Genomic DNA, 44400 nt, shown 5'->3' on the forward strand with positions numbered 1-44400 from the left:
CCCGGACTCCCGGCTTCATCAGCGGCCCCGAGCTGCGCCAGAGGTATGCCGCGGCGAGCGGGCGCGACCTGGGCCACCTGTCGTTCCACCTCGGCCTCGCGTACTTCAAGCTCGCGGTGATCCTCGAGGGGATCCACTACCGCTACACGCAGGGCCAGACCGTGGGTAAGGGCTTCTCGACGATCGGCGAGGCCACCGTCCCACTGGTCGCCGCAGGCCTGGCTGCCGTGAAGGAGAGCTGACATGGACTTCGGATTCGACTCCCGCACGGAGGAGCTGCGCCAGGAGCTGCTCGCCTTCATGGACGAACGCATCACACCGTCGCTGCCCGTCTTCGACGAGCAGGTCGCGGCCCTCGACGACCGGTGGGCGTGGAGCACCGTGCCGGTCCTGCAGGACCTGCGCCGCGAGGCCCGCGACCTCGACCTCTGGAACGTCTTCCTGCCGGGCGAGCACGGCCCCGGCCTGACCAACCTCCAGTACGCACCGCTCGCCGAGATCACCGGTCGCTGCATCCGGCTCGCCCCCGCGGCACTCAACTGCGCCGCCCCCGACACGGGCAACATGGAGGTGCTGGCGCAGTTCGGCACCGACGCGCAGCAGGCGGAGTGGCTGGGACCCTTGCTGCGCGGTGAGATCCGGTCGGCGTTCGCGATGACGGAGCCCGACGTCGCCAGCAGCGACGCGACGAACATCGAGCTCAGCATCCGTCGGGTGTCGTCCCCGTCCGGCGACGACTACGTCATCAACGGCCGCAAGTGGTGGATCACCGGCGCGATGAACCCCGAGTGCCGCATCTTCATCGTCATGGGCAAGACCGACCCGTCCGCCGAGCGGCACCGGCAGCAGTCGATGGTCCTCGTCCCGCGTGACACCCCCGGGCTCGAGGTCGTGCGTGGCATGGAGGTCTTCGGCTACGACGACCACGACCACGGCGGCCACGCCGAGCTGCGCTTCACCGACGTGCGCGTCCCCGTGACGAACCTCATCGGCGACGAGGGCGGCGGCTTCGCGGTCGCCCAGGCCCGTCTGGGTCCTGGACGGATCCACCACTGCATGCGGTCGATCGGCCTCGCCGAGGTCGCCGTCGAGGCGATGTGCCGCCGCGCGTCCGAGCGCGTCGCCTTCGGCAGGCCCATCGCCGAGCAGGGCGTCGTGCGCGACTGGATCGCCGAGTCCCGCGTGCGCATCGAGCAGCTGCGCCTGCTCGTCCTCAAGACCGCGTGGCTCATGGACACCGTCGGCAACAAGGGTGCCCACACCGAGATCCAGGCGATCAAGATCGCCACCCCGAAGACGGTCGAGTGGGTGCTCGACAAGGCCATCCAGGTGCACGGCGCCGCAGGCCTCAGCCAGGACACCGAGCTCGCCGCCGCCTTCGCCGGCATCCGCACGCTGCGTTTCGCCGACGGACCCGACGAGGTGCACAAGAACGCCCTCGCCAAGGCGGAGCTGCAGAGGTATGCCGCCCGCTGAGCCGTGCACGACGAAGGGACGGACGATGGACTTCGACCTCAGCGCCGAGGAGCGCGAGATCCGCGACTGGGTGCGCACGTTCGTGCGCAGGGAGATCATGCCGCTCGAGCAGCAGGCCCTCGAGCGCGAGCGCCGGCACGAGCGCGGCATCACGCCGGATGAGCTGAAGGCCTTGCAGGACAAGGCGAGGACGGCCGGCTTCTTCGGCGTCCAGACGCCCGAGAGCCACGGCGGCATGGGGCAGGGCGCCGTCGTCGCGGCGCTCATCGAGATCGAGCTCGGGCGCTCGTTCGTGCCGTTCCGGTTCGCCGGTGAGGCCGACAACATCCTCTTCAGCGCCAACGAGGAGCAGCAGGAGCGCTACCTAGTGCCGACGATCGAGGGCGTTCGGAAGTCGTGCTTCGCGATCACCGAGCCGGGAGCCGGCTCCGACGCCCGCGCGATCCGCACGAGCGCGCGGCGCGAGGGCGACCAGTGGGTCATCAACGGCGAGAAGACCTTCATCACCGGCGGCAACGAGGCCGACTTCGTCATGGTCTTCGCCGTCACGGACAGGGAGAAGGGCGCCGACGGGGGAGTCACGTGCTTCCTCGTCGACCGCGACCGCGGGTGGCGCAGCGAGCCCATCGACACGATGGGTGAGTGGGGCCCGGCCGCACTCGTCTTCGAGGATGTCCGTGTGCCGCACTCGGCGATCCTCGGCGAGGAGGGGAAGGGTTTCGAGCTCGCGATGCGCTGGATCGGCAAGGGCCGCTACATGCTCCCCGCGCGAGCGCTCGGCGCGTGCGAGCGCCTCGTCGAGATGGGGATGGAGCACGCGCGAAACCGCGTGACCTTCGGTCAGGCCATCGCCGAGCGCCAGGCCATCCAGTGGATGGTCGCCGACTCCGCCGTCGAGATCGAGGCACTGCGCTGGCTCGTCCTCACCGCGGCCTGGCAGGTCGACCGCGGCCTCGACTCGCGCCAGTCGCAGTCGATGGCGAAGCTGTACGGTGGCCTCAAGGCCAACGAGATCGTCGACCGCGTGCTGCAGATCCACGGCGGAATGGGTTACACGAGAGAGCTGCCCGTCGAGCGGTGGTACCGCGAGCTGCGCCTGCTGCGGATCTACGAGGGCACGGACGAGATCCAGCGCCGCACCATCGCGCGCAACCTGCTCAGGGGGCATGCCTCCGTCCGTGGGCACCTGGGCTGACCGGGCAGCGCGACTCGGGCACACGGCATACGCGGGCACACGGCATACGCGGGCACTCGTCACGGTCGCCGCGTGCTTCACACGCAACCGGGCCCGGGGCATGCTGTGGGGATGGCTGGGCCTCCCGCATCCGCGAAGCAGCTCAACAAGCTCGCCGTCCGGCTCGCCGGGCACCGCGCCCTCCCGCTGTGGGCGGTGCTGCGGCACACGGGCCGGTCGAGCGGCAAGGAGTATGCGACGCCGGTCGCCGTCATCCCGACGCCGACGTCGTTCCTCATCGCGCTGCCGTGGGGTCGTGGCACCGACTGGGTGCGCAACGTCCGGCGCGCGGGTGGGTGCACGGTCCGGTGGAAGGGGCGTGAGTTCACCTGCAGCGAGCCCACGTTCGTCGAGAAGGACGTGGCGCTCGCGACTGCCCGAGGGATCGTGCGCCTCGTCATCGAACGGAGCGACCCGGCGGGCGGGTTCCTCCAGCTCACCCGGGCGACACGCGTGTGAAACGCACCTTTTGCCCGATTGTCCGCAGAACTGCGCCATCATGAGTCAATGAGGTCTGCGCAGGGGTTCGCAGCCGACGCCGCGCGTCGCCCGGTGGCGTGGTGCTGGCCGAGTGGTGCCTGCCGGTGACTCTCCCCCTGTTCGGGCGCACCCGCTGGTGGGTGGGTGCGCTCGTGGCGCTCGTGGGGATCTTCGTGCTGGGCGCGACGGCGGTGCGGTTCGCGCCTCCGGGATCGACGGTGGCCGTCTGGTGGCCGGCCGCGGGTCTCGCGGTCTCGTTCCTGCTGGCGTCGGCTCGGGGCTGGCGGGCGTGGCTGTTCGTCCTCGGCGTCGTGGTCTTCAGCGGTGCCGCGAACGTCTACGGCGGGCGGACCCTGCCGCTCGGCCTGTGCTTCGGCATCGCCAACGCGTCCGAGGCCGCGGTCGTCTTCCAGCTGCTGACCCGCGGGGGACGGCGTCCCCGCCTCGCCTCGATGGAGGACCTGTGGCGTCTGCTCGCCGCGACGCTCGCGGGAGCGCTCGTCTTCGGGCTGCTCGCCGGCCTCACGGTGCGTTACGGACTGAACGGCCCGTTCCTCGCCACGGTGACGGCGGTGACGGCCTCGCACGTCGCGGCGGTCCTCGTCATCGCGCCGCTCGGCATCGCAGCCGGCACGCGGCGCACGAGACGCCCGGGCCTCGAGGACCTCGTCCAGTGGGTCGTCCTCGTCGGACTCACGGTGTGGGTGTTCCACACGGACCAGGTCCTGCCGCTCGCCTTCCTGCCCATCCCGGTCCTCGTCTGGGGCGCACTACGCCTGGGCCTGCGCACCGTCTCCGTGCAGCTGCTCGTCGTCGGCGCCCTGGCCGTCGCGCTGACGAGCATCGGTGGCGGACCGTTCACGGCGGCCGCGCAGGGCGGCGGCATCCGGCCGGAGACGGTGGGCGCGCTCACCCAGGCCTTCCTCGTCACGTGCGCGGTCACCGCGCTGTCCTTGTCGGTGGCGGCGACCCAGCGTCGCGAGGCGCTTGCTGACCTCCGCAGCGAGGTCGAGCTGTCGGGCGTCGTGCTCGACACCGCGGCCAGCGCGATCGTCGTCGTCGACTGCTCCGGTGCCATCGCGCGGCTCAACGCGACGGCGGCCCGGCTGCTGGGCGGCCCCGAGGACGAGTTCGTGGGCCGGCTGGCCGCGGACGTCTTCCCCGTGGCCGATCGCGAGCGGGTCGCCACGCACGTGGCCGGCATCGCCGACGGCGCCGTGCCGCTGCACGAGGAGCAGGACTGGCGCGTCGAGGGGCTCGGCGTGCGGCACATCGTGTGGACCAACGCCTACCTCACCGACGACGACGGCAACCGCACGCACCTGGTGAGGACGGGCGTCGACGTGACCGACGAGCGAGCGGCCCGGACCTTCGTCGAGGCGGTCCTCGAGGCCGCGACCGCGACCGTCATCGTCGGCACCGACCTCGAGGGTGTCATCACGCTCTTCAACCGCGGCGCCGAGAACGTCCTCGGCTGGCGGGCGTCCGAGGTGGTGAGCCGACGCGACTGGTCGCTCCTCCACGATCCAGGCGAGATCGCCCGCAGGGCAAGGGAGCTCGGGGTCGAGTCGGGTTTCGACGTCCTCGTGCAGCGCGTCCGTGCCGGCGCGAGCACCGAGACCCGCGACTGGACGTACATCCGCAAGGACGGCACGCGGCGCACGGTCTCACTCACGATGAGCGGTATCCGTGACGAGGCGGGTCACCTGACCGGCTACCTCGGCGTCGCCGAGGACGTCACCCGGCGGCGCCAGGCGGAGGTCGCCCTCCAGGTGGCCCTCGACCGCGAGCGCCAGGCCGTCGACGAGCTGACCCAGATCGACCGCACGAAGTCCGAGTTCGCCTCGGCGGTCAGCCACGAGCTGCGCACCCCTCTCGCGAGCGTCCTCGGCTACACCGAGATGCTCGAGGACGGCGCGGCCGGTCCGCTCAGCGACCGGCAGCTCGAGCTCGTCGCGCGCGTCGACCGCAACGGCCGTCGGCTGCTCTCGCTCATCGAGGACCTGCTGCTCAACTCGCGGATCGAAGCCGGGCGGTTGGAGCTCCACCCCCGCCGCTGCGACCTGTCCGACGTCGTCGCGAGCGCGTGGACGACCGTCGAGACGGTCACCGCGCAGCGCGACCTCGTGCGCCAGGTCGAGGTGTCGCCGCGCCCGCTGTGGATCGAGGGCGACCCGGCGGCACTGGAGCGCATGGTCACCAACCTCCTGTCGAATGCCGTGAAGTTCACCCCGGACGGTGGCCGGGTCAGCCTCGCCCTCCACCCGGACGAGAAGGACCCGGGGGCTGTGCGCCTGGTCGTGTCGGACTCCGGCATGGGCATCCCGGAGGCGGACCACGAGAAGGTCTTCGCCCGCTTCTTCCGGTCGAGCGCGGCCAACGAACGAGCCATCCAGGGTTCCGGGCTGGGCCTGTCCATCGTCCGGGCCATCGTCGAGGGCCACGGCGGTACCGTGTCGGTCGACTCCGCTCCGGAGGCGGGGGCGACCTTCACCGTGAGACTTCCGGTGTCGGGTTCTGACGGACCGGCCCTCGCGCCGGCCGGCCGGACATATCGTGACCATGCCGACGATTCATGACGAAGTGGCCGTGCTTCCGTCGGATCGTTGGTGGTCGCAGGTAGTCCTAGTAAGGGGTCAGGCGTGCGCGAGGGCGCGAAGTGGGAGGTGCTGGCCGTTCGTCGGCTCACGGAGCTGATGAACCGGGTCAGTGCCCAGGACGACCTCGCGAGCCTCTTCGACATGGTCGTGGAGGGCGCGGCCGACGTCGTCGGCTTCAAGGTCGCGGCGATCAGCCTCGTGATGCCCTCGGGCGACATCGAGGTCGTGGCCGTGGCGGGTGACGACGACGCCCGCGCCGAGCTGTTGGGCCGGCGGATGCCCCGGATCAACCTCGAGGCCGAGTTCGCCGTCGCCGAGCAGTGGGGAAGCCTGCGGTTCGTGCCGGCCGGCGGGCTGCCGGAGGGCGCGGCCGACGGGTGGGTGTCGTCGGACTGGGCGCCGCTGACGCCCGACGACGACCCTGATGCGTGGAACCCGGAGGACACCCTCATCGCGCCGTTCTTCGACGCCGTGGGCAACCTTCTCGGCATCCTGTCCGTCGACCTGCCGCTCAGCGGCCGCCGGCCCGACCTGACGCAGCGCGCCGTGCTCGAGCTGTACGCGAACCAGACGGGCATCGCGATCTCCGCCGCTCGGCAGCGCAACGCCCTCTCGGAGCGGGTCCGCCTCGGTGAGGCGGTGCAGACCGTCGCGCGGATCTCGCAGGAGGACCTCGACCCCGCGAAGGTGCTCGACGTCGCGTCGGTGCCGATCGCGGCGGGCCTCGCGACGTCGGGCCTGTGGCTGCGCGCCTTCGCCGGTGAGGACGACGACGAGCGTGAGAGCGTGTCGGCGCGCAGCGGCGGCCCCGTCCGCACGCCGGTGTCACTCGTCGCGGTGGCCCAGGGCCTCGCGACCCGGTGCTGGAAGACCGGTGTCGTCGCGGTCGTCGACGAGAGCCGCGCCGAGCCGGCGCGGCTGTGGAGCGCGCACGACACGGCGCAGGTGACGCAGTTCCTCCGCGACGCGGGGGCCGGTTCACTCCTCGTCGCCCCGATCGGCTCCGGGTCCGTCTGCTTCGGCTACATCGCGGGCACGCGCGGACCGTCCGACCCGGACTGGACCGACGCCGAGGCACAGGCCGCCCTCGAGATGGGCCGTGACCTCGGCCGTGCCATCCGCAACGCCCGGCTGTATGCCGTCGAGAGGCGGGTCGCGGCCGAGCTGCGGGAGGCCGACCGCGGCAAGACCCAGCTGTTCTCGACGGTCTCGCACGAGCTGAAGAACCCGCTCGCCTCGATCGTCGGGCACATCGAGCTGCTGCGTCAGGAGCCCGAGGCCAACCCCGACTGGTCGCTCGGCGTCATCGAGCGCAACACCCAGCGCCTCCAGAGCCTCGTCGACGACCTGCTGACGCTCTCACGGGTCAGTGACCCGGACCGCGCCGTGCCCGAGGCCGACGTCGACCTGGGCGCGCTCTCGCGCGACGTCGTCGACATGTTCCGGCCGCGCGCCGAGCACCAGCAGGTCAGGCTCACCTTCGAGCTCGAGCACGAGCTGCCGCTCGTGCGCGGCAGCGCGGGCGAGCTCGAGCGGGTCGTGCAGAACCTCGTCAGCAACGCCGTGAAGTTCACCCCGGCCGGCGGTCGGGTCGCCGTGTCGGTGGGCAGCCGTCGCGACCGGGTCGTGCTGGAGTGCGTCGACGACGGCGTGGGGATCTCGCGGGACGACCAGGCGAGCCTGTTCACCGAGTTCTTCCGCGGCACCAACCCGAAGGCGCTCCGGGTGCCCGGGTCCGGACTCGGCCTCAGCATCGCGCAGCGGGTGGTCACGCGGCACGGCGGCCGCATCGACATCGAGTCCGAGCTCGGCCGCGGGACGAGCGTCACCCTGCTCCTGCCGGCCCGCTGAGCGGCCCAGGACCGCAGGTCAGGCCCCCTCCGGCCCCCGCACGAGCTCGACCCCGAGCGCCCGGTGGTCCGAGACGGGCAGGCGCACGGCCTCCCCGTTGGTGCCCTGGACGGCACCGCGCACGAGGACGTGGTCGAGCTGCTGGGTGGGCGCCTCCGCCGGGAAGGTCGCGAGCTCCACGGCGGGCCGCATGCCGGTGATCCGGGTGGCCCGCTCGGGCCCCATGTTGAGGTCGCCCATGAGCACGACCGGGCCGGTGTCGTCGGCGACGTCTGCCATGAGCCGGCGCAGCTGCCGGCCGTTCCACCAGTCGATGAACGACAGGTGCGTGTTGGCCACGGTCACCGGGCCCTCGGGAGACTCGATGTCGGCGACGACCGCGACGCGCGGCTCGTCGCGCACCAGCTCGGGCCACCGCCGGCCCGAGAACCGCATCGGCACCGGCGTCGGCACCGGGGCGAGCCGGACCACGCGCCATCCGTGCACGGGAAACCGGGAGAGCAGCGCGATGCCGTAGGCCGCCGAGTCCGGCTGCTCCTCGCCGGTGGCGGCGACCCACGTCGCGCCGTGGCTGCCCGTCAGCGCCGCGACGAAGCGGTGCTCGGGAGCATCCATGGCCTCGGCGGCGATCGCGGTGAGATCGGCGTGGTCGGAGCGGTGCTGGTTGTGGTCCACCTCCTGCATCGCCAGGATGTCCGCGTCGAGGCGTCGGATCGCGGTCCGGAAACCGTCGAGGTCGACGTGCTGGTCGGTCGGTACGCGCCCGTTGAGGATGTTGAACGTCGCGACTCTCATACCGTGGCCCTACCCTCACGCGCCCGGCAGCTCACGTGGCCCGCCGGCACACCGCCCCAGGTGGGTACACCAAAGACATGGGAGTCGACGACGCGCCGGACCTGCGGGAGGCGCTCAAGACGGTGGCCGTGGCACTGAAGCAGTCCGGCGTGCCGTTCGCGCTGATGGGCGGGTATGCCGCGTGGGCGCGGGGCGGGCCCGAACCCGAGCACGACGTGGACTTCCTCATCGCGGACGAGGACGTCGACCACGTCGCGCAGTTCCTCGCCGACCAGGACCTCGACGTCGTGCAACCCCCGGAGGACTGGCTCTTCAAGGTCTTCGCGAACGGTGCGATGGTCGACATCATCCACGGTCCCGTGGGCGGCGCGGTGCACCGCGCGGAGGTCGAGCGCGCCACGACGATGGAGGTCCTGTCGGTCAAGATGCCCGTGCTCGAGGCGACCCAGCTCGTCGTGCACAAGCTGGCCGCGCTCGACGAGCACTACTGCGACCTCGCCAAGGTGCTGCCGGTGCTGCGGGCCCTGCGCGAGCAGGTGGACTGGGCGCGGGTCGAGCGCGAGACGTCCGAGAACGACTTCGCGGTCGCCGTGCTCTTCCTCGGGCGCCGGCTGGGCATCATCGAGGGCTGAGGGGAGCCCCCGGGCCGCCCTCGCCGCACGGTCACGACGCGTGGCGGCCGTGGGTCGGGCTCATGCCCGGCGACACCGAGCGGTTGGCGAGCAGCAACGTCAGGCCCACGACGATGCACACGATCTCCGCCGCGGCTGCCACGAAGACGGACAGCCCTGCCCACTCGGCATGGACGCCGAGCAGCCCCACCGTGGAGGAGATCACGAACGCACCGAGCGTCACGGCCCCGAAACCGAAGGTGAGGAAGGCCGGGAGCCAGTGCTCCCACCGCAGGAGCATCACCGCGATCACCACGCCGGCCACGGCGTTGACGAGGAACAGAGGTCCGACGGTCTGGTTCCGCACCCCGTCGAACCACAGGTAGAGGTGCACCGCAGCGGAGACGACCAGCGCCACCGCACCAAGGGCTCGGAGTCTCATCTCGACGCTCCTGTCGTCCGGGTCACGCCGCGACGCCCGGATGCGTCGTGGTGTTGGACTCGCTGCTGACGAAGACGACCGGTGGCCGTGGGCGGTTCACCGGCCTCCGGCGTTCGGGCCGTATGCCGTGAGGAAGCGGTCGCGGAAGCGGTCCATGGGCCACACGGGCGCGTCGGTGCCGGGCCTGAGACCGTCCTGCCAGCGCCAGGCCGCGAGGCGGTCGAGCACGGCGGGGTCGCGCGCGATGAGGGTGACCGGCACGTCGTGGCTCGCGTTCGGGCCCGAGACGACGCTGGCCGGCTGGTGGTCGCCGAGGACGATGACGACGAGGTCGTCGTCGTGGGTGCCGCGGAGGAACGACACGATGCTCTCGAGCGAGTAGGCGATCGCCTGGCCATAGGCCGTGCGGACCCCCGAGGTGCTGCTCCACACGACCTGGCGGGGTGTCGCCGTGCCGGTCTGGGCGTGGAACACGGAGCCGTCGCCGATCGTCGCCCAGTCGACGAGCCGCGGCAGCGGCGCCCAGGGCACGTGGCTCGTGACGAGGTCGACCTCGGCCATCACCGGTGGCCGGCCCTGTCGCGCGAGCTCGAGCCGGTCGAACGCAGAGAGCGTGTACTGGTCGGGCATCGGCGCATACCCGAAGCCCGGGCCGGCGTAGCCGAGGGTGCGCGCGTCGTAGACCTCGTCGTGGCCGTAGAACGCCTTGCCCTCCGGCCAGTCGCGGCGGTTGGCCGGGACGACGGCGACGGTGCGCCAGCCGGCCTGCGCGAAGGCCCCGGTGAGGGTCAGCCGGCCCGTGTCGAGGAGCTGGTCGTAGCGCTGCTGGCTGTTCACCCACAACCCGGACTGCAAGGTCGAGTGGGCGAGCCAGCTGATGCCGCCGAACGTCGGGGAGGTGAGCCACGCGCTGCGGCTCGAGTAGCCGGCCGCCCCCAGGGCGCTCGCTCCCGAGTCCAGCGCTGCCGCGACCTCCGGTGAACGCTCCACGCCCACCCGGCCGTAGCTCTCGACGAAGACCAGGACGACGTCCTTCCCCCGGAGCGCCGTGAGCAGGTTCGGTGTCGGGGTGTCGCGGAACGGGTCGACGGGGATCTGCGCGGCGAAGACGTCGCGGTCGCGCAGGCCGGCGTGGACCGAGCCGACCTGGTGGACGGCGAGGGCGGCCGCGCTCGTCGACGCGACCGGAATACCCGGCGCGACGCGGACTCCGAGTGCGGCACAGGCGAGCCAGGCGGCTGCGAGGCCGGCGCCGACGCGAGCCGCGCCGTCTCGGTGCCGGTCGACGAGCCGCCCGACCCTCCGGAGGGCCAACGGCCCGAAGACGACCAGGGCAACGACGAGCAGCGCCGCGGCGCCGACTGCGAGCAGAGCCGTCACCGGCCCTGCCGCGTCGGCGACGAGGTCCTTCGCCGACCCGACGTGGCGCCAGTCCGTGAGCGGGTTGAAGGGCCTGTAGAGCGTCGCCAGGAATGCCGCGTCGAGGACCCGCACGAGGAGGAGCAGCCCCAGAACGACCCCGAGGACGACCTCGACCCAGCGCCGCGCCACGCCGCGGAGGGTGAGCATCGCCACGACGAGCACGAGCCCCTCGACCGGGATCCGGACCAGGGCGAGCGCCGACGCCGACCATCCCGGGACGGGTGCCGGCGCGACGAGTGCGACCCACACGAGAAGGACGGCCAGCCCGGTGACGACGTGGCCGCCCACGCGGCGGACACCCCCGCGTCGGTCCCTGTCCGTCACGTGAGGGACCGGACCTCGGCCTCGCCCAGCGGTCCGACCGGCCACGCGACGGGCGTCCCGACGACAGCCTTCTCGTGGGCCTGCCGCCGGAGCGTCGCGACCTCCGTCCCGAACGAGACGACGAGGAGCACGAGGCCGGCAGCGACCGCCACCGTGGAGGCAGTGGCCGGGAGGACCTCCGCCGTCGCGACGGTGAGCGCGATGCCCTGGTGGGCGGCGACGGCCTTGCGCCAGCGCCGTGGCGGGACCTGGCCGCGCAGCCACGGCATCCATCGGCCGGCGGCGCGGACGAGCAGCAGGAAGTAGCGCGCCGCCCCGATGCCGACCACCCACCAGCCGAGGTCTCGGGCGACGTGGATGCTCAGCACGAGAATGAGGAAGGCGTCGGTCTCCATGTCGAAGCGTGCGCCGAGGGGGCTAACGGTCCGGGTGCGGCGGGCGACCTGACCGTCGACGGCATCGAGCACGAGCGCGACCGCACAGAGCAGAACGAGGACGCCGCTCGATCCGGACACGACTGTGCCGGCGTCGGCCGTCAGCCCGGCGACGCCGCACACGAGTACGGCTCGGGTCAGGGTCACGCGGTCCGCCGGCAGGAGGGTGCGTCGGCCGGCGGCGACGAGCCAGTGCGCCAGCACGACGGCCAGGGCCACACCGCAGCCCATCCCGACGGTCCAGCCGAGAGCGTCGAGCCCGACGCTGTCGTGCAGCGTGGCGAGCAGCGCCAGCACACCGACGAGCCCGGTCGCCGGACCGGACGGGAACACCTGACGCACTGCGTCTCCACTCACCGAAGGGCTTTTGTACCAAGGACGACGGCATGGCCGCCCACGTTCACTGTCCGTTTAGTCTGGTCGCGTGTCCACCGACGCTAGAGCGTTCTGGCTGGTCGAGCCCGGTAGGGGCGAGATCCGGCCCGTCGCGCTGCCCGAGCCGCGGCCGGGCGAGGTGCTCGTGCGCACGCTGCACTCCGGGGTGAGCCGGGGCACCGAGGCGATCGTGTTCCGCGGGGCAGTCCCCGTCGACCAGTACGCCGCCATGCGAGCCCCGCACCAGGAGGGCGACTTCCCCGCGCCGCTGAAGTACGGCTACCTCAGCGTCGGCGTCGTCGAGCAGGGGCCGGACGGGCTCGTCGGGCGGACGGTCTTCGCCCTCCATCCGCACCAGACGGCATACGTCGTGCCCGCGGAGGCGGTCGTCCTCGTGCCGGACGACGTGCCCCCTCGTCGCGCGGTGCTCGCGGGCACCGTGGAGACCGCCGTCAACGCGCTGTGGGACGCGGCACCTCTGCTCGGTGACCGCGTCGCGGTCGTCGGCGCGGGCATGGTCGGGTGCTGCGTCGCGCGCCTGCTGTCGCGTTTCCCCGGATCCACCGTGACCCTGGTCGACCAGGACCCGACCCGGGCGGAGGTGGCGAGCAGACTGGGCGTGGACTTCGCCCAGCCCGTTGACCTCGGGCATGACTCGGACCGTGACCTGGTCGTCCACACGAGCGCCACGGGCTCCGGCCTCCAGCTCTCCCTCGACCTGCTCGCGGCGGAGGGCACCGTGCTCGACCTCAGCTGGTACGGCGACTCCCGGGTCGAGCTGGCGCTGGGTGGGTCGTTCCACTCGGGACGTCTCGGCATCCGCGCCAGCCAGGTGGGTTCCGTTGCGGCCGTGCGCCGCTCGCGTTACACGCACGCCCAGCGCCTCGCACTCGCCGTCGACCTCCTGCGCGACCCCGCCTTCGACGCCGTGATCACGGGCGAGTCCCGGTTCGAGGAGCTGCCCGAGGTCATGCCGCGCCTCGCGGACGGCACGCTGCCGGCCATCTGCCACACCATCACCTACTGATCGGGGAGCTCGATGTACAGCGTGACCGTCCGGGACCACATGATGATCGCCCACAGCTTCCGCGGCGAGGTGTTCGGGCCGGCGCAGCGGCTGCACGGCGCGACCTTCGTGGTCGACGTGACCTTCCGCGGGCCCGAGCTCGACGACGACGCCATCCTCGTCGACATCGGGCTGGCCACCCAACGGGTCCACGAGGTGGTCGGCGACCTGAGCTACCGCAACCTCGACGACGAGCCGGCCTTCGCCGGCACGAACACCTCGACGGAGGTGCTGGCCCGCACCGTCGCGGACCGGGTGGCCGAGCGGGTGCAGGCCGGCGACCTGGGCGGCGGCGCCGCCGGGCAGGTGACCGGGCTCCTCGTGACGCTCCACGAGTCGCACGTCGCGTGGGCGTCCTACGAGCGCGCCCTGTGACCGACCTGCACGTCATCGTGCCCGCCGGGATCCACGACCCGGCGCGCCCCAGCGGGGGCAACACGTACGACCGGCACCTCGTGGCGGGCCTGCGTGACCTTGGCTGGCAGGTGCACGAGCACGAGGTCGTGGGGGCGTGGCCGCATCCGGTCTCGGCGGCGCTCGCAGGATTGGCGGCCGTGCTGGCGGAGGTGCCCGGCGGCGCCCTGGTGCTCGTCGACGGCCTCGTGGGGTGCTGCGCCGACGGCGTGCTCGTGCCGGAAGCCGACCGGCTACGCCTCGTCGTGCTCGTCCACATGCCGCTGGGACCCACGGTTCCTGGCGCGGCAGCGGGGGAGCGCCGCGTTCTCTCGGCGGCCTCTGCGGTCGTCACACCGAGCGCGTGGAGCCGCGAGCTGCTCCTCGACACCTGTGCCCTCGACCCCGAGGCGGTGCACGTCGCCCGACCAGGCGTGGACGCGCGCCCCGTGGCGCCTGGCAGCGCGAGCGGCGGCGAGCTGCTCTGCGTCGCCGCGGTCACCCCGCACAAGGGTCACACCGACCTCGCCGACGCCCTGACGCTCGTCGCCGACCTGCCGTGGCGCTGTGTCTGCGCGGGGTCGCTGGCCCTGGACCCGGCCCGCGTCGCGGACGTCCGCGACCGGCTGTCACGCGCCGGACTCTCCGAACGGGTGGGCTTTCCGGGCCCGCTCGCGGGTGTCGCCCTCGACGAGGCGTATGCCGCCGCAGACCTGCTCGTGCTGCCCTCGCTCACCGAGACCTACGGCATGGTCGTGACCGAGGCGTTGGCGCGGGGCATCCCGGTGCTCGCCACGGCGGTCGGCGGCGTGCCGGAGGCCATCGGCTCTGAGGGAGGCCCACCCGGCCTGCTCGTGCCCTCAGGCCGGCCCGACCTGCTCGCCGACGCGCTCCGCTCGTGGCTCGGCGACGACGACCTGCGCAGCCGCCTGCGACGCCGCGCCGTCGAGCGCCGACTCGCCCTGACCCCCTGGTCGGGCACGGCCGCGGAGGTGTCGGGGGTGCTGGAGCGGGTATGGGCCGTCTGAACCCGTTGGCCCCCGCGGACGTCGTCCCCACGGGGGACCTCGCAGAAAGGGGCGGAGGAGCAATGCGTCGCTACCGGTCGTCGCTGCGTCCGCTCGTGGGTGCCGTGATCCTCGCCGTCCTCGTCTGGCGCCTGGGTTCGGGCCCGTTCGTGGACGCCGTGCTCGGCATCGACGCCCGCTCCCTGGCCGCGGCGGCCCTCCTCGCCGCCCTGACCACGGTGTGCGGCGCGTGGCGGTGGGTCCTCGTGGCCCGTGGTCTCGGCGTCGAGCTCTCGCTGCGCTCCGCCGTCGCCGAGTGCTACCGGTCCCAGTTCCTCAACGTGACGCTCCCCGGCGGGGTGATCGGCGACGTGCGCCGCGGCGTGCGTCACGGTCGCGACGTCGGCGACCTCGGCCGGGGGCTGCGCTCGGTCGTCTGGGAGCGCTCGGCGGGTCAGTTCGTCCTCGGGGGCCTCACGCTCGGTGCCCTCCTGCTCCTGCCGTCACCGCTGCACCCCGTGCCCGCGGGCGCAGAACCCAGCGGCACGGCAGGGGCGTCCGCTGCGTCCGCTGTCGTGGCCCTCGGCACGCTCGTCGCCGCGCTGGCCGCCTTGCTCCTCGTGAGCAGGCGAGCGAAGCGCAGCACTGACGGGAGTCTGCCGGGGCGCGTGGTGCGGGCAGCGCTCGCCGACGTACGCGCGGGCCTGCTGGGACGGCATACGTGGCCGGGTGTGGTGGCGGCGTCCGCCGTCGTCGTGGCCGGTCACGTGGTCACCTTCGTCGTCGCAGCGCGCAGTGCCGGCGTGACCGCCCCGCTGCTGGGACTGGCGCCCCTCGCGTTGGTCGTCCTCGTCGCGATGGGCCTGCCGCTCAACGTCGCCGGCTGGGGGCCGCGCGAGGGTGCGGCCGCCTGGGCTTTCGGCGCGGCCGGCCTCGGCGCCTCGGCCGGCGTGGGCACCGCTGTGGTCTATGGCGTCATGGTGCTCGTTGCGAGCCTGCCCGGGGCTGCGCTGCTGGTCGTCGCCCGACGAGCCGCGCCAGCCCGCGACCACCCGCTGAACGCACCCGCCCTCGTCATGGAGGGCGGTGCCCGTGGCTGACCGTCCCTACACCCTGCTCAGCTGCGGCATGTCGATCGACGGCTTCCTCAGCACCCGCGCCACCACCCGGCTGATGTTGTCCAACGACGCCGACTTCGACCGCGTCGACGGTGAGCGGGCCGCCAGCGACGCGATCCTCGTGGGGGCCGGCACCATCCGCAAGGACAACCCTCGCCTGCTCGTGCGGTCCGCAGAGCGACGTGCCGCGAGGGTGGACCGGGGTCTCCCGCCGTCGCCGACAAAGGTCACCGTCACGCGAAGAGCCGAGCTCGACTGTGCCGCAAGCTTCTTCGCTCCAGATGACACGGACAAGCTCGTGTACTGCTCGACCGACGCGGTGGACGCTGCTCGCGACCGCCTCGGTTCGGCCGCCGACGTGGTGGACGCCGGGCACGAGGTCTCGATGCGGCGGGTCTGCGAGGACCTCGTCGACCGCGGCGTGCGGCGCCTCATGGTCGAAGGAGGGGGAACGGTGCACACCCAGCTGCTCACCGACGACCTTGCCGACGAGCTGCAGCTCGTCGTCGCGCCGTTCTTCGTCGGCGACTCCGGTGCCTGCCGGTTCGTCGGCGACGGCGCCTATCCCTGGAACCCTGACCGGCGCGCCACGCTGGCCGAGGTGCGCCAGATCGGTGACGTGGTGCTCCTCCGGTACGCCCTGTCCCCGCGGTTCGGGACGGACGCGCCGTGAGCCGGGCGCCGGAGCGGCCTGCCGCTGCACGGATCCGGACGCAGGTCACGGTGCCGCTGGCCTTCTCGGACGGCTTCGAGACGTCGGCCCGCGCCTTCACGTTCGACGGCCTGGTCGACGGACTCGAACACGTCGCCCTCGGCCTGGGCGACCGAGCAGGCCCGCTCGACCCGGACGCCCGGAGCGCCGTCCCGACCCTGACGCGGCTGCACAGCGAGTGCCTCACGGGTGATGTCTTCGGCAGTCAGCGCTGCGACTGCGGACCGCAGCTGCGCGAGGCCGTCGAACGCCTCGACGCCGCCGGCGGCTTCCTGCTCTACCTGCGCCAGGAGGGCCGCGGCATCGGCCTCTACGCCAAGCTCGACGCATACGTGCTGCAGGACGGCGGGCTCGACACCTACGAGGCCAACCAGGCACTCGGCTACGCCGCGGACGAACGCGACTACACGGTCGCGGCCCAGATGCTCGGCGCCCTGGGGGTCGAGCGCGTGTCACTGCTGAGCAACAACCCCGACAAGGCCGACCAGCTGCACCGGCTCGGGATCACGGTGGCCCGCCGCGTGCCCACCGGCGTGCACCTGTCCGACGCGAACGCGCAGTACCTCGCCACCAAGGCGGAGCGCGGCCTCCACGCGCTCGACCTGAGCGTCGAGGACCGTCGCGGGACGGCATGAGAGCCGGCCCGGGGGGCGAAGGGGCGCACGGGGCGAGGTGCCCCGTGCGCCCCTGTCCGTCACGTCACGCGTAGTAGTTCGAGCTCCGCGGCCACGAACCGGTCGGCGGGACCCAGCCCTCCATCGTCGACGGAAGGGACTGCCGGGTGTTGCAGTTGATCACCGAGTAGTGCAGGTGCGGCGCGGTGGCGGCGCCGGTGCTCCCGGACCAGCCGATGATGCGCCCCTGCGGCACCCAGTTCCCCGGCTCGTAGAACGAGCGGTTGAGGTGCGCGTACTGGGTGCACTGGCCGTTGGGGTGGCGGATGATCACCTCGATGCCGTTCTGCCAGTACGGAGACCAGTTCGAGATGACGATCCAGCCTCCCTGCGTCGCCGAGACCTCGTAGTTGGCCGGCAGGCCGAGGTCCCACGCGTACCGGTTGTAGTAGTCCTGGTGGGAGTACGCGCCGCCGTTGCCCTGGGTGACCTGGTAGCTCTCACCGGCGGGATAGGGCGCCTTGTAGTAGCCGTCTGCCGATGCGGTCGACGCTCCCGTGAGGGCGGTCGAGGCGGCCAGGGCGACGGTGCCGACGAAGATGCCGATCCGCCGAGACAGCGACGTCTTGCGGCCCCTGGTTGCGGGGCGCAACATTCCGAACATGAGTGGTTCCTTCCGGTGATGGGGTGTCGTGATCCACTGCTCCCAGGACGATGAGACTGCGGTGCCGGGTGGTGGTCGCAGGGGTGGGAGGCCCAGTCCAGCCAGCCGACCTGCGCGGGGCAATCCATCAAGTGGTCGGCTTCATCGACCCTGCTCACGCCCGCCCGGCGGTATGTTCACAACATCGGGCACGACAACACGCGACACCACCCCGCGCGTGCGGCCGCGAACGGCTCCTACAGAAGCTTGGGAACGCCGGCCCGTGAGGAGGCACTCCCCATGCACGACGTTCACCCGCCGCCCTCCGCGCAGGCCGCGGCCGGCCCCACCGTCTCGAACCTGGACGAGAACATGAGCGCCCTGCTGGAGGTCGCGTCCCAGGCGATCCCGCAGATCGAGCACGCCGGCGTCCTCGTCACGCACCGGCCCGCCCCCATGACCGCTGCGGCGTCCAGCGCCTTCGCGGTGTCGGTACAGCAGCTGCACCTCGAGCTGGACGAGGGCCCGTGCTTCGAGGCGCTCAACACCGGCCTGACCGTGGTCAGCGAGGACGTCCGACGCGACCGCCGCTGGCCGGCATACGGTTCCGCCGCTGCCGCCCTCGGGCTGCGCTCCCAGCTCGCCGTGCCCCTCATCTGGGAGAACCGCACCGTCGGCTCCCTCGGTCTCTACTGGACGACGCGCCACGTCCTGGACGTCCACACACTCACCCTGGCCCAGACGTTCGCCGCGCAGACCGGGGCCACGGTGGGTCTCGGCCGCAAGGTCGAGCAGCTCGAGTCGGCGATGGCGACCCGGCAGATGATCGGGCAGGCCACGGGGATCCTGATGGAGCGCCACGGCATGGACGCCACGTCCGCGTTCAACTACCTGCGCCGCAACTCGCAGAATGCCAACGTCAAGCTGCGCGACATCGCCCTGGAGTTCCTTCGCACGGGTGCCCTGCCCGAGCCTCCGCCCGGATCCGAGGCATCTCCGAACCGTGACAAATCGGCCTCTATGGGTATGCGAACCATGCCACCGTCCGGCTCCAGCAACGTGGCACAGGCGGTGGCACCTACCGTCCCCTGAGACTCCGCATCCGCACGGGTTCGGTCGAGCCACTCCGTCGTGCTCAGGCCGGCCCGGAGACGCATCGGGTCGGAGCAGTTCCCGGGACGAGCGGCAGGCATCTCCTTACCCTTGAGAGGCAGGGGGTTTTGGTCGCGATGGGCTGGCCTGCTGTGAGGCTCCGCCAGCCTCTGGAGCGCAGGGAGCTGTGCGACTCATGGGTGCTGAGCGGGAAGAGCTGCCGCTGCCGGCCGGCGGCGACCTCGTCGACGCGCGGCTGCGCGAGGAGATCGAGCTGCTCACGCGGGTCATCGACCTGGTCGCTGACTACCCGACCCATCTGACCACCTGGCAGATCGATGCGCTCCTGGACGTCGGGCGGCCCCATGACCTACCCGAGCGGCGGCGGCGTCGACGTCGACGGGATGCGTGAGCCGCCGACGTTGCGGGTAAGCAAAGACTGTCGATCTCGTCGACCGGCGCACAGGAGGTTCAGTGATGGCTGCAGAGCTGCACCCGCTCGACGACCAGGCTGCCGCCCTGGAGTCGATGACGACCGATGAGCTGGTCGCGGAGCTCGCCAGGCTTCAGGACCGGATGTCCGCAGATGCGGCCTCGAGCGGGTACCGGCCCCACGCGGGGTACATGCATCGGCGAGCCGAGCTCGAACGCCGGGAGCGACGCATCGTGCGCGAGCTCGAACGCAGGTGCGGCGCGACGCCACCGGCTGAAGGCGCCTAGCGCTCAGGCCGTTTGGCCGATCTCGTTGGTGTCGAACAGCTCCGCGATGAGCCCGCCGAGGTGTCGGCGGTGCTCGGCCGTGACGCGTGCCGCGTTGTCGGCGTCCTTCGCGCGGCACAGCTCGATGAGCTGGTTGTGGTGCTCGATGGTGTCCTGCCCGCCCAGGAGCGTGGAGAACTTGCGGTAGTAGATGCGGTGGAGTGAGCCTTCGGCCTGGGTGATCAGCCGTTTGAGGAGCGGGTTGTGCGCAGCGTCGATGATGACGCCGTGCAGGGCGTCATCGGCGGCGAGAGCCGCCTGGGTGTCGTTCTTCTTGACCGCGGCCGCGAAGCGGGTGTTGGCCCGTCGCATGGTGGCGACGTCGTCGGCGGTGAGGTGTGGCACGGCGGTGCGCACGGCGAGCTGGTCGAGGACCTCGACCACGGACAGGGTCGCCTCGACGTCGGCACGGTCGAGGGTGGTGACCATGGTGTAGACCCCGGGCTTGGCCTCGACCAGGCCGGTGTCGGCGAGCCGGGCGAGCGCTTCGCGGACGGGGGTGCGGCTGAGGCCGAGCCGCTCCGCCAGGTCGCTGTCCTTGATCTTGCTGCCGGGCTCCAGCTCGCCGGTGACGATGGCCTGCCGGATGCGTTCGTAGGCCACGTCGCTCATGCGGGGCCGCTCCACCGACCAGTCCTGTGACATATTGGACACAATACTCTGGCCTGGCCCGCGAACGACAGTGCGTCGTTGCTCAGAGCGCGTCAGCGAGCTGACGGCCCCTGGGGTGCTGGTTGGTCTGGTCCACCCGGTCGAGGAGGGCTTGGGCAAGCACCGTCGCCGGGTCGATGACGGGGCACGGCGCCTGCCCGAGGGGCAGGCCCAACGGGATCTCCGTGCAGCCGGCCACGATGACCTGGGCGCTCCGCTCGAACAGGTGGCGAGCCGCCGTCGTCAGCTGTTCGGCCACCTTCTCGTCCCGGGAGCCTGCCTTGACGGCCCGGATCGCGGGCATGACGTGGGTCGACTGCAGGTGCTGGTCGGGGGTGACCACGCTGATCCCGGCTTGGGCGAGCCACTGTTGGTAGAGCTGTGCGCGGATGGTGCCGGTGGTGGCCAGCAACCCGACGGCGCGGACGTGGGGCAGCGCCGTGACGAGGTGCTTGGCCACCTCGTCGACCATGTGCACCACTGGCAGCCCGAGCTGGGTGGACACGGCGGGCAGGAACGCGTGGGCGGTGTTGCAGGGGATGGCCAGCAGGGTGGCGCCGGCACGACGCAGGATGGTCGCTCCGCGCAGCAGCCAGGGGGTGGGGTCAGGGCCGCCCTCGGTCAGGGCGAGGGTCCGGTCGGGGATGGTGGGGTCGGCCCAGATGACGACCTTGGGGTGGTCCTGGTCGGTCGCGACGGAGGTGAGGGCAACGAGCTTGGTGTAGAAGTCGGCGGTGGCCGCCGGACCCATCCCACCGAGGATGCCGATGACGTGGCCGGTGTCGGTGGTCATGTCCGGTCGCCGTGCGCCTTGGAGTGGCCGTTGGAGGTGCCCGCGAAGGACGGGACGGCGTCGGTGTTGTCTACGGCGTTGTCCTCGTGGGTGCTCACCGGCGTGGCGGCGCAGAGCTCGGTGGAGTCGTGGACCGTGGTGCTGGCGCCGGTGGTGGTGCGGGCGGTGTCGCCGGCCTTGGCCTGGGCCTTCGCCACGGACTTCAGCTCGGACTTGTCGATCACGGCTGCGGCCAGGGAGTTGCCGACGACGTTGACGCCGGTCCGCGCCATGTCGACGATGAAGTCGACCCCGAGGAGCAGTGCCACACCCTCAGGTGGCAGGCCGATCGTGGCGCCCGCGGCGAGCAGGACGACGATCGATGCGGAGGCGACCCCGGCCATTCCCTTGGACAGGATGACCAGCACGCCGACCATGAGCATCAGCGCCGGCAGGGAGGTGTCCAGCCCGTAGGCGTTGGCGAGGAAGACCAGGGCGACGGCTTGGTAGAGCACGGAGCCGTCGGTGTTGAACGAGTACCCGAGCGGCACGACGAACGAGGTGGTCGAGCGGCTGATGCCGAACTTCTCGAGCCGCAGCAGCAGTGGAGCGAGCACGGCCTCGGAGCTGCGGGTGACGAAGGCGAGCCCGGCCAGGTCGCCGATGCTCTTGAGGAGCGGCACGTACCGGACGCCGAAGCTCGCGGCGATGATGGGGAAGATGACGCCGAGCACGATGACCAGGCCGAGGTAGACCACCCCGATGAAGCCGAGCAGGCTGGTGAGGTTGCCGAAGCCGTAGTGGGCCACGTCGTAGGCGATGAAGCCGAGCACGCCGAGCGGGGCCAGCCGGATGACGTAGCCGACGATCTTGAACATGGCCGCGGCCAGTGAGTCGAGCACCGTGGTCATTGGCTTGCCCGGCTCGCCGACCGCGGCCAGTGCGACACCGAGGAAGGTGGCAAACAGGATGACGGCCAGCAGGTTGCCCTCGGAGAAGGCGGCGAACACGTTCTTCGGGATCGCGTGCAGCAGCAGCTCGGCGAAGTCGATCCCCTTGTCGAGCTGCGCGACCGCCGAGGGGTCAGCGGTCGCCACTGGTGCGTTGGCGCCGATGTCGAACAGCTTCGCCAGCGTCACAGCGAGGACCAGGATGAGCGTGGTGACGACCTCGAAGTAGAGGATCGCCTTGCCGGCCATCCGGCCGACCTTCTTCACCGACTCCATGCGAGCGATGCCGAGCACGATCAACGGGAACACCAGGGGCACCACGACCATCTGGACGAGGTTCAGGAATGCCGTACCGACCAGCTTGAGGCCTTCGCCGACTCCCGGCGCGAGCACGCCGACGAGCGCACCCACGCCCACGCCGATGAGGGACTGGACGCCGACCGGGAGCTTCCACACCTGCCACCACCGCCGCCTCGGCGCCTGGGCCGCGGCAGGGAGTGCTGACGGGTTAACCACGCTGTGAGCTGCCATGCTATGCCTCCAATATATTGGATCCACTATGTTGCATGTCAGCGTGACTCCACCGTCGGGTCCTGTCAAGACCGCACGGCGGCAAAGTTCCTGCTCAGCTCTTGCGAGCCGTCACCAGGGCGAAGGAGAGGAGCTCTCCGCCGTCGTTGGTGAGCAGGTCGATGAGGGTCTGGCTCGTTCGCCGGCCCTCCACCTGGTGCTCCGCCCGAGCTCGGGACCACAGCAACCAGTCCCACCAGGCGTCCTGCTGCAGGCGCGCGGACGTGACGGTCACCAACTCGGTGATCTCCCACTGGAAGCGCCACCACTCCGCCGTGTGCCAGGCGATCGGCTCCCAGCCGAACACCTGCTTGAGGTGCGGAGGGATCACCCCGAGGTCGCGGACCTCCTGGGTCATGGCCGGAGTCGCCATGCCCAGCTGGCCACCCGGGCGGAGGAACCGCACCAGGTAGGGCAGGTAGCTGTCCGCTGTGCCGAAGTACTCGAACGCGTCGATGCTCACGATCGCATCGAAGCTCTCCTCCTCGAACGGCAGGACGTGCGCCTCGGCCCGCACGGCCTCCACCTTGTCGCCGACGCCCGCCTCAGCGAAGACGGCTGCGGCAACCTCGGGGGCGATCCACCAGTCGGCCGCGACGACGCGCGCGCCGTACTCGCGGGCCAGGAACACCGACGTGGCTCCCTTGCCGGAACCGAGATCGAGAATTCTCATCCCCGGACGCAGATCGAGATCTCGGGCGAGGTCTTCCAGCAGCCACAAGGGGTTCGGCCCCATGTCGAGGTCGAGCAGCCAGCCTGGGTCGTAGCGGGACGAACGTGGGTAGCGGTCCGGACGGTCGAGATCACTCACAGCGGTCATGAGCACGAACCAAGCCGGTCGCCCCCAGGCGCACAACTCATTTCCTTCCGCTCGCGTCCCGGCGCCGCCCGGTCGGCGATCGCGCCCGCATGGGTCGATGATCACGTCCCCCTGGAAGGCCGACGTGAAACTCCTTCTCGCGCAACGGCGAGGCTGCCTACCTGTGGGTCCGCTGCTTCCTGCTCGCCTGAGGGCACCTGTGTGGACGACGGTGCAACCGGGCGTTCCAAGGACTGGGCGTGCTGTGGCCGGGACTCCCGGAGCTCACCCGGGTCTGCTCGGCATCGCAAGCGTGCCTCTCGTGGCGGCGCTCTCCATGCCGGGCCGCCCGACGACATCGAGATGGCTGGAGCTGCCGAGACGCTACGACAGGGCCGCTGCCGGCAGCTGCACGAGGAGGCCGAACAGAACCGTCTCTGCGACGGTGAGCATGGGCAGGTCCCCGCCTGTCACGGCGTGGCCGAACGGCAGATGCCGCTTCGTGGTGTGACTGTAGTTCTGCCGTCCGAAGCGCTCGAGGCTGCGAATGCCCGCCACGTTGGTGTTGCCTCAGGGGCGGGATGATGTGGGGCGGGATCCTGACGGTTCGTGGGCGACTCACGGGAGGCTGACGGCATGCGGAAACTGACCTTTGGCATGAACCTGAGCCTGGACGGCTACATCGCCGCGCCCGGCGGCGACCTCGGGTGGAGCGTGCCGAGTGACGAGCTGTTCCAGTGGTGGTCCGACCGGGTGGGGGCGACGGGCCTGGCGCTGTACGGACGCAGACTGTGGGAGACGATGAGCTCCCACTGGCCGACCGCCGACCAACAGCCCGGCGCCACACCGGCGCAGATCGAGTTCGCCCGCCGCTGGCGGGACATGCCGAAGGTGGTGTTCTCCTCGACGACCAGCGCGGTCGACTGGAACGCCCGCCTGGTCACGGGCGACGCTGTCACCGAGATCGCCCGGCTCAAGACTGAGGATGGCGGTCCCATGGACGTCGCCGGCGCCACCCTCGCCGCGGCGGCCATGCGGGCCGGGCTGATCGACGAGTACGCGATCGTCACCCACCCGGTCCTGGTAGGCGGCGGCACGCCCTTCTTCACAACCCTGGACAACTGGGTGAACCTGAACCTGCTGGAGACCCGGACGTTTCCCGACGGCGTCCTCCTGACCAGGTACGAGACCAAGCGCTGACTACCCGACCTCGGGTCGGCGCGGGCTCGGGCCACCCAAGGATCTCGTTGCCGTTGGGAAACCACCTGGCGAAACGCGAGCCAGCGCTCACGAACGCCGGCAAGGTGGCCCTGAGAACGGCAAAACCGCAGGTCAGCGACATACTGACCCGCGGTTTCGTGGTGGTGGCCAGGGGCGGGGTCGAACCGCCGACCTTCCGATTTTCAGTCGGACGCTCGTACCAACTGAGCTACCTGGCCGTGACAACGTGAGGAACTATAGCCGACCCCTCGGGCCATCTCACAAACCGCCCATGGCTGGCGCCACGAGCGGTTGTGCGGGATCGTGACGGCGTACGACGGAGGTCGGCCGTTCGGGGGCCACGGGTCGCACCCAGCCAACGGACTTGCCAACCATTCTGCCGACGGAGAAGGACTCGATGACCTGGGTCGTGAGAGGATGCCGCGACTCAACCATCGATCCGCAGGAGAGCCCATGACCGACAAGGGATCTGAGCTGAGCGGGGACTGGGACTTCGACCCGGCCCACACCCGGATCGGGTTCTCGGCCAGGCACGCGATGGTCACGACCGTGCGCGGTTCGTTCAACGACGTGACGGGCCGGTTCTACGCCGACGTCGACGACATGTCGAAGTCGTACGCCGAGGTCACCCTCAGGACGGCGAGCGTCGACACGCGCAACCAGCAGCGTGACGACCACCTCCGCAGCGCAGACTTCTTCGACGCCGAGAAGTGGCCCGACATCCACTTCGAGAGCACGCAGATCGAGGAGGTCGAGGAGAACGCGTACATGGTCTCCGGCAACCTCACCATCCGCGACGTCACCAGGCCTGTGACGATCCCCCTCGAGCTCATGGGGGTGCAGACCGACGCGTTCGGGGCCCTGCGCGCCGGCTTCGAGGGTTCGCGCCGGATCAACCGCCGCGACTTCGGGCTCGAGTGGAACATGCCGCTCGACTCCGGCGGCGTCCTCGTGTCCGAGAAGATCTCGCTCGAGTTCGAGATCTCCGCGGTCAAGCGGGGGAGTGACCAGGGCTGACGCCCGACACCCGGGCGATCCGAGGTATGCCGTCGGGCTGGGTCGCGACGCATCACCTCGCCCCGTTCGCCGGGCGGAGTCGCGAACTCGAGTTCCGCTGACCTGACAGGCCGGCCCGCGCACCGCGCGGGCCGGCCTTCGTCGTCCCCGGCGGTTGGAGGGCTTGACAAGGGCAGCCGGTGGCAGGCACAGTTCTGAACTGTAAACGTTTACAGTTCGAAGGAGGCGAGGATGCCGCGTCGCGTGACCGTGACCGAGGTGGCCCAACGGGCCGGGGTCTCCGTCGCCTCCGTGTCCCGCGTCCTCAACGGGATCGCGGCGCGCCCCGACACCGAGGAGCGCGTGCGCCGCGCAGCCGAGGAGCTCGGTTACGTCCCCGACGCCGCGGCCAAGGCCCTCAAGCTCGGGCGCCCGCTCCAGCTCGCGATCGCCGTCGACGACATCGCCAACCCCGTGTATGCGCTCATGATGCACGGCGTGGAGGCCGGGCTCCTCGGCTCGGGGTCGCGCCTGCTCGTCTCGTCCACGGGGCGCCGGCCGGCCGACCTGGTCGAGCTCGTCGAGGGCATGTCCCGCGGCTACGCCGACGGCCTCATCATCAGCCCGCTGCGTCGCACGCCTGAGCTCATCGACGCCCTGGCGCAAGCACCCGTCCCCGTCGTCGTCATCGGTGACATCGGTGACGACGACCGGCTCGACCAGGTCCGCACCGACTCGGGTCTCGGCGTCTCCCTGGCCTACGACCACCTCCTGGACTCCGGTCGTTCACGCATCGCCTTCGTCAACGGCCCACGGGACACGACCCCGGGCCGGTCGCGATCGGCCGGTTTCGTCGGCGCCGCGGAGCGGCACGGCCGGGAGGTGCTCGTCATCGAGGCCGAGGACTTCACCGTCGAGGCGGGCGAGGCCGCCTGGCCCGAGGTCGCCACCTCGGCCGGCCGGCGCGTCGACGCCGTCATCGCGGCGAACGACCTCGTCGCCCTCGGACTCGCACGGGCAGCCCTCGACGCGGGGCGGTCCATCCCGCGGTCGCTCGCCGTCGTCGGAGTCGACGACATCGGCATGGCCTCGATCTTCCGGCCGAGCCTCACGAGCGTGTCGCTGGGCGCCCACGAGCGTGGCCGGCTCGCCGCCGAGCTGCTCCTGCGGCGACTGGAGCACCCCGGCGCGACCGTCGAGACCCGCTTCGTGTCCCCGAAGCTCGTCGCGCGGGAGTCGACCGCGACTCCCTCCACGCCGTCCACCACGACGAAAGCCGACGCATGACCATCACGTCCACAGTCGCACCCTCACCCACGACGCAGGACCGCCGGCCCCGCCGCGGTCGCCAGGACCGTTCGAGCCAGCAGCGTCGCGAGGCGATCGCCCTCGTCTTCCCGTCGCTCGTGCCCATCGTCATCTTCAGCGTCCTGCCGCTCCTCCAGGGCGTCTGGTACGCGTTCACCGACGCGACGTTGCGGCGCAACGACACCGCTGACTTCGTCGGCATCGACAACTTCACGCGCCTCGCGGGCGACTCCTTCTTCTGGAGCTCCTTCCGCATCGGTCTCATCTGGGCGGTGTCCGTCACGCTCCTGCAGCTCGTGGCCTCTCTGGGGCTCGCCCTGCTGCTCAACTCCGACCTTCGGTTCCGCTCTCTCACAAGGCTTCTTGCGCTCATCCCATGGGCCATGCCACCTGTCGTCGTCGCGATCATGTGGACGATGATCTACACGCCCAACGGCGGGCCACTCAACGCGGCCCTCGGTGCGGTCGGGCTGCCGAGCAGCATCAACTGGCTCGGCGACTTCAACACCGCGCTGCCCGCCGTCATCGTCGTCGGGGTCTGGATCGGCATGCCGCAGACCACCGTGACCCTCCTCGCCGGGCTCCAGCAGATCCCCGCCGAGCTGAGCGAGGCGGCGGCGGTCGACGGCGCCTCGGCCTGGCAGCGCTTCCGCAACGTGACGCTGCCGAGCCTGCGCCCCATCGTCGTGTCGATCACGTCGCTGAACTTCATCTGGAACTTCAACAGCTTCGGCCTCGTGTACGTCATGACCGAGGGCGGTCCCGGAGGCAAGACGATGCTGCCGATGCTCTTCACCTACCTAGAGGCGTTCAAGAACCGCAACATCGGCTACGCCGCGGCCATGGGCGTCGTGCTCGTCATCGTCGTCGTGCTCATCCTGGCCGGCTTCCTGCGCACGCAGTTCCGGAAGGAGTCCGCATGAACCGCACCTCACCCCCGGTGAAGGCGCTCCAGTACCTCGCCCTGGCGGCATACATCCTCTTCCTCGGCTTCCCGCTGCTGTGGCTCGTCTCGGCCTCCATCAAGTCGTCGCAGGAGCTGGCAGCGCTCGACATGAGCCTGCTGCCGAAGCAGTTCCACTGGGACAACTACGCCGTCGCCCTGCAGAAGCAGGGACTGACGCGGTCCGCGGTCAACAGCCTCGTCGTGTCGCTGCTCTCGATGGTGTTCGTCGTGCTGCTCTCGATGCCGGCGGCGTATGCGCTCGCCCGCTTCAAGGGGCGGCTGCGCGCCGTGGGGGTCGGCTGGATCCTCGTGAGCCAGGTCTTCCCGGTCATCCTCATCATCATCCCGCTCTTCATCATCCTGCGGGACGTCCGCCTCGTCGACACCCTGCTGGGGCTCGTGCTCGTCTACACGACCTTCACGATGCCGTTCGCGCTGTGGATGCTCCAGGGCTTCGTCGCGGCGATCCCGACCGACCTGGAGGAGGCCGCTGCCATCGACGGTGCGAGCCGCTTCCAGACTCTGCGCCGCATCGTCTTCCCACTGCTCATGCCGGGCATCGTCGCGACCGCCATGTTTGCCTTCGTCGCGGCGTGGAACGAGTTCTTCTTCGCCCTCGTGCTCATCCAGTCACCCGAGAACTACACGCTCCCGGTCGCCCTCAAGATGTTCGTCGGCGGCGAGGGGAAGGTGGCCCTCGGGCCGCTGGCCGCCGGCGCCGTCCTCGCCACGATCCCCAGCCTCGTCGTCTTCTCCATCCTCCAGCGTCGCCTCACCGGCGGGCTGCTTGCGGGCTCCGTCAAGGGCTGAGCCCCACCGTCCGACCCATCCCCATCGCCCACACCAGCAAACCCACCCCACGTCCCCATCACGCAAAGGAGCACACCATGGGAACCCGTCGCCTCGCACTCGCAGGAGCGGCCCTCGCCGCCGTCCTGCTCGCCGCCTGCTCGCAAGGATCCGCCACCAACCCCGACGCGGGGGCCGGCGGCACCGGTGCGGGCGGCTCCGTCACCCTGAAGTTCCAGTCGCTGCAGGACCAGCCCGCGGCCGTCGAGGCCGTCAAGGGCATCGTCGACTCGTGGAACAGCGCCCACCCGGAGACCAAGGTCGAGCTGATCCAGGCAGGCTGGGACGGCATCTACGACAAGCTCGTCACGCAGTTCAACGGCAACGCCGCGCCGGACATCATCCACTACGAGGCCGCGAGCATCGTGCCCTTCGCCCGCGACGGCTACCTCGCCGACCTGACCTCGAAGGTCCCGGCCGAGCTCAAGAGCGACATCTCCGACGGCATCTGGAAGTCGGTCACCGTCGACAACAAGGTCATCGCCATGCCGACCGAGCTCCAGACGTACGTCGTGTTCGCCAACAAGAAGCTGCTCGAGGCCTCCGGCGCCACGGTCCCGACCGGCGACTCCATGACGCTCGAGCAGTTCCGCGCACTCGCCAAGGCGACCACCAAGGACGGCAAGTTCGGTCTCGCCTGGGGCCTCAAGAGCCCGACCGCGACCTTCATGAGCCTCGCGCTCACCTCCGGCGGCACCTTCTTCTCGGGCACGGGCAAGGAGGCCAAGATCAACGTCGGCGCCGGTGAGCTCGCGGTGCCGAAGCTCGTCAAGGACATGGCCTACACCGACAAGAGCATCGACCCGGTCTCCCTCACGCAGTCCGGGTCGCAGGCCCTCGCCTCGTTCTACGCGGGCAAGGCTGCGATGACGGTCCAGGGCTCCTTCCAGGCCGCCAACATCAAGAAGGACGCACCTGCCGGCCTCGACTGGGTCGAGCTGCCGCCGCTCTCGGGCTCGCAGGGGACCGCTCAGGCCGCCAACCCGCAGACGCTGTCGGTCAACGCGGACTCGCCGAACGCCGACAAGGCCGCCGAGTTCGTCGCCTACTTCGCCAACGCCGAGAACATGGCCAAGCTGAACCAGGCGGACGCACTCATCCCCGCCTCGAAGAAGGCCCAGGACCTGATCCTCTCCTCGACCGGAGGCAAGGACGGCTGGGACATGACGATGAAGTCGGCACAGGGTCTGACCGGCGCACCCTTCCTCGCCGTGGACGCCTACACGCAGTGGAAGGACACCATCGCCACGCCGAGCTTCCAGAAGTACCTCGCCAACCAGATCGACGACGCCGGGCTCACGCAGGCACTGACCGAGGGCTTCACCCAGGTGAACCGCTGATCCGTGGGGGCGGCGGCGGCCCGCCGCCCCTGCGCCACGGAACCGCAACGACACGAAGGGCATTCACGTGAACGACTTGAGGCGGCGCATCCACGGCGTCATCACCGGCGCGGCCGTCGGCGACGCGCTCGGCGGTGCGACCGAGGGCTACACGCCCGAGCAGATCCAGGAGCGGCACGGCGGCCGGGTCACCGGCATCGTGCCGCCCTGGGCGGCGGAGGAGTGGGCCACGGCACGACCGATCGCGCCGTACCACAAGGGCGACGGCCACATCACCGACGACACCCTCATGACGCGGGCGCTGATCGACACGTATGCCGCCCGGCCACGCCATCTTGACGCGTACGCCGTCGCCGAGGAGTTCGTGCCGCGCCTCATCAACGAGCCCACGTGGATCCCCGAGCTCGAGCGGGAGGCGATTCTCCTCCAGCGGATCTTCCTCGCCGAGAAGTGGATCGTGGCGCGGCTGCACTACGGGCACGTCGACCCACGTGAGGCCGGCGTCGGCAACATCGTCAACTGCGGGGCCGCGATGTACATGGCGCCGGTCGGAGTCGTCAACGCCGGCGACGCGAGGGGTGCGTACGCCGAGGCGATCGAGCTCGCGGCTCCGCACCAGTCGAGCTACGGACGCGAGGCGGCAGGAGTGTTCGCCGCCGCGGTCGCGGCCTCTCTGGCGCCCGGCGCCGACGCGGCGGGCATCGTGGACGCCTGCCTCGACGTCGCTCATGACGGCACGCGGTCGGCCATCGAGGCGGTCGTCAAGGCGGCCGGCTCGGTGCCGGCCGACGACCCCGACGTGCTGGCAGCGGCGTTGCGGGCCGCTGTGGAGCCGTACGACACGGTCGGTCCCGACTACCGGCAGCCGGCCGCTGACGCACGGCGCCCGTCGCGGACGAAGTCCATCGAGGAGCTCCCCGTGGCGATCGGCTTCGTCGTGGCCCACGGAGGCGACTTCTCGGCGGCAGTTCTCGGGGCGGTGAACTATGGGCGTGACTCCGACTCGATCGCGACGATGGCGGGAGCCGTCTGCGGCGGCCTCGGCGGCGCGGACGTCGTCCCGGCTGACTGGCTGACCACCGTCGAGACCAACAGCCGCACGGACGTGACCGCCTCGGCGGATCGTCTCGCCGACGTGGCCGAGCGTGTGCTGGCCGCCGACCGCGAGCGGCTCCTCGCCCGCGCCGGCCAGATCGACGGCCTGCTGGGCACGGCATGAGGCTCACCTGGGTGCAGCCCGAGGACCTGCTGCTCCACGCGTTCGTCCAGGCTCGTGCCGAGGGGGCCGACGTCGATGGCCTTGAACGGCGGTGGACCGACGCCGGTGGCTCGCCGGCCGTCCCGGTCAGTGGTGCGGCCGACCAGCCCGCGCCTCCACGGCTGCGGGCCCTCGCGGCCGAGCTGCTCGGGGCCGTCGACGAGGCGGCGCCCGCGATGCCCTTTGACCTCGCGGCTGCGCTGGACCGCGCCTCGGGCGTGGACCAGCGCGGTGGCCGTGCCGGCGCCGACCTGGCTGACAAGGTGCACGGCGGCTGGCTCGGCCGCTCGGCGGGCTGCCTGCTCGGCAAGCCCGTCGAGAAGATCCCGCGCGCCGGCATCGAGGAGATCCTGCGCGACACGGGTCGCTGGCCGCTCGACGACTGGTTCACGGCGGAGGGCCTGAGCGCCGACGTCGCGTCCCGGTGGCCGTGGAACCGCCGCAGCGCCCCGACGAGCCTCGCCGAGAACATCGCGGGCATGCCGGAGGACGACGACCTCAACTTCGCCGTCCTCGCGCTGCGCCTCCTGGAGACACACGGGGACGCGCTGACGACGGACGACGTCGCACAGGCCTGGCTCGACAACCTCCCCGGAGGACGGGTCTTCACGGCCGAACGCGTGGCCTACCGCAACCTGCTCGAGGGCGTCGACCCAGACCGGGCCGCCCTCGAGCGCAACCCTTTCCGCGAATGGATCGGTGCGCTCATCCGAGCCGACGTCCACGGCTGGGCCCACCCCGGCGACGTGTCGGGGGCCATGCGCTCGATGTGGGCCGACGCCCGCCTGAGCCACACCGGTGCCGGCGTCGAAGGCGCTTTGTGGGCGGCCGCCCTGGCGTCGCTCGCCGTGGCCGCTGAGGACGTCCAGGTGGTGCTCGACGACGCGTCCACCGTGCTCGAGCCCGGTGGCCTGGTCCAGGTGGCCGTCCGCCGCGGCACCGAGCTCGGCCGTTCCGACCTCACCGACGACGAGGCGCTCGACGCCCTGCACGCCGACTTCGGCCACCTCCACTGGGTGCACGTGGCCAACAACGCCGCCACCATCGCCTTCGCCCTCGCGCGCGGCGACGGAGACCTCGGGCGCAGCATCTGCGTCGCCGTGACGGCCGGCTGGGACACCGACTCGGTCGGCGCCACCGTCGGTGGCGTCGTCGGGGCCGTCGCTGGCGCCGATGCCCTTCCGCAGCAGTGGATCTCGCCGCTCCAGGACCGTCTCTCCACCAGCCTGCCCGGCCCGTCCCAGCTCTCGCTCTCCGGGCTGGCGGCGGCCACCGTTGCACTGTCCGAAGGTGCCCGATGAGCGGCTCCGTCGTCGTGGTCGGGAGCGTCAACCTCGACGTCTCGGTGACCGTCGACCGCCTGCCGGCGCCCGGCGAGACCCTCCTCGGTGGCACCGTGCGACGCAGCGGCGGTGGCAAGGGGGCGAACCAGGCCGTTGCCGCGGCCCGCGCCGGCGGTGCCCGCACAGCCATGGTCGGCGCGGTCGGTGACGACCCTGACGGCGCCGCGCTCCGAGCCTCGCTCGAGTCCGACGGCATCGACTGCTCGTGCCTGACGACCTCGGCGTCGCCCACGGGGACCGCCCTCATCACCGTCGACCGCTCGGGCGAGAACACCATCGTCGTCGCGGCCGGTGCGAACGACGACGTCCGCCTGGACGATGCCGCCGCGGCGCTCGTGCGTGCCGCCGACGTCGTGCTGGCCCAGCTCGAGATCCCGCAGCCGACCGTCCTCGCCGCAGCTCGTGCCCGGCGACCCGACGCGCTCCTCGTGCTCAACGCAGCGCCGTATGCCGCCGTCGACGCCGACCTGCTCGCCGCGGTCGACCTGCTCGTCGTCAACGAGCACGAGGCCCTCGGGCTGAGTGCCGCGCCGACCGTCGATGAGGCGGTGCAGTCCCTGCTCGAGTCGGTCCCTGCGGTCCTCGTGACGCTCGGCGCCGCGGGCGCCCGACTCGACCGGCGAGGCGGTCGGACGACCGTTGTCCCGGCTCCCCGCGTCGACGCCGTCGACACGACCGGGGCCGGCGACACCTTCTGCGGTGTCCTCGGGGCTGCGCTCGCGCGCGGGGACGACGACCTCTCGGCACTGCGTCTCGCATCAGCCGCGGCCTCGGTCGCCGTCGAGGGCAAGGGTGCGCAGGACGCGGTGCCGAGCGCTGCGCGGACCCGCGAGCGGGCACTCACGGCGTACGGGCTCGGCGAGGAGGACTCGCGTGGATGATGCCCTCGACCCGCTCGTCCCCCGACCGCTGGACCGTCCGCGCGCTGTGCCGCTCGACGACGACGCCGACCTGTCCGTCCTCGACACGGGAAAGATCCTCGCGGCGCCGGACGACCCCGCAGACTGGCCCCGGTGGCGCGACCAGCTGACCCGCTGGCGCACGGAGGCCCGCGCGCGGCTCGACCACGACGACACGCTCTACCGACGCGACGACCTGCATTGGGCCCGCGGCTGTTTCGTCGTGTCGCAGGTCTGGCTGTGGGACGAGCTGCTCTATGACTTCGAGACCCACACGTTCACACCGGAACGCCTGCTGGCCGATGCGCTCGAGAGGTTCGGCGGGTTCGACGGCATCGTGCTGTGGCACGCCTACCCCGTCATCGGTATCGACGACCGCAACCAGTGGGACTACTACCGGTCCGTGCCGGGCCTCGACCGGCTCGTCGCCGACCTGCACTCGGCGGGCATCCGCGTCTTCGTCGACTACAACCCCTGGGACGTCGGCACCCGCCGGTCCGGCGACGACGCCGCCGAGCTGGCCTCGCTCGTGCGCGACCTCGACATCGACGGTGTCTTCCTCGACACGCTCAAGGAGGGCGGCGGCGAGCTCCTCGAGCGCGTCGACGCCGCGCGCCCGGGGGTCGCCGTCGAGGGCGAGTCGACGCTCGCGCTGGGCCGGCTCGTCGACCACCCGCTCTCGTGGGCGCAGTGGTTCGCCGACTCACCCGTCCCGGGAGTGATCCGGTCACGCTGGTTCGAGCAGCGCCACCAGATGCACCACGTGCGGCGGTGGAACCGTCACCATGCCGAGGAGCTCCAGTCTGCGTGGCTCAACGGGGTCGGCGTCATGGTGTGGGAGGTCGTCTTCGGCGTCTGGGTGGGGTGGAACCCCCGCGACGCGGAGATGCTGCGCCGGATGACGCGGACCCAGCGAGCCCTCGTCGACGTGCTGACCGAGGGGGAGTGGACCCCGCTCGTCGACATCGGTGAACCTGCCGCAGCCGCAGGGGTGTTCGCAGCCCGCTACGAGCACGGCTCCGGAACGTTCCTGCCCCTCGTCAACCGAAGCGGGGCAGACGTCACCGTCGCGCTCACGGGAGCGGGCGGCCTCGTCGCCCACGACGTGTGGGCCGGTGTCCGCCTCGGCACCGGCGAGGTCGAGGTGCGCGTGCCGGCCCGGGGAGTCGGTGGGGTGTGGTGGGCGCCCGATGGCGCCGACACGTCGTGGCTGCCTACCGACGAGCCGGCCGAGCCGGCCGCGCGGTTCGGCCACCGGCTGTCGCGACGCGTTGCGCCGACACCGAGGAGCCGCGCCACACCACAGGCGGACGTCCCCGTCTCGATCGTCGACCCGGGTCGCCGCGTCGTCACGGTGCGCTACCGCTGCCGCGAGACTGGCCTCTACGACGAGGCGCCCTTCGTCGACGAGTGGAAGCCGCTCCCTCCACGTCTGCACGACCTGCGCACGGTCGACCGCGTCGTCGACGTGCCAGCACCCGTCGCGGTCGCACGCCTCGAGGTTTCGGAGCGCGAGTTCGCGGAGTTCGTCGTGGCGACCGGTCATGCACCAGCCGTGCCGGGCGGCCGGCCGCCGGCGTGGGCGGGCCGTCCCACGGCGGAGAGCGACCCACGTCGTCCCGTGACCGAGGTCGACCTCGCCGACGCGCGGGCGTATGCCGTATGGCTGGGAGCGCGCCTGCCCACCGAGGACGAGTGGCAGCTCGCCGGAGAGGGGGAAGGCCTGGACCGGCTCCGCCCGGAGGTCTGGAACCTCACGGAGAGCGAACGCAGCGACGGCCGCACCCGATACGCGATCCTCAAGGGAGGATCGCACCATGAGTCCCACGGCTCCGACTGGTACTTCGACGGAGGGATCCGCCCACCGGGCTTCTCGGCGAAGTACCTCGTCCCCGGCCTCGGCGGCGGTCGCTCGACGAGCATCGGTTTCCGGGTGGCCTGGGACCTGACCGAGGAAGGCACCCCATGACCGAGCCAGTGTCCGAGCCAGTGACCGAGCCGACTGCCGGCGCACTGGCCGACCTGCGGGTCGTCGATGCGTCCACGCTCTTCGCCGGGCCGATGACGGCCATGCACCTCGGAGACCTCGGGGCGGAGGTCGTCAAGGTCGAGCACCCACGACGCCCGGACCCGGCGCGGGGCCACGGTCCCGAGAAGGACGGCCACAACCTCTGGTTCAAGACGCTCGGGCGCAACAAGCGCATGGTCCAGCTGGACCTCTCGTCCGAGGGTGGTGCGGCGGCGTTCCGTCGGCTCGCCGCCACGGCTGACGTCGTCGTCGAGAACTTCCGGCCCGACACGCTCGAGCGCTGGGGCCTCGGCTACGACGAGCTGTCCGCCGAGAACCCCGGCCTCGTCCTCGCCCGGGTCACCGGCTTCGGGCAGGTCGGGCCCTACCGGCGCCGCCCCGGGTTCGGCACGCTCGCCGAGGCGATGAGCGGCTTCGCCGCGTCGAGTGGCGAGCCCGGGGGTCCGCCGATGCTGCCCCCCTTCGGCCTTGCCGACGGGATCGCCTCGCTCGCCACGGCTTTCGCTGTCATGAGTGCCCTGCACCAGCGTGAGAGGACCGGCCGCGGTCAGGTCGTGGACGTCGCCATCGTCGAGCCGATCATGGCCATGCTCGGGCCTCAGATCTCTCGCTGGGACCAGCTGGGCACCGTCCAGCCCCGTCAGGGCAACCGGTCGAGCAACAACGCGCCGCGCAACATCTACGAGACGAGCGACGGCCACTGGGTCGCGGTCTCGACGAGCGCCCAGACCATCGCGGAGCGGGTGGTCCGTCTCGTCGGACGTGCCGACCTCGTCGAAGCGCCGTGGTTCGGCTCAGGCCGCTCGCGCGCCGAGCACGCCGACGAGCTCGATGAGGCGGTCGGCGGCTGGATCGCACGGCACACCCGGGACGAGGTGGTCGCGCAGTTCGAGCGGGCCGAGGCGGCCGTCGCACCGATCTACACGGCCGAGGACATCGTCGCCGACCCCCAGCTCCGGGCGATCGGCACGATCCGTCGCGTGCCCGACCCCGATCTCGGCGAGCTCTCGATGCAGGGCGCGCTCTTCCGCATGTCGGAGGGCGACGCGCCGACCCGCTGGACAGGTCGGGCTCCCGGCGCTGACACGGCAGCGGTGCTCGGCGAGCTCGGCTACGACGCCGAGGAGATCGCGCGACTGGGCGCATCCGGCGCTGCCGCCGGCCCGGGGGTGGACTCGTGACGTCGCCCGTCCCCGGCACGGGGCCGTCGCGTCGTTCCCCCCTCACCTGGCTCTACGTGCCGGGCGACCGGGAGGACCGCATCCCCAAGGCCTTCGCGTCCGGGGCGGACGTCGTCGTCATCGACCTCGAGGACGCCGTCGCGCAGGACGTCAAGGACGCCGCGCGCCGTGCTGCCCAGCGCGCGGCTGCCGGCGCGACCACACCCTGCCAGGTGCGGGTCAACGCGCTGGGGAGCCGGTGGGCCGAGGCAGACCTCGGAATGGTCGCGGCTCTCCCGCCGCACGTCGGGGTCCGGGTGCCCAAGTGTGAGCAGCCCGCTGACGTCGTCGACATCGCCGAGGCAGTGGGCCCCCGACCGCTGCATCTGCTCGTCGAGTCGGCCCGCGGCCTCGAGGCCGCGCACGACCTGGCCCGGGCGCACGGCCAGGTCGCCACGATCGGGCTCGGTGAGGCGGACCTGCGCGCCGACCTCGGCGTCGCCGACGAGCGCGGCCTCCTGTTCGCGCGGTCCCGGGTCGTCGTCGCGGCGGCCGCCGCCGGGCTCGAGCCGCCCTCGATGTCCGTCTTCACGGACGTGCGTGCCCTCGACGCGTTGCGGCAGTCGTGCATCGAGGGTCGCCGACTCGGTCTGGTCGGCCGCGCCGCCATCCATCCGGTCCAGCTGCCTGTCATCGAAGACGTCTTCGCGCCGAGCGCGGTCGAGATCGCGCGGGCCCGTGAGGTCGTCGAGGCAGCGGCCACGGGCGCCGACTCGGGGCGCGGTGCGGTCGCTCTCGCGGACGGGCGGTTCGTGGACGAGGCGGTCGTCCGGCAGGCTCGTCGGCTTCTCGCCCGGGCCGGCATCAGCTCCTGACGGCCGGCCACCCCGAGCGAGGTGGCCGGCCGTCAGCGGGTCGTCACGCTGCGGGGCCCTTGGTGCGGACGTCCGCGACGTGCGACATGGCCTCGCGCAGCTCGCCGAGCCAGTCGCTCTCGTGCTGTGCGACGAGCTTGACGCACCAGGCGAGGGCCTCGGCTCGCGACCGGGCGACGCCGGCGTCGACGAGCGTGTCCAGGACGAGTCGCTCGGGCTGGCGCAGGCGGGTCATGGCGGGCGCGGCGACGTGGGTGAACAGCTCCGTGCGGTCTCCGACGCGGACGGCCCACGAGACCTTGCGCTCGAACCGGTGCTCGGCCTCGCGGGCGATCTCGATGCGGCGACCGCGCGTGTCCTCACGGAACGCCTTCGTGCGCCCGGCGCGTGCTTCGTCGCGCTCGGCATCGCTCGACCCGTCGGGCAGGTCGACGTCGCCGATCGTGAGGACGACGGTGATCTCCTCGCGGTCGACGGTGATCTCGGGTGGGGTGGTGCGCCACTCCTCGGGCAGGCGGCCGACGAACCAGCCCCGCACCCGTTCCAGCTTCTCGTTCGTAATCATGTAATCAGCATTACTCGATTACTGCGGAAGATCAACGGGGTACGCCCAGGGCAGAAGCGCGCGAGGGCGGATGCCGTCGGGCGGTGAGCGGACGGCATCCGTCCTCGGTGGAGGGCGGTGCGTGCGACGTCAGCGGCGGCGAGCCCGGATCGAGTAGCTGCCCGTCCCGCTCGGCCGGAAATGGCGCACCTGGGCGACGTAGCGCCCCGGCGTCAGGGCCGTGCGGATCCGCGGGTTGAGGCCGTAGCCGCTGTCGTCGTCCTCGGCGATGAGGGCCGTCTCGCTGTCGGGACCGAAGAGCGACAGGAAGACGTCCGTCGAGCCGCGCGTCGTCACCTCGTAGAGGCCTTCGCTCGAGGCGTCGAACGCGTAGAGGTCCTCCTCGCCCTCCTTCCCGATCGAGGCCTCGACCTTCGGGCCGTCCACCTCGAGCATCGTCGCGTCGCTGACGACGGGCGCCGCCTTCGGGTACATCGCGGCCCCGGCGACGAACGCCGTGTCGAGCGCGGACAGGACCTCGTTCTCGTGGGTCGCGACACCGTTGAGCGTCCACGCCGCGGGGAACGCGTAGAGCATGATCGAGTCGGGGTCGAACTGCGTGCCCTTGATCTGGTCGAGGGCGTACTTCCGGAAGACGTTGTGCCGCACCTTCGCCTCGTCCCAGAAGTTCGGTGGTCCAGCCAGCGCGGCGATGACGACGGGCTCGTTCCACTGGATGCCGCCCGCTGGGTTCGAGTGCTCGTGCGCCAGACCGATCGCGTGCCCGAACTCGTGCGCCGCGGTGCCGCCGTCGAGGAAGCCGAGGTTCATCGTCGCCTCGTCGGCCGGGATGCTCGTGTTGTCGGTGCCGACGTAGGACCACGCCCCGTCCGCTGGGTCGAAGGTGATCCGGATGTCGGCGTCCAGGTGGTTTCCGAAGTCGAAGTGGAGGTTGCACGCCTCCTGCCACCAGCCGGCCTGATCGCGTGCCGTGGCCTGCTGGGCCGGGGTGCCCTCGAGGAAGCGCACCTTGAGGGTGGTGCCGTTCATCCACGCCTTGCCGATCGGCGAGATCGCGCGGTCCGCGCCGCCGGGTCCTCGCTCGCGCCGGTGAGGGCGCATCAGGTCCTTCGGAAGGATCCGGTCGAAGCACACGTGCGGTGCGTCCGTCATGGCGTTCCCCCAATCGGTCCGGGACGCGGGCCCGCGCCCACCCTCCATCGTCCTCGGGTGAGGCCCCGCGCACAGGCAGAACGGGGTATACCGTCCGATCTGCTCAGGTCGTGCGGGCCAGCTCGGGTTCGACCGCGCGACCGGAGGCGTCGGCCCGCTCGCTCAACGCCCGGTCGTCGCGCGCGAGTCGGCTGGGCCACCACATCCGGCCGCTGATGTCGAGGTTGAGTGCGGTGACGAGGACCAGGCGGACGACGAGGGTGTCGAGGAGGACGCCGAGCGCGACGGCGAACCCGATCTCGGCGAACGCGACGACCGGCATCGTCGCGAGGACGGCGAACGTGCCGGCAAGCACGAGCCCCGCGGACGTGATGACCCCGCCCGTGGCGGCGAGCCCGATGAGGGCGCCGCGTCGCGTACCGACCTGCCTGGCCTCCTCGTGGACCCTGGTCATGAGGAAGATGTTGTAGTCGATGCCGAGGGCGACGAGGAACACGAAGACGAAGAGCGGGAGCGACGAGTCTGCGCCGGCGAACCCGAGCACGTGACGGAACACCAAGGCCGACAAGCCGATTGCGGCTGCGAACGACAGCACGACCGTTGCGATGAGGACCAGGGGCGCTGTGACCGAGCGCAGCAGCAGGATGAGGATCAGCAGCACGACGGCGAGGATCACCGGGATGATCCTGACGTTGTCGTCGGCGCTCGCCCGCAGCGTGTCGGCCCGCGTCGCCGTGTCCCCGCCTGCGATGGCGTTCGCGCCGGGGACCGTCGCGATCACCTCACGAATGCGGTCCAGCGTGACCGTCGCCGCGTCCGAGTCCGGCGCGTCGGCGAGGGTCGCCTGGATGAGCGACCGTCCGTTCCGCGTGACCGCCGGTGTGACTGCATCGACCCCGTCAACCGCCTCCACGGCGTCGGAGACAGCTCCTGCCGCCGCTTCGTCGCTGAGAACCAGCACGGGGGACCCGGCGCCAGCGGGAAAGTGCTTGGCTGCGATCTCCTCGCCGATCACCGAGGGCGGGGTCGTGTAGTAGGAGTCCTTGTTGGACAGCCCGACGGCGTTGAGCTGGAGGACACCGAGCGACGCAATGGCGAGCAGCAGCGACGTGACGACCCAGGTGCGGCGTGGGGCGTCGGCGATGCGGGCGCCGGTGCGGGCCCAGATCCCGTCACGCGTGTGGTCGACGGAGCCGTAGCTCGGGCGGACCGGCCAGAACACCCACCGGCCGAGGACGACGAGCAGCGCCGGGAGGAGCGTGAGCATCACGAGCAGGCCGACGGCGACGCCGATGGCCGCGACCGGCCCGAGGCCCTTCGTCGAGCTCATCGTCGCGAAGAGCAGGCACAGCATCCCGGCGATGACGGTGGCGCCGGACGCGAAGATCGCGGGGCCGGCGCGGTGCAGGGCGAACGCCATCGCCTCGTGCCGGTCCTCGTGCCGCCGCAGCTCCTCGCGGTAGCGCGCGACGAGCAGCAGGGCGTAGTCGGTGCCGGCGCCGAACACGATGACCGTCAGGATGCCGGAGCTCTGGGCGTTGACCGTCAACGTGTCACCGTCGGCGAGGTAGTAGATGACGCCCTGCGCCGTGAAGAGCGCAGTTCCCGCCGACAGCACCGGGATGAGCCACAGGATGGGGCTGCGGTAGGTGATGAGGAGGATCACGATGACGACGGCCATGGCGCTGTAGAGCAGCTTGCCGTCGATGCCGGAGAAGGCCTCCGACGAGTCGGCGGCGTAGCCGACCGGCCCGGTGATGTGCATCGACAGGCCGGCAGGGGTGTCCTCGGCCGCGTCGCGCATCTGGTTCACGGTGGTGCCGAGCGAGTCCCAGCCGGCCTCGCCGGCGTCCACCGGGACGATGACCTGCAGGGCCTGCTTGTCCGCAGACGGGATCGGACCGACCGCGTCTCGCTTGACCGGCTCGAGTGCGTTGAAGCGCGCGACCTGTGCGGTGACGGCCTCCAGGTCCTCCGGGGTGATGCCGCTGGGTCGCTCGTAGATGACGACGGCCGGGAACTCGTTCGTGCTCTGGAAGTCGCTGATCTGGTTGACCACCTGGGTCGACTGGGCATCCTCCGGCAGCCAGGACGCGGCCTCGTTGTTGAGGGCGTCGGGAAGCTTGGACGCGGGCCCGAACAGCAGCCCGACGACGACGATCCAGAAGCCGACGACGAACCATTTCGTCAGCCGTGACGACGGTATCCGGGCGAGGCGCCCGATCTCGCCGGTCTTGTTGTCTTCCATGGTGGTTCCCCCTCTGCTGGAGTGAGGTCGCACGCCAGCGGCCCGCACCAACGCTAGGTCCGGTGGTCCTCACGGCACAGGGTTTTGCCGCGGAATGGGGGTCGACCTCAGGGGCGGTTGGGGGTAGACCCTGACCGCCGGCGCCGCGTACGCACCGTCGAGGCCGCCGTCCAGCCTGCAGTCCCAGACGCCGGAACCCGTGTGGGCGGCCTAGCATGGGTGCCCGTGCAGTTCCTCAACGGCCTCCAGCCCCAGCTCGACCTCACCTACGACGACGTCTTCATGGTGCCGAGCCGCTCGTCCGTCACGAGCCGCCTCGACGTCGACCTGTCGACCGTCGACGGGTCGGGCACGACGATCCCGCTCGTCGTCGCCAACATGACCGCCATCGCCGGCCGCCGCATGGCCGAGACCGTGGCCCGCCGTGGTGGCATCGCCGTCATCCCGCAGGACATCCCTGCCGAGGTCGTCCGCGACGTCGTCGGCTGGGTCAAGCAGCGCCACCTCGTCCACGACACCCCGATCACGCTAGAGCGGCACATGACGGCCGGTGAGGCCCTCGTCCTGATCGGCAAGCGCGCCCACGGCGCCGCGGTCGTCGTCGACGGACCCAAGCCGGTCGGCATCGTCACCGAGAAGGACCTGACGGGCGTCGACCGCTACACCCAGGTGCACGACGTCATGCACGAGGACATGGTCGTGCTCCCTGACACGATCGACCCGCAGGAGGCCTTCGAGCGGCTCTCGATCGTGCGCCGCAAGGTCGCCCCCGTCGTCTCCGAGCACGGTGAGCTCGTCGGCATCCTCACCCGCGGCGGTGCGATCCGCGCCGGCCTCTATGCGCCGGCCGTCGACGCTGCCGGGCAGCTGCGCGTCGCTGCCGCCGTCGGCATCAACGGCGACGTCGCGGCCAAGGCCGCCGAGATGCTCGAGGCAGGCGCCGACGTCCTCGTCATCGACACCGCGCACGGGCACCAGGACAAGATGCTCGACGCGCTGCGCGCCGTCCGGGCGCTCGACCCTGCCGTGCCAGTGGTCGCGGGCAACGTCGTGTCGGCCGCCGGCACGCGTGAGCTCATCGAGGCCGGCGCCGACGTCGTCAAGGTCGGGGTCGGACCCGGGGCCATGTGCACGACGCGCATGATGACGGCAGTGGGTCGCCCGCAGTTCTCGGCGGTCCTCGAATGTGCCACGGCTGCAAGGGAGCTCGGCAAGCACGTCTGGGCAGACGGCGGCGTGCGGCACCCGCGCGACGTCGCCCTCGCGCTCGCCGCCGGCGCCTCCAACGTCATGATCGGCTCATGGTTCGCCGGCACGCTCGAGTCTCCCGGCGACCTCTACACCGACAACGACGGCCGCCAGTACAAGGAGTCCTTCGGCATGGCCAGTTCCCGTGCGGTGCGTAACCGGACGGCGAGCGACACGGCATACGACCGCGCCCGCAAGGCGCTCTTCGAGGAGGGCATCAGCACTGCTCGCATGTACGTCGACCCCGCGCGGCCCTCCGTGGAGGATGTCATCGACCAGATCATCGCGGGGCTGCGCAGCAGCTGCACGTATGCCGGTGCGCGCACTCTCGAGGAGTTCCACGAGCGGGCGGTCGTCGGGCTCCAGAGCACGGCCGGCTTCGCCGAGGGACGTCCGCTCCACACCTCCTGGTGACTGCGGCCGCGCCTCGGCCCACCGGGCCCTGACGGCGCCCTGCTCCGTTTCGCCGGGGCGCGCGCTGCTCGCGGGGCAGACTGGGCGCATGGATGCCGCCCTCGCCGGCCTGCTGGGCACCGCCATCGGGGCGGTCGCCGGCATCGCCGGCTCGCTCCTGAGCTCGCGGCACCAAATGCGCCTCGAGCGTGAACGCATCGACGCGGCCCGGCACGACGAGCTGACCCGGGCGGCTCGCCAGTCGCTGCTCGACCTCGTCCAGCTGGTCGCCACGGGCACGCAGGCCATCGCCTGGGTCACCTGGGCGGTGGAATGCCGCCCGGTGGAGGAGTCCCTGGTCGAGGCACGTCGCTACGAGGACTCGATGCGTGAGCTGCTCCCGCGGCTCGTGTCCGCCCAGGTCGCAGTCGCCAGCCTCAGTGCACCGGCCACGTACGAGCGGCTGGACCCCTTGGTGCGGACCCTCGTTCATCTTGACGCGAGGGTGGGTACGGCCCTCGTCGGTCACGAGCAGGGCGATGCGACGTCGACCGCCGAGCTCTTGGCGCTCCGCGACGAGACGACCGCCTTCGAGCAGCACACGGTCGCGGTCGTGCGTGCGATCCTGAGCGGCGTCAGCGGCGATTGATCGGGGCCGGGGTCTCCACCGAGCCGCCGCCGGCGTAGGCGGCGCTGAGCCGCGCAAACCGGGTCACCAGCTCGCGCTCCTCGATCGGCGTGCCGCTCGGCTCGTCGTAGACCGAGTCGTGGTCGGGCAGGTCGTTCCCCTCGTCATCGGGGTCGCGCCGGGGAGGCGCTCGACCGGTTCACCCGCGAGGTCGACGACCTGCGGATGCCAGGGGTTGCCGTGCCCGAGTTCAGCGGTCCGACAAGAGGACTCGACATCTTCTGGGACAACGTCTTCACCGATCTGCTCGTGCGCGACGAGATCAAGCGCTGCAAGCGCAGCGTGTGGAAGAGGCCTTGTCATCGAATCGAACAAATGTTCTAATTGAGAGAGACGGCGACCGGGTGAGAGGAGTGAGTTCGTGCCATTCCTCGACGCCCGGCGCTCGCCGTTCGAGTTCGTGCTCGAAATGCCGTTCAGGCGTGCCGCAGGTGGTTCCTGTGGTCACGCGGTGCCGGTGGCGGCGCGCGCGTCCGAGGGGCCGGAGCGGCTGGAGCGTTCGGGTCTCGGTGTCTCCGTTGCTGGTTCGGACGACGACGTGGGTCTGCGTGATGCTGCGCTCGACGCGGCCTCGGACAGGGTGCTGGGTCAGATCGAGTGGCTCGAGGTGGCCAAGGCGCGGTTGGAGGGTCGGCTGGTCGATGCGTATGCGGCGTTGCACACGATCGAGGAGCAGCAGCTGGCCCGGTTGA

43 protein-coding genes, 1 tRNA gene and 1 pseudogene (1 of these 45 running past the window's edge) are annotated in these 44400 nt (G+C 71.3%); 31 read left to right on the forward strand and 14 right to left on the reverse strand.

Features of this window, described 5'->3' with window-relative positions:
- From H9I49_RS06800 to H9I49_RS24370, 6 genes are all read left to right on the forward strand, one after another.
- On the forward strand, positions 1-242 hold the end of the coding sequence (locus H9I49_RS06800) for a phosphotransferase family protein (protein WP_188029494.1). 802 nt of this gene lie to the left of the window's left edge; only the last 242 of its 1044 coding nucleotides appear in the window; the start codon falls outside the window, past its left edge; it ends in the stop codon at positions 240-242.
- A 1-nt stretch (position 243) separates the two neighbouring features.
- Positions 244-1476, forward strand: coding sequence for an acyl-CoA dehydrogenase family protein (locus tag H9I49_RS06805; RefSeq protein WP_188029495.1), 1233 nt, complete (start codon positions 244-246; stop codon positions 1474-1476).
- 25 nt (positions 1477-1501) lie between these two features.
- Positions 1502-2671: an acyl-CoA dehydrogenase family protein gene (locus H9I49_RS06810; protein ID WP_188029496.1), complete on the forward strand. Its 1170-nt coding sequence runs from the start codon at positions 1502-1504 to the stop codon at positions 2669-2671.
- Between the two features lie 111 nt (positions 2672-2782).
- A complete protein-coding gene (locus H9I49_RS06815; RefSeq protein WP_188029497.1) occupies positions 2783-3169 on the forward strand; it encodes a nitroreductase family deazaflavin-dependent oxidoreductase in 387 nt (128 codons plus the stop codon).
- Between the two features lie 125 nt (positions 3170-3294).
- Positions 3295-5769 carry an ATP-binding protein gene (locus H9I49_RS06820; protein WP_188029498.1) on the forward strand — a complete coding sequence of 825 codons (2475 nt, stop codon included), beginning with the start codon at positions 3295-3297 and terminating at the stop codon, positions 5767-5769.
- A gap of 63 nt (positions 5770-5832) precedes the next feature.
- Positions 5833-7641 (forward strand): GAF domain-containing sensor histidine kinase, encoded by a 1809-nt coding sequence (locus tag H9I49_RS24370; protein ID WP_188029499.1) that lies wholly within the window; start codon positions 5833-5835, stop codon positions 7639-7641.
- An 18-nt stretch (positions 7642-7659) separates the two neighbouring features.
- Here H9I49_RS24370 and H9I49_RS06830 read toward each other — a convergent pair whose 3' ends face one another.
- Positions 7660-8436: an endonuclease/exonuclease/phosphatase family protein gene (locus tag H9I49_RS06830; RefSeq protein ID WP_188029500.1), complete on the reverse strand. Its 777-nt coding sequence runs from the start codon at positions 8434-8436 to the stop codon at positions 7660-7662.
- Positions 8437-8513: 77 nt separating this feature from the next.
- Between H9I49_RS06830 and H9I49_RS06835 the strand changes: the two genes are divergently transcribed.
- Positions 8514-9068: a nucleotidyltransferase family protein gene (locus H9I49_RS06835; RefSeq protein ID WP_188029501.1), complete on the forward strand. Its 555-nt coding sequence runs from the start codon at positions 8514-8516 to the stop codon at positions 9066-9068.
- Between the two features lie 31 nt (positions 9069-9099).
- On the opposite strand, the gene H9I49_RS06840 is transcribed toward H9I49_RS06835, so the two are convergent.
- The 3 genes from H9I49_RS06840 to H9I49_RS23405 all read right to left on the reverse strand — a co-directional run bounded on the left by H9I49_RS06840 (position 9100) and on the right by H9I49_RS23405 (position 12026).
- On the reverse strand, positions 9100-9489 hold the full coding sequence (locus H9I49_RS06840; RefSeq protein ID WP_223128268.1) for a hypothetical protein: 390 nt from the start codon (positions 9487-9489) through the stop codon (positions 9100-9102).
- A gap of 96 nt (positions 9490-9585) precedes the next feature.
- Positions 9586-11199: a CDP-alcohol phosphatidyltransferase gene (locus H9I49_RS06845; protein WP_370587458.1), complete on the reverse strand. Its 1614-nt coding sequence runs from the start codon at positions 11197-11199 to the stop codon at positions 9586-9588.
- Between the two features lie 32 nt (positions 11200-11231).
- Positions 11232-12026 carry a CDP-alcohol phosphatidyltransferase family protein gene (locus H9I49_RS23405; RefSeq protein ID WP_370587459.1) on the reverse strand — a complete coding sequence of 265 codons (795 nt, stop codon included), beginning with the start codon at positions 12024-12026 and terminating at the stop codon, positions 11232-11234.
- A 67-nt stretch (positions 12027-12093) separates the two neighbouring features.
- Between H9I49_RS23405 and H9I49_RS06850 the strand changes: the two genes are divergently transcribed.
- The 6 genes from H9I49_RS06850 (at position 12094) to ribA (ending at position 16975) form a co-directional block, all read left to right on the forward strand.
- The gene (locus H9I49_RS06850) at positions 12094-13071 is read left to right on the forward strand and encodes a zinc-binding alcohol dehydrogenase (protein ID WP_188029502.1); all 978 of its coding nucleotides are present in this window, start codon (positions 12094-12096) and stop codon (positions 13069-13071) included.
- Between the two features lie 12 nt (positions 13072-13083).
- Entirely contained in the window at positions 13084-13485 is a 402-nt protein-coding gene (locus H9I49_RS06855) for a 6-carboxytetrahydropterin synthase (RefSeq protein WP_188029503.1), read from the forward strand.
- Positions 13482-14531: a glycosyltransferase family 4 protein gene (locus H9I49_RS06860; RefSeq protein WP_188029504.1), complete on the forward strand. Its 1050-nt coding sequence runs from the start codon at positions 13482-13484 to the stop codon at positions 14529-14531. Before H9I49_RS06855 ends, H9I49_RS06860 begins: the two co-directional genes overlap by 4 nt.
- A gap of 62 nt (positions 14532-14593) precedes the next feature.
- A complete protein-coding gene (locus tag H9I49_RS06865) occupies positions 14594-15610 on the forward strand; it encodes a lysylphosphatidylglycerol synthase domain-containing protein (protein WP_188029505.1) in 1017 nt (338 codons plus the stop codon).
- On the forward strand, positions 15603-16301 hold the full coding sequence (locus H9I49_RS06870; RefSeq protein ID WP_188029506.1) for a dihydrofolate reductase family protein: 699 nt from the start codon (positions 15603-15605) through the stop codon (positions 16299-16301). Before H9I49_RS06865 ends, H9I49_RS06870 begins: the two co-directional genes overlap by 8 nt.
- A complete protein-coding gene (ribA, locus tag H9I49_RS06875) occupies positions 16298-16975 on the forward strand; it encodes a GTP cyclohydrolase II (protein ID WP_188029507.1) in 678 nt (225 codons plus the stop codon). Before H9I49_RS06870 ends, ribA begins: the two co-directional genes overlap by 4 nt.
- 64 nt (positions 16976-17039) lie before the next feature.
- Here the strand turns inward: ribA and H9I49_RS06880 are convergent, their stop codons facing one another.
- Positions 17040-17618: a M23 family metallopeptidase gene (locus tag H9I49_RS06880; RefSeq protein ID WP_223128269.1), complete on the reverse strand. Its 579-nt coding sequence runs from the start codon at positions 17616-17618 to the stop codon at positions 17040-17042.
- A gap of 279 nt (positions 17619-17897) precedes the next feature.
- Between H9I49_RS06880 and H9I49_RS06885 the strand changes: the two genes are divergently transcribed.
- The 3 genes from H9I49_RS06885 to H9I49_RS06895 all read left to right on the forward strand — a co-directional run bounded on the left by H9I49_RS06885 (position 17898) and on the right by H9I49_RS06895 (position 19409).
- Positions 17898-18689 carry a GAF and ANTAR domain-containing protein gene (locus H9I49_RS06885; RefSeq protein ID WP_188029508.1) on the forward strand — a complete coding sequence of 264 codons (792 nt, stop codon included), beginning with the start codon at positions 17898-17900 and terminating at the stop codon, positions 18687-18689.
- A gap of 196 nt (positions 18690-18885) precedes the next feature.
- Positions 18886-19101, forward strand: a complete 216-nt coding sequence (locus H9I49_RS06890; protein WP_188029509.1) for a hypothetical protein — start codon at positions 18886-18888, stop codon at positions 19099-19101.
- Between the two features lie 65 nt (positions 19102-19166).
- Entirely contained in the window at positions 19167-19409 is a 243-nt protein-coding gene (locus tag H9I49_RS06895; RefSeq protein WP_188029510.1) for a hypothetical protein, read from the forward strand.
- A gap of 3 nt (positions 19410-19412) precedes the next feature.
- Here H9I49_RS06895 and H9I49_RS06900 read toward each other — a convergent pair whose 3' ends face one another.
- The 5 genes from H9I49_RS06900 to H9I49_RS06920 form a co-directional block, all read right to left on the reverse strand.
- Positions 19413-20060 carry a GntR family transcriptional regulator gene (locus H9I49_RS06900; RefSeq protein WP_188029511.1) on the reverse strand — a complete coding sequence of 216 codons (648 nt, stop codon included), beginning with the start codon at positions 20058-20060 and terminating at the stop codon, positions 19413-19415.
- Positions 20061-20142: 82 nt separating this feature from the next.
- Complete coding sequence (locus H9I49_RS06905; RefSeq protein WP_188029512.1) at positions 20143-20892, reverse strand: aspartate/glutamate racemase family protein; 750 nt, start codon at positions 20890-20892, stop codon at positions 20143-20145.
- Complete coding sequence (locus H9I49_RS06910; RefSeq protein WP_223128270.1) at positions 20889-22277, reverse strand: dicarboxylate/amino acid:cation symporter; 1389 nt, start codon at positions 22275-22277, stop codon at positions 20889-20891. The genes H9I49_RS06905 and H9I49_RS06910 overlap by 4 nt, the downstream gene beginning before the upstream one ends.
- 169 nt (positions 22278-22446) lie before the next feature.
- Complete coding sequence (locus tag H9I49_RS06915; RefSeq protein ID WP_188029514.1) at positions 22447-23211, reverse strand: cyclopropane-fatty-acyl-phospholipid synthase family protein; 765 nt, start codon at positions 23209-23211, stop codon at positions 22447-22449.
- A 363-nt stretch (positions 23212-23574) separates the two neighbouring features.
- Positions 23575-23748, reverse strand: a complete 174-nt coding sequence (locus tag H9I49_RS06920; RefSeq protein WP_188029515.1) for a hypothetical protein — start codon at positions 23746-23748, stop codon at positions 23575-23577.
- A 78-nt stretch (positions 23749-23826) separates the two neighbouring features.
- On the opposite strand from H9I49_RS06920, the gene H9I49_RS06925 reads away from it, so the two are divergent.
- Positions 23827-24390, forward strand: a complete 564-nt coding sequence (locus H9I49_RS06925) for a dihydrofolate reductase family protein (protein WP_188029663.1) — start codon at positions 23827-23829, stop codon at positions 24388-24390.
- Positions 24391-24552: 162 nt separating this feature from the next.
- Here H9I49_RS06925 and H9I49_RS06930 read toward each other — a convergent pair.
- Positions 24553-24629 (reverse strand) — tRNA-Phe (locus H9I49_RS06930).
- A 235-nt stretch (positions 24630-24864) separates the two neighbouring features.
- Between H9I49_RS06930 and H9I49_RS06935 the strand changes: the two genes are divergently transcribed.
- The 11 genes from H9I49_RS06935 to H9I49_RS06985 all read left to right on the forward strand — a co-directional run bounded on the left by H9I49_RS06935 (position 24865) and on the right by H9I49_RS06985 (position 37414).
- On the forward strand, positions 24865-25428 hold the full coding sequence (locus tag H9I49_RS06935; RefSeq protein ID WP_188029516.1) for a YceI family protein: 564 nt from the start codon (positions 24865-24867) through the stop codon (positions 25426-25428).
- A 231-nt stretch (positions 25429-25659) separates the two neighbouring features.
- Positions 25660-26694, forward strand: a complete 1035-nt coding sequence (locus H9I49_RS06940) for a LacI family DNA-binding transcriptional regulator (protein WP_188029517.1) — start codon at positions 25660-25662, stop codon at positions 26692-26694.
- Positions 26691-27638, forward strand: a complete 948-nt coding sequence (locus tag H9I49_RS06945; protein ID WP_188029518.1) for a carbohydrate ABC transporter permease — start codon at positions 26691-26693, stop codon at positions 27636-27638. Before H9I49_RS06940 ends, H9I49_RS06945 begins: the two co-directional genes overlap by 4 nt.
- Positions 27635-28471 (forward strand): carbohydrate ABC transporter permease, encoded by an 837-nt coding sequence (locus tag H9I49_RS06950; protein WP_188029519.1) that lies wholly within the window; start codon positions 27635-27637, stop codon positions 28469-28471. The genes H9I49_RS06945 and H9I49_RS06950 overlap by 4 nt, the downstream gene beginning before the upstream one ends.
- 77 nt (positions 28472-28548) lie before the next feature.
- Entirely contained in the window at positions 28549-29850 is a 1302-nt protein-coding gene (locus H9I49_RS06955; RefSeq protein WP_188029520.1) for an ABC transporter substrate-binding protein, read from the forward strand.
- Between the two features lie 67 nt (positions 29851-29917).
- Positions 29918-31069 carry an ADP-ribosylglycohydrolase family protein gene (locus tag H9I49_RS06960; RefSeq protein ID WP_188029521.1) on the forward strand — a complete coding sequence of 384 codons (1152 nt, stop codon included), beginning with the start codon at positions 29918-29920 and terminating at the stop codon, positions 31067-31069.
- 11 nt (positions 31070-31080) lie between these two features.
- Positions 31081-32409 (forward strand): ADP-ribosylglycohydrolase family protein, encoded by a 1329-nt coding sequence (locus H9I49_RS06965; protein WP_370587460.1) that lies wholly within the window; start codon positions 31081-31083, stop codon positions 32407-32409.
- Positions 32406-33332, forward strand: coding sequence for a PfkB family carbohydrate kinase (locus H9I49_RS06970; protein WP_188029523.1), 927 nt, complete (start codon positions 32406-32408; stop codon positions 33330-33332). The genes H9I49_RS06965 and H9I49_RS06970 overlap by 4 nt, the downstream gene beginning before the upstream one ends.
- Positions 33325-35319, forward strand: coding sequence for an SUMF1/EgtB/PvdO family nonheme iron enzyme (locus tag H9I49_RS23765; RefSeq protein WP_188029524.1), 1995 nt, complete (start codon positions 33325-33327; stop codon positions 35317-35319). The genes H9I49_RS06970 and H9I49_RS23765 overlap by 8 nt, the downstream gene beginning before the upstream one ends.
- Entirely contained in the window at positions 35316-36560 is a 1245-nt protein-coding gene (locus tag H9I49_RS06980) for a CaiB/BaiF CoA-transferase family protein (protein WP_188029525.1), read from the forward strand. The genes H9I49_RS23765 and H9I49_RS06980 overlap by 4 nt, the downstream gene beginning before the upstream one ends.
- Complete coding sequence (locus tag H9I49_RS06985; protein ID WP_188029526.1) at positions 36557-37414, forward strand: CoA ester lyase; 858 nt, start codon at positions 36557-36559, stop codon at positions 37412-37414. The genes H9I49_RS06980 and H9I49_RS06985 overlap by 4 nt, the downstream gene beginning before the upstream one ends.
- Before the next feature lie 43 nt (positions 37415-37457).
- Here the strand turns inward: H9I49_RS06985 and H9I49_RS06990 are convergent, their stop codons facing one another.
- From H9I49_RS06990 to H9I49_RS07000, 3 genes are all read right to left on the reverse strand, one after another.
- Positions 37458-37979, reverse strand: coding sequence for a hypothetical protein (locus H9I49_RS06990; RefSeq protein ID WP_188029527.1), 522 nt, complete (start codon positions 37977-37979; stop codon positions 37458-37460).
- Positions 37980-38108: 129 nt separating this feature from the next.
- Complete coding sequence (locus H9I49_RS06995; RefSeq protein WP_188029528.1) at positions 38109-39131, reverse strand: M12 family metallopeptidase; 1023 nt, start codon at positions 39129-39131, stop codon at positions 38109-38111.
- 103 nt (positions 39132-39234) lie between these two features.
- Positions 39235-41379, reverse strand: a complete 2145-nt coding sequence (locus H9I49_RS07000) for an MMPL family transporter (protein ID WP_188029529.1) — start codon at positions 41377-41379, stop codon at positions 39235-39237.
- 225 nt (positions 41380-41604) lie between these two features.
- Between H9I49_RS07000 and H9I49_RS07005 the strand changes: the two genes are divergently transcribed.
- The 3 genes and pseudogenes from H9I49_RS07005 to H9I49_RS07015 form a co-directional block, all read left to right on the forward strand.
- On the forward strand, positions 41605-43041 hold the full coding sequence (locus tag H9I49_RS07005) for a GuaB1 family IMP dehydrogenase-related protein (RefSeq protein WP_188029530.1): 1437 nt from the start codon (positions 41605-41607) through the stop codon (positions 43039-43041).
- A gap of 88 nt (positions 43042-43129) precedes the next feature.
- Positions 43130-43669 carry a hypothetical protein gene (locus tag H9I49_RS07010; protein WP_188029531.1) on the forward strand — a complete coding sequence of 180 codons (540 nt, stop codon included), beginning with the start codon at positions 43130-43132 and terminating at the stop codon, positions 43667-43669.
- A gap of 400 nt (positions 43670-44069) precedes the next feature.
- Positions 44070-44400 (forward strand): annotated as a pseudogene (locus H9I49_RS07015) (hypothetical protein); the annotation flags it as partial.

Source organism: Terrabacter sp. MAHUQ-38 (genome assembly GCF_014518425.1).
Lineage (GTDB): Bacteria > Actinomycetota > Actinomycetes > Actinomycetales > Dermatophilaceae > Terrabacter.

Coding starts and splice junctions, on each gene's coding strand:
- H9I49_RS06805 (WP_188029495.1), top strand. CDS start 244: ATGGACTTCGGATTCGACTCCCGCACGGAGGAGCTGCGCCAGGAGCTG.
- H9I49_RS06810 (WP_188029496.1), top strand. CDS start 1,502: ATGGACTTCGACCTCAGCGCCGAGGAGCGCGAGATCCGCGACTGGGTG.
- H9I49_RS06815 (WP_188029497.1), top strand. CDS start 2,783: ATGGCTGGGCCTCCCGCATCCGCGAAGCAGCTCAACAAGCTCGCCGTC.
- H9I49_RS06830 (WP_188029500.1), bottom strand. CDS start 8,436: ATGAGAGTCGCGACGTTCAACATCCTCAACGGGCGCGTACCGACCGAC.
- H9I49_RS06835 (WP_188029501.1), top strand. CDS start 8,514: ATGGGAGTCGACGACGCGCCGGACCTGCGGGAGGCGCTCAAGACGGTG.
- H9I49_RS06840 (WP_223128268.1), bottom strand. CDS start 9,489: ATGAGACTCCGAGCCCTTGGTGCGGTGGCGCTGGTCGTCTCCGCTGCG.
- H9I49_RS06855 (WP_188029503.1), top strand. CDS start 13,084: ATGTACAGCGTGACCGTCCGGGACCACATGATGATCGCCCACAGCTTC.
- H9I49_RS06865 (WP_188029505.1), top strand. CDS start 14,594: ATGCGTCGCTACCGGTCGTCGCTGCGTCCGCTCGTGGGTGCCGTGATC.
- H9I49_RS06880 (WP_223128269.1), bottom strand. CDS start 17,618: ATGTTCGGAATGTTGCGCCCCGCAACCAGGGGCCGCAAGACGTCGCTG.
- H9I49_RS06885 (WP_188029508.1), top strand. CDS start 17,898: ATGCACGACGTTCACCCGCCGCCCTCCGCGCAGGCCGCGGCCGGCCCC.
- H9I49_RS06890 (WP_188029509.1), top strand. CDS start 18,886: ATGGGTGCTGAGCGGGAAGAGCTGCCGCTGCCGGCCGGCGGCGACCTC.
- H9I49_RS06895 (WP_188029510.1), top strand. CDS start 19,167: ATGGCTGCAGAGCTGCACCCGCTCGACGACCAGGCTGCCGCCCTGGAG.
- H9I49_RS06900 (WP_188029511.1), bottom strand. CDS start 20,060: ATGAGCGACGTGGCCTACGAACGCATCCGGCAGGCCATCGTCACCGGC.
- H9I49_RS06905 (WP_188029512.1), bottom strand. CDS start 20,892: ATGACCACCGACACCGGCCACGTCATCGGCATCCTCGGTGGGATGGGT.
- H9I49_RS06915 (WP_188029514.1), bottom strand. CDS start 23,211: ATGACCGCTGTGAGTGATCTCGACCGTCCGGACCGCTACCCACGTTCG.
- H9I49_RS06925 (WP_188029663.1), top strand. CDS start 23,827: ATGCGGAAACTGACCTTTGGCATGAACCTGAGCCTGGACGGCTACATC.
- H9I49_RS06935 (WP_188029516.1), top strand. CDS start 24,865: ATGACCGACAAGGGATCTGAGCTGAGCGGGGACTGGGACTTCGACCCG.
- H9I49_RS06940 (WP_188029517.1), top strand. CDS start 25,660: ATGCCGCGTCGCGTGACCGTGACCGAGGTGGCCCAACGGGCCGGGGTC.
- H9I49_RS06945 (WP_188029518.1), top strand. CDS start 26,691: ATGACCATCACGTCCACAGTCGCACCCTCACCCACGACGCAGGACCGC.
- H9I49_RS06950 (WP_188029519.1), top strand. CDS start 27,635: ATGAACCGCACCTCACCCCCGGTGAAGGCGCTCCAGTACCTCGCCCTG.
- H9I49_RS06955 (WP_188029520.1), top strand. CDS start 28,549: ATGGGAACCCGTCGCCTCGCACTCGCAGGAGCGGCCCTCGCCGCCGTC.
- H9I49_RS06970 (WP_188029523.1), top strand. CDS start 32,406: ATGAGCGGCTCCGTCGTCGTGGTCGGGAGCGTCAACCTCGACGTCTCG.
- H9I49_RS06980 (WP_188029525.1), top strand. CDS start 35,316: ATGACCGAGCCAGTGTCCGAGCCAGTGACCGAGCCGACTGCCGGCGCA.
- H9I49_RS06990 (WP_188029527.1), bottom strand. CDS start 37,979: ATGATTACGAACGAGAAGCTGGAACGGGTGCGGGGCTGGTTCGTCGGC.
- H9I49_RS06995 (WP_188029528.1), bottom strand. CDS start 39,131: ATGACGGACGCACCGCACGTGTGCTTCGACCGGATCCTTCCGAAGGAC.
- H9I49_RS07000 (WP_188029529.1), bottom strand. CDS start 41,379: ATGGAAGACAACAAGACCGGCGAGATCGGGCGCCTCGCCCGGATACCG.
- H9I49_RS07010 (WP_188029531.1), top strand. CDS start 43,130: ATGGATGCCGCCCTCGCCGGCCTGCTGGGCACCGCCATCGGGGCGGTC.